53 protein-coding genes, 2 tRNA genes and 1 riboswitch (1 of these 56 running past the window's edge) are annotated in these 57,671 nt (G+C 38.5%); of the genes, 25 read left to right on the top strand and 30 right to left on the bottom strand.

Annotated elements, in window-relative coordinates:
- A protein-coding gene (gene mdoH / locus H5157_RS15785) for a glucans biosynthesis glucosyltransferase MdoH (RefSeq protein ID WP_182725045.1) crosses the window boundary here: on the top strand, positions 1-793 show its end. It extends 1,169 nt beyond the left edge of the window; the window shows 793 of its 1,962 coding nt (coding positions 1,170-1,962); its start codon lies off the left edge, out of view; the stop codon is at positions 791-793.
- A 471-nt stretch (positions 794-1,264) separates the two neighbouring features.
- On the opposite strand, the gene fusA is transcribed toward mdoH, so the two are convergent.
- The 7 genes from fusA to H5157_RS15750 all read right to left on the bottom strand — a co-directional run bounded on the left by fusA (position 1,265) and on the right by H5157_RS15750 (position 10,159).
- Complete coding sequence (gene fusA / locus H5157_RS15780; protein ID WP_004334977.1) at positions 1,265-3,349, bottom strand: elongation factor G; 2,085 nt, start codon at positions 3,347-3,349, stop codon at positions 1,265-1,267.
- Positions 3,350-3,555: 206 nt separating this feature from the next.
- Positions 3,556-4,281 (bottom strand): response regulator, encoded by a 726-nt coding sequence (locus H5157_RS15775; RefSeq protein WP_008136531.1) that lies wholly within the window; start codon positions 4,279-4,281, stop codon positions 3,556-3,558.
- A 14-nt stretch (positions 4,282-4,295) separates the two neighbouring features.
- The gene (locus tag H5157_RS15770) at positions 4,296-5,918 is read right to left on the bottom strand and encodes a sensor histidine kinase (protein WP_024597083.1); all 1,623 of its coding nucleotides are present in this window, start codon (positions 5,916-5,918) and stop codon (positions 4,296-4,298) included.
- 11 nt (positions 5,919-5,929) lie between these two features.
- The gene (locus H5157_RS15765) at positions 5,930-7,450 is read right to left on the bottom strand and encodes a tripartite tricarboxylate transporter permease (RefSeq protein ID WP_008136529.1); all 1,521 of its coding nucleotides are present in this window, start codon (positions 7,448-7,450) and stop codon (positions 5,930-5,932) included.
- Positions 7,451-7,453: 3 nt separating this feature from the next.
- Positions 7,454-7,921 (bottom strand): tripartite tricarboxylate transporter TctB family protein, encoded by a 468-nt coding sequence (locus H5157_RS15760; protein WP_008136528.1) that lies wholly within the window; start codon positions 7,919-7,921, stop codon positions 7,454-7,456.
- A gap of 13 nt (positions 7,922-7,934) precedes the next feature.
- A complete protein-coding gene (locus tag H5157_RS15755) occupies positions 7,935-8,906 on the bottom strand; it encodes a tripartite tricarboxylate transporter substrate binding protein (RefSeq protein WP_182725044.1) in 972 nt (323 codons plus the stop codon).
- 11 nt (positions 8,907-8,917) lie between these two features.
- Positions 8,918-10,159 carry an OprO/OprP family phosphate-selective porin gene (locus H5157_RS15750; protein ID WP_008136526.1) on the bottom strand — a complete coding sequence of 414 codons (1,242 nt, stop codon included), beginning with the start codon at positions 10,157-10,159 and terminating at the stop codon, positions 8,918-8,920.
- Between the two features lie 498 nt (positions 10,160-10,657).
- Between H5157_RS15750 and H5157_RS15745 the strand changes: the two genes are divergently transcribed.
- A complete protein-coding gene (locus H5157_RS15745) occupies positions 10,658-13,636 on the top strand; it encodes a DUF3857 domain-containing transglutaminase family protein (RefSeq protein WP_182725043.1) in 2,979 nt (992 codons plus the stop codon).
- Positions 13,637-14,189: 553 nt separating this feature from the next.
- Here the strand turns inward: H5157_RS15745 and ylqF are convergent.
- Positions 14,190-15,134, bottom strand: a complete 945-nt coding sequence (gene ylqF, locus H5157_RS15740; RefSeq protein WP_004334981.1) for a ribosome biogenesis GTPase YlqF — start codon at positions 15,132-15,134, stop codon at positions 14,190-14,192.
- 91 nt (positions 15,135-15,225) lie between these two features.
- Between ylqF and H5157_RS15735 the strand changes: the two genes are divergently transcribed.
- A complete protein-coding gene (locus H5157_RS15735; protein WP_182725042.1) occupies positions 15,226-15,762 on the top strand; it encodes a YaeQ family protein in 537 nt (178 codons plus the stop codon).
- A gap of 183 nt (positions 15,763-15,945) precedes the next feature.
- Positions 15,946-16,551, top strand: a complete 606-nt coding sequence (locus H5157_RS15730; protein ID WP_149601930.1) for an alpha/beta fold hydrolase — start codon at positions 15,946-15,948, stop codon at positions 16,549-16,551.
- Here the strand turns inward: H5157_RS15730 and H5157_RS15725 are convergent.
- Complete coding sequence (locus H5157_RS15725; RefSeq protein WP_182725041.1) at positions 16,548-16,757, bottom strand: hypothetical protein; 210 nt, start codon at positions 16,755-16,757, stop codon at positions 16,548-16,550. The genes H5157_RS15730 and H5157_RS15725 overlap by 4 nt on opposite strands.
- 334 nt (positions 16,758-17,091) lie before the next feature.
- Here H5157_RS15725 and H5157_RS15720 point away from each other — a divergent pair, with 334 nt between their 5' ends.
- On the top strand, positions 17,092-17,565 hold the full coding sequence (locus tag H5157_RS15720; protein ID WP_004334993.1) for a Dps family protein: 474 nt from the start codon (positions 17,092-17,094) through the stop codon (positions 17,563-17,565).
- 282 nt (positions 17,566-17,847) lie between these two features.
- Here the strand turns inward: H5157_RS15720 and H5157_RS15715 are convergent, their stop codons facing one another.
- Positions 17,848-20,790 carry a TonB-dependent receptor domain-containing protein gene (locus tag H5157_RS15715; protein WP_182725040.1) on the bottom strand — a complete coding sequence of 981 codons (2,943 nt, stop codon included), beginning with the start codon at positions 20,788-20,790 and terminating at the stop codon, positions 17,848-17,850.
- Positions 20,791-21,028: 238 nt separating this feature from the next.
- Between H5157_RS15715 and H5157_RS15710 the strand changes: the two genes are divergently transcribed.
- Positions 21,029-21,781 carry a LytTR family DNA-binding domain-containing protein gene (locus tag H5157_RS15710; protein ID WP_024597141.1) on the top strand — a complete coding sequence of 251 codons (753 nt, stop codon included), beginning with the start codon at positions 21,029-21,031 and terminating at the stop codon, positions 21,779-21,781.
- Between the two features lie 22 nt (positions 21,782-21,803).
- Here the strand turns inward: H5157_RS15710 and H5157_RS15705 are convergent, their stop codons facing one another.
- From H5157_RS15705 to H5157_RS15690, 4 genes are all read right to left on the bottom strand, one after another.
- On the bottom strand, positions 21,804-22,202 hold the full coding sequence (locus H5157_RS15705; RefSeq protein WP_024597142.1) for a hypothetical protein: 399 nt from the start codon (positions 22,200-22,202) through the stop codon (positions 21,804-21,806).
- A 60-nt stretch (positions 22,203-22,262) separates the two neighbouring features.
- Positions 22,263-24,338 (bottom strand): S9 family peptidase, encoded by a 2,076-nt coding sequence (locus tag H5157_RS15700; protein WP_154903817.1) that lies wholly within the window; start codon positions 24,336-24,338, stop codon positions 22,263-22,265.
- 137 nt (positions 24,339-24,475) lie between these two features.
- Positions 24,476-25,039: a hypothetical protein gene (locus tag H5157_RS15695; RefSeq protein WP_024597144.1), complete on the bottom strand. Its 564-nt coding sequence runs from the start codon at positions 25,037-25,039 to the stop codon at positions 24,476-24,478.
- Positions 25,040-25,135: 96 nt separating this feature from the next.
- Positions 25,136-25,223: riboswitch (cyclic di-GMP riboswitch) on the bottom strand.
- Positions 25,224-25,311: 88 nt separating this feature from the next.
- Entirely contained in the window at positions 25,312-25,968 is a 657-nt protein-coding gene (locus tag H5157_RS15690) for a cytochrome b/b6 domain-containing protein (protein ID WP_007377891.1), read from the bottom strand.
- A 107-nt stretch (positions 25,969-26,075) separates the two neighbouring features.
- Here H5157_RS15690 and H5157_RS15685 point away from each other — a divergent pair, with 107 nt between their 5' ends.
- The 3 genes from H5157_RS15685 to H5157_RS15675 all read left to right on the top strand — a co-directional run bounded on the left by H5157_RS15685 (position 26,076) and on the right by H5157_RS15675 (position 27,647).
- Entirely contained in the window at positions 26,076-26,780 is a 705-nt protein-coding gene (locus H5157_RS15685; protein ID WP_024597146.1) for an AzlC family ABC transporter permease, read from the top strand.
- The gene (locus H5157_RS15680) at positions 26,777-27,076 is read left to right on the top strand and encodes an AzlD domain-containing protein (protein ID WP_024597147.1); all 300 of its coding nucleotides are present in this window, start codon (positions 26,777-26,779) and stop codon (positions 27,074-27,076) included. Before H5157_RS15685 ends, H5157_RS15680 begins: the two co-directional genes overlap by 4 nt.
- Positions 27,077-27,149: 73 nt before the next feature.
- A complete protein-coding gene (locus H5157_RS15675) occupies positions 27,150-27,647 on the top strand; it encodes a glutathione peroxidase (RefSeq protein WP_024597148.1) in 498 nt (165 codons plus the stop codon).
- 118 nt (positions 27,648-27,765) lie between these two features.
- Here H5157_RS15675 and H5157_RS15670 read toward each other — a convergent pair whose 3' ends face one another.
- On the bottom strand, positions 27,766-27,951 hold the full coding sequence (locus H5157_RS15670) for a PA3496 family putative envelope integrity protein (protein WP_007579801.1): 186 nt from the start codon (positions 27,949-27,951) through the stop codon (positions 27,766-27,768).
- Positions 27,952-28,338: 387 nt separating this feature from the next.
- Here H5157_RS15670 and H5157_RS15665 point away from each other — a divergent pair, with 387 nt between their 5' ends.
- Positions 28,339-29,133 carry a YggN family protein gene (locus tag H5157_RS15665; protein WP_033030970.1) on the top strand — a complete coding sequence of 265 codons (795 nt, stop codon included), beginning with the start codon at positions 28,339-28,341 and terminating at the stop codon, positions 29,131-29,133.
- 238 nt (positions 29,134-29,371) lie between these two features.
- Here the strand turns inward: H5157_RS15665 and H5157_RS15660 are convergent, their stop codons facing one another.
- Positions 29,372-30,814, bottom strand: a complete 1,443-nt coding sequence (locus H5157_RS15660) for a PLP-dependent aminotransferase family protein (protein WP_182725039.1) — start codon at positions 30,812-30,814, stop codon at positions 29,372-29,374.
- A 103-nt stretch (positions 30,815-30,917) separates the two neighbouring features.
- Between H5157_RS15660 and H5157_RS15655 the strand changes: the two genes are divergently transcribed.
- Positions 30,918-31,862, top strand: a complete 945-nt coding sequence (locus H5157_RS15655; RefSeq protein ID WP_182725038.1) for a DMT family transporter — start codon at positions 30,918-30,920, stop codon at positions 31,860-31,862.
- A 37-nt stretch (positions 31,863-31,899) separates the two neighbouring features.
- Here the strand turns inward: H5157_RS15655 and H5157_RS15650 are convergent, their stop codons facing one another.
- Complete coding sequence (locus H5157_RS15650; protein WP_182725037.1) at positions 31,900-32,769, bottom strand: diacylglycerol kinase family protein; 870 nt, start codon at positions 32,767-32,769, stop codon at positions 31,900-31,902.
- 325 nt (positions 32,770-33,094) lie between these two features.
- Here H5157_RS15650 and H5157_RS15645 point away from each other — a divergent pair, with 325 nt between their 5' ends.
- The 4 genes from H5157_RS15645 to H5157_RS15630 all read left to right on the top strand — a co-directional run bounded on the left by H5157_RS15645 (position 33,095) and on the right by H5157_RS15630 (position 34,484).
- Entirely contained in the window at positions 33,095-33,235 is a 141-nt protein-coding gene (locus H5157_RS15645; RefSeq protein ID WP_004335040.1) for a hypothetical protein, read from the top strand.
- Positions 33,236-33,453: 218 nt separating this feature from the next.
- Positions 33,454-33,544, top strand: a tRNA-Ser gene (locus tag H5157_RS15640).
- A gap of 51 nt (positions 33,545-33,595) precedes the next feature.
- Positions 33,596-33,688, top strand: a tRNA-Ser gene (locus H5157_RS15635).
- A 307-nt stretch (positions 33,689-33,995) separates the two neighbouring features.
- Complete coding sequence (locus H5157_RS15630; RefSeq protein WP_024597153.1) at positions 33,996-34,484, top strand: RNA-binding protein; 489 nt, start codon at positions 33,996-33,998, stop codon at positions 34,482-34,484.
- On the opposite strand, the gene H5157_RS15625 is transcribed toward H5157_RS15630, so the two are convergent.
- Positions 34,468-35,592 (bottom strand): aminotransferase class V-fold PLP-dependent enzyme, encoded by a 1,125-nt coding sequence (locus H5157_RS15625; RefSeq protein ID WP_182725036.1) that lies wholly within the window; start codon positions 35,590-35,592, stop codon positions 34,468-34,470. The two genes, H5157_RS15630 and H5157_RS15625, sit on opposite strands and share 17 nt — an antisense overlap.
- A 1-nt stretch (position 35,593) precedes the next feature.
- Positions 35,594-36,763 (bottom strand): monodechloroaminopyrrolnitrin synthase PrnB family protein, encoded by a 1,170-nt coding sequence (locus H5157_RS15620; RefSeq protein ID WP_182725035.1) that lies wholly within the window; start codon positions 36,761-36,763, stop codon positions 35,594-35,596.
- Between the two features lie 136 nt (positions 36,764-36,899).
- On the opposite strand from H5157_RS15620, the gene H5157_RS15615 reads away from it, so the two are divergent.
- The 4 genes from H5157_RS15615 (at position 36,900) to H5157_RS15600 (ending at position 42,672) form a co-directional block, all read left to right on the top strand.
- On the top strand, positions 36,900-37,355 hold the full coding sequence (locus H5157_RS15615; RefSeq protein WP_039488718.1) for an Lrp/AsnC family transcriptional regulator: 456 nt from the start codon (positions 36,900-36,902) through the stop codon (positions 37,353-37,355).
- Positions 37,356-37,427: 72 nt separating this feature from the next.
- The gene (locus tag H5157_RS15610; RefSeq protein WP_182725034.1) at positions 37,428-40,148 is read left to right on the top strand and encodes an ATP-binding protein; all 2,721 of its coding nucleotides are present in this window, start codon (positions 37,428-37,430) and stop codon (positions 40,146-40,148) included.
- A complete protein-coding gene (locus H5157_RS15605) occupies positions 40,138-41,526 on the top strand; it encodes a carboxylesterase (RefSeq protein WP_182725033.1) in 1,389 nt (462 codons plus the stop codon). The genes H5157_RS15610 and H5157_RS15605 overlap by 11 nt, the downstream gene beginning before the upstream one ends.
- 6 nt (positions 41,527-41,532) lie before the next feature.
- On the top strand, positions 41,533-42,672 hold the full coding sequence (locus tag H5157_RS15600; protein WP_138489881.1) for a GNAT family N-acetyltransferase: 1,140 nt from the start codon (positions 41,533-41,535) through the stop codon (positions 42,670-42,672).
- Here the strand turns inward: H5157_RS15600 and H5157_RS15595 are convergent.
- On the bottom strand, positions 42,649-43,239 hold the full coding sequence (locus H5157_RS15595) for a DUF938 domain-containing protein (protein WP_039488722.1): 591 nt from the start codon (positions 43,237-43,239) through the stop codon (positions 42,649-42,651). The two genes, H5157_RS15600 and H5157_RS15595, sit on opposite strands and share 24 nt — an antisense overlap.
- A 200-nt stretch (positions 43,240-43,439) precedes the next feature.
- Between H5157_RS15595 and H5157_RS15590 the strand changes: the two genes are divergently transcribed.
- The 5 genes from H5157_RS15590 (at position 43,440) to H5157_RS15570 (ending at position 46,535) form a co-directional block, all read left to right on the top strand.
- Entirely contained in the window at positions 43,440-43,625 is a 186-nt protein-coding gene (locus H5157_RS15590; protein ID WP_024596419.1) for a hypothetical protein, read from the top strand.
- Positions 43,626-43,726: 101 nt separating this feature from the next.
- Complete coding sequence (locus H5157_RS15585; RefSeq protein ID WP_223231703.1) at positions 43,727-44,092, top strand: hypothetical protein; 366 nt, start codon at positions 43,727-43,729, stop codon at positions 44,090-44,092.
- Between the two features lie 11 nt (positions 44,093-44,103).
- Positions 44,104-45,480: an aspartate ammonia-lyase gene (locus H5157_RS15580; RefSeq protein ID WP_182725032.1), complete on the top strand. Its 1,377-nt coding sequence runs from the start codon at positions 44,104-44,106 to the stop codon at positions 45,478-45,480.
- A gap of 109 nt (positions 45,481-45,589) precedes the next feature.
- Positions 45,590-46,123 carry a hypothetical protein gene (locus H5157_RS15575; protein ID WP_182696302.1) on the top strand — a complete coding sequence of 178 codons (534 nt, stop codon included), beginning with the start codon at positions 45,590-45,592 and terminating at the stop codon, positions 46,121-46,123.
- Positions 46,124-46,133: 10 nt separating this feature from the next.
- Positions 46,134-46,535, top strand: a complete 402-nt coding sequence (locus tag H5157_RS15570) for a hypothetical protein (protein WP_024597425.1) — start codon at positions 46,134-46,136, stop codon at positions 46,533-46,535.
- Positions 46,536-46,564: 29 nt separating this feature from the next.
- Here H5157_RS15570 and H5157_RS15565 read toward each other — a convergent pair whose 3' ends face one another.
- The 8 genes from H5157_RS15565 to H5157_RS15530 all read right to left on the bottom strand — a co-directional run bounded on the left by H5157_RS15565 (position 46,565) and on the right by H5157_RS15530 (position 52,589).
- Positions 46,565-46,750 (bottom strand): hypothetical protein, encoded by a 186-nt coding sequence (locus tag H5157_RS15565; protein WP_024597424.1) that lies wholly within the window; start codon positions 46,748-46,750, stop codon positions 46,565-46,567.
- 15 nt (positions 46,751-46,765) lie between these two features.
- Complete coding sequence (locus tag H5157_RS15560; protein ID WP_024597423.1) at positions 46,766-47,086, bottom strand: hypothetical protein; 321 nt, start codon at positions 47,084-47,086, stop codon at positions 46,766-46,768.
- On the bottom strand, positions 47,083-47,721 hold the full coding sequence (locus H5157_RS15555) for a DUF4178 domain-containing protein (protein WP_024597422.1): 639 nt from the start codon (positions 47,719-47,721) through the stop codon (positions 47,083-47,085). Before H5157_RS15555 ends, H5157_RS15560 begins: the two co-directional genes overlap by 4 nt.
- Before the next feature lie 74 nt (positions 47,722-47,795).
- Complete coding sequence (locus H5157_RS15550) at positions 47,796-48,488, bottom strand: PspA/IM30 family protein (protein WP_004335088.1); 693 nt, start codon at positions 48,486-48,488, stop codon at positions 47,796-47,798.
- A 24-nt stretch (positions 48,489-48,512) separates the two neighbouring features.
- Entirely contained in the window at positions 48,513-48,926 is a 414-nt protein-coding gene (locus tag H5157_RS15545) for a YjfI family protein (RefSeq protein WP_004335098.1), read from the bottom strand.
- Positions 48,927-49,005: 79 nt separating this feature from the next.
- On the bottom strand, positions 49,006-50,727 hold the full coding sequence (locus tag H5157_RS15540; protein ID WP_182725031.1) for a polyamine aminopropyltransferase: 1,722 nt from the start codon (positions 50,725-50,727) through the stop codon (positions 49,006-49,008).
- A 3-nt stretch (positions 50,728-50,730) separates the two neighbouring features.
- Positions 50,731-51,630, bottom strand: coding sequence for a DUF350 domain-containing protein (locus tag H5157_RS15535; RefSeq protein ID WP_024597420.1), 900 nt, complete (start codon positions 51,628-51,630; stop codon positions 50,731-50,733).
- A 26-nt stretch (positions 51,631-51,656) separates the two neighbouring features.
- Positions 51,657-52,589 carry a CHAD domain-containing protein gene (locus H5157_RS15530; RefSeq protein WP_182696304.1) on the bottom strand — a complete coding sequence of 311 codons (933 nt, stop codon included), beginning with the start codon at positions 52,587-52,589 and terminating at the stop codon, positions 51,657-51,659.
- Between the two features lie 259 nt (positions 52,590-52,848).
- Here H5157_RS15530 and H5157_RS15525 point away from each other — a divergent pair, with 259 nt between their 5' ends.
- A complete protein-coding gene (locus H5157_RS15525; protein WP_182725030.1) occupies positions 52,849-54,942 on the top strand; it encodes an EAL domain-containing protein in 2,094 nt (697 codons plus the stop codon).
- A 40-nt stretch (positions 54,943-54,982) separates the two neighbouring features.
- On the opposite strand, the gene H5157_RS15520 is transcribed toward H5157_RS15525, so the two are convergent.
- Complete coding sequence (locus tag H5157_RS15520; protein WP_024597417.1) at positions 54,983-55,444, bottom strand: hypothetical protein; 462 nt, start codon at positions 55,442-55,444, stop codon at positions 54,983-54,985.
- Positions 55,444-56,637, bottom strand: coding sequence for a porin (locus H5157_RS15515; RefSeq protein WP_182725029.1), 1,194 nt, complete (start codon positions 56,635-56,637; stop codon positions 55,444-55,446). Before H5157_RS15515 ends, H5157_RS15520 begins: the two co-directional genes overlap by 1 nt.
- Positions 56,638-57,671: the final 1,034 nt, after the last annotated feature.

Here is a 57,671-nt window from a genome sequence, read left to right as displayed (position 1 = left end):
ATCACTAATTTGGCTCTCAATGCTAGCGCTAAGTACTATTGATGCAGTAACGCGCGCATTAAATAGTGATGTGTACTTTAACCGTGTTTATCAATTATTTCCTACATGGCAAATAGCTAAAACCGATCTTATTGATTCACTCTTGTATTTAACTATTGTTATTTTATTAATGCCTAAATTAATGGGCGTAATAGTCACCCTAATACATAGAAACAAACGCTTTGGTGGTTCAATTAAGTTAATCCTAGGTTCAATTATTGAAACTGTATTTGCTATTATTGTTGCACCATTAATGATGGTATTTCATGCTTACTTTGTACTTTGCGTATTTTTAGGTAAAAAAGTGAAGTGGGATGCACAACCGCGCGAAGGTCGTATGGTTCCGTGGAAAGAAGCGTTTGGTTATACGTTATTCTCTACTATTGTGGCTATAGCATGGGGTAGCACAGCCTACTACTTCACACCTGTATTCTTTTGGTGGCTATCACCTATATTATTAGGCTTAGTATTAGGTGCTCCAATTATCCGTTATACCAGTAGTATCAAACTCGGCGTACAACTAAGAAAGTTAGGTATATTTATTTGCCCTAGTGAAGTTGATAACGACTCAACTCTAGAGGCGCTTAAAGTACATCTAAAAGAGATTTCCGTGCCAAAGGAAGGAACTTACCCACAAACAATTCCGGCACTGCCACAAGAGCATATGGTATCAATGCCTATACAATCTTTTAAAAAGCCACGCAGGCTAAAGATGAAAGCGCTAAAAGCTAAGGCTATAAAAAAGTTTAATTAGCGCGTTATAAAATAAAAACAAAAAAGGAGCAATTAATTGCTCCTTTTTTCTATCTAAATTAAAAAATCATGCGCTGCATTTGCCGCTAATATTTTCTATTTTTCTAGCTAACTTATTACAGTACATTTTAGAAATAACTGATTGCGTTTCATCATCAAGTTGCCAGTTATAAAAATGAAAAACCTTACCATTCTCCAGTTCTACTTTAAAATAGTGAAAAGAAAAAACGAGCTAAATGATACAACAGTAATTTCCTCACTATTGATATAACGCTCTGTGCATAGACGTGTATAACAAATCCCTGCTTTGTAACAATATAAATAAATTGCTCTAGTACCTTTTTATTAATTAAAAATATAGGACTAATTAATAATAAAAAGCAGTTATAAAAAGCTATAAAAAATAAAACCAAATTATAGGTAATAAAAAACCCGCAACATGTGCGGGTTTTTTAAAGAGTTAAAGAGCTAATTACTTAGCAGCTTTTTTCTCTTTTTCTGCAGCGATTACTGTGTCAGCTACGTTTTGTGGACATGGTGCGTAGTGTGAGAACTCCATAGAGAACTGACCACGACCAGATGTCATTGTACGTAGTGAACCAATGTAACCGAACATTTCTGATAACGGAACGTCAGCTTTAATGCGAACGCCAGTTAAACCAGCTTCTTGGTCGCTTAGCATACCACGACGACGGTTAAGGTCACCGATTACGTCACCAACGTGATCTTCTGGAGTGAACACGTCAACTTTCATGATTGGCTCAAGAAGTTGTGCGCCCGCTTTAGGGATTGATTGGCGGAAAGCACCTTTAGCAGCGATTTCGAACGCGATTGCAGATGAATCCACGGCATGGAAACCACCGTCAAAAAGTTCAACTTCAACGTCTAATACTGGGAAGCCAGCTAGAACACCTTCGCCCATCATTGACTTAAAGCCTTTCTCAACTGCAGGCCAGAATTCTTTAGGTACGTTACCACCAACAACTGATGATTTAAACGTGAAGCCTGAAGCAACTTCGCCTGGCTTGATGCGGTAGTCGATTTTACCGAACTGACCAGAACCACCAGATTGTTTCTTATGCGTGTAGCTATCTTCGATTTCACGAGTGATAGTTTCACGGTAAGCAACCTGTGGTTGACCAACGATAAGGTCTACACCGTAAGTACGCTTAAGGATATCAACTTTGATATCTAAGTGAAGCTCACCCATACCTTTAAGGATAGTTTCGCCTGAATCTTCATCAGTCTCAACTTGGAAAGATGGATCTTCTGCAACCATTTTACCGATAGCAACACCCATTTTCTCATTACCGCCTTTATCTTTAGGCTGTACAGCAATCGAGATTACTGGAGTTGGGAATACCATTGGCTCAAGTGTTACTGGGTGCTTAGGATCACATAGAGTGTGACCAGTTTGCACATTTTTCATGCCTACGATAGCAATGATGTCACCAGCTTGTGCGCTAGTTAATTCGTTACGGTCATCTGCTTGCATCTCAACCATACGGCCAACACGCTCAGTTTTACCAGTAAACGCATTAAGGATAGTGTCACCCTTATTAAGCTTACCTGAGTAGATACGTACGAAAGTTAATGCACCAAAACGGTCATCCATTATCTTAAATGCTAGCGCCTTGAAAGGTTCGTCAGCAGATACGATTGCGAATTCGCCATTTTCGTTACCTTCTTCATCCATAAGAGGTTGAGGATCAACTTCTGTTGGAGCAGGTAAGTAGTCAACAACAGCATCAAGGATTAGTTGCATGCCTTTGTTTTTGAAAGCAGAACCACAGAACGTAGGGAAGAAAGCAAGGTCACGAGTACCTTTACGGATACAACGCTTGATATCTTCGATAGAAGGTACTTCACCTTCCATGTACGCTTCCATAAGGTCATCGTCTTGCTCTACAGCAGTTTCGATAAGCATTTCATGGTATTCATCAGTTTTTTCTACCATGTCTGCAGGAACGTCAGTGATTTCGTAGTTTTCTGGAAGACCAGTGTCATCCCATACGTACGCTTTTTTAGTTAAAACATCTACAACACCAACAAACTCATCTTCGATACCGATTGGTAAAGTCATGATTAGTGGAGTTGCGCCAAGTACTTTACGTACTTGCTCAGTTACACGGTAAAAATCAGCACCCATACGGTCTAATTTATTTACAAAGATAATACGTGCAACTTCTGATTCGTTAGCATAGCGCCAGTTAGTTTCTGATTGTGGTTCAACACCACCAGAACCACAGAATACACCAACACCGCCATCTAATACTTTAAGTGAACGGTATACTTCAACTGTGAAGTCAACGTGTCCAGGAGTATCGATAACGTTAAAACGGTGATCTTTCCAGAAACAGCTTACAGCCGCAGACTGGATAGTAATACCGCGCTCAGCTTCTTGTTCCATGAAGTCAGTAGTAGATTCACCATCATGAACCTCACCTGTTTTATGGATTTGACCAGTAAGCTTTAGGATACGCTCAGTAGTCGTGGTTTTACCCGCATCAACGTGCGCGAAAATACCAATGTTTCTGTACTTCGATAAATCTGCCATTAATTTTACTCTTAATAAAGTCGATAAATTATTCGGCAGGAGTATAACATCACTTAATGCGAACATCACCATACAAGCCGCTTAAAATGCAATCAATTCAACATATTTTTTTTATCGTCAGAATCTATTAAATATCAAACATAACAAAAAAAACGCAAGACATTGAAATTAATAGCGTTTAATACTTAAGTTTCAGATACACCAAGTTACTTCGCTATTTTATAGCAACGTTCAGGACGGCCAATACTGCCATAACTTTGATCCGCTGTTAACTTACCTGATTCAAGCAAATACTCTAAGTAACGGCGTGCTGTAGAGCGACTCACACCGACCAAATCGCCCATTTGCTGAGCAGTAAATGCAGTGGTTGCGTGCTCTACAAAAGCATCATGTATTTTTTGCAGGGTAAGTTGATCGACCCCTTTTGGTAAACGAACAGACGTGTTGGTTTGCTGCTTTGAACCAAATAACATATCAACCATTGACTGCGTTACTTCACTTGCATCAGAAAAACATTGCTGACGTGATTCAAAACGTGCGAGTGCTTGATCAAGTCGGTTTAACATTAATGGTTTTACTAAAAAGTCGCATGCACCTAACTGCATTGCTTTTTCAAGGGTTTCGACCTCTTTTGCAGCAGTGAGCAGCATAACCTCACTTTTAATCGTTCGACGTCGTAAGTCGGTCAATAAATCAAGTCCGTTACCATCAGGTAAATGTATATCGAGTAAAATCAAATCGGGTTCAATTGCATGCAGTAAGGCTGTTGCCGTGCTTAAATTACCTGCAATGCCCACTACCTGATACTGTGCTTGCCTTAAACTTTGCTTTGGCGTTTGACTACCTGCGACACCATTTGGTAATAACAAGTACTGCGCTAATAGCTGTGCTACCTCTACTTCGTCTTCAATTATTACTACTGAATACGTCATGTTTAATGCTCTTATTATTTTGGAATGTAAACACTTAGTCTTGCACCAAGTAGGTCTGACTCACCAATTTCTAACGTGCCACCGCATGAGTCTAAATTTGTTTTTACTAAATATAAACCAATACCATGCTCTGCTCCTGATTTAGAGCTGTACTGAGGGGTAAAAATAACATCATGGTCAGAACCTAACCCAAAGCCTGTATCTTCTACATCAAATAAGAGAGTTTGGCTGGTTTCATCAACGGTTACCCGTACTTTTGCAGAGCGAGAGTTCGATGACCTAATAGCAGCCTCAATCGCATTATCTATAAGATTACCTAAAATAGACACAACTCGCTCGAGCATATCTTTACGTGCAATAACACCAAGTAGGCTGTCGGGGTTAAGCTCAAGCGCAACATTTAATTCTCTTGCTTTATGATATTTACCCACCAACAAACCAGCAAGCACAGGGTCTTGTATGCGCTCTAACAAGTTATGAATTTGTGCCTGAGAGCCCTGGCTTTCTTGCCCTATTATTTCTATAGCTTGTTCGTTTTTGCCCATTTGCACTAACGCACCAATTAAGTTGAGCTTATTAGAATAGTCATGAGTTTGTACCCTTAAAAGCTCTGCAAAAGCCTGAACTTTAGTAAGTTGTTGGCTTAAATACTCAAGTTCATCAGAGGGGCGCATACTCAGTAAAATACCATCCGCCTGCCCTTGCACTTGCAAAGAAAATCTCGATAATATAAGGCGTTTATCGGCGGCAAATAATTCAAAACCCACTATTTTACGTCGCTGATTACGCAATAAAAATTCTGCATGTTCAGGTAATAAATCGTTTAAGCTGAGGTTCTGATTAAGAATTGAAGTTGGTTTATCTAATATTTCGCAGGCGCGTTGATTGAGTTTTCGTACTTTTCCGTCCGGGTCGAGTGCAATAATACCGCTGCGTACCGTATTTAAAATTGCATCTTGTTCTGAAAACAAACGTGCAATTTCATCTGGCTGCAGGCCAAAAATAGCATTTCTGACACGCTGTCCAATATAAATAGCCGCCAGTATACTTAAACCTACAAGTATTAAGCCCCATATTAAAATTTCACTACTGCGAGAGAGAATAAGCGGATCGATTGATTGTACTAAAAAACCAACCGATACAACGCCTACTATTTCATTATTACCTGCGTACACCGGCACTTTGCCACGAATTGATTCACCTAAGCTACCATGGGCCACCGAAATATAGCGTTCACCTTTTAATGCAGCTTTGCTATCGCCTCCGACCATTTTTTTGCCAATTTTATCTTCATCTGGATGCACAATACGAAGCGCATTTTCATCGCCAACAACAATAAAATCAGCACCTACAAGCTGTCGTAAATCTTCAATTTTCATGTTAATAGCGGTTAAGTCACTAGGTATTTTCAGTGCATTAATTACATCAGCACGTGTGGCAATACTGCTTGCCACAGCTAATGCTTTATCACCAATATGGTTATGTAAGCTTTGCGCTGTAAGTTGATACACCAACGCGCCAAATAATAAAGCCTGCAATACACACAATCCTGTTACCCAAATAATTAATCGTGTTTCTAATCGCTTAGGTTTTGTGACCATGTTTTGCAATGGATTTAGCTTGTTGGTGTTTTTCATTTCATTCTCAATTATGCATTTACTTTGTCTGCACGGCGTTGCATTAAATAATCTTTTAACGGAAACAACAGCACTAAAATTGAAATTACAAATATGCTCAATGTTAGCGGACGATCCCATAAAAAGCTTAATGAGCCATCAGAAATCATCATTGAACGACGGAAGTTTCGCTCAATCATATCTCCTAATATAAAACCTAATAATAGTGGTGCCATAGGAAATGACAGTAATCGCAATACTAGCGCAACCACCGCAAATCCTACCATCATAAATAAGTCGAAGGTATTGAAGGACACTAAGTAAACACCAATTAAGCTAAAGAACAATATCATCACGGTGAGTACCGACTTAGGCATTGCTAATACTTTTGCAAAGTAAGGAATAAGCGGCAAATTTAAAATAAGCAGTACAATATTACCAAAGTACATACTTACAATAACCGCCCAAAATACACTTGGGTTTTCTTGCATAAGCATTGGACCTGGTTGAATGCCGTAAGCAATCAAAGCACCTAGCATAATTGCCGTAGTACCTGAGCCCGGAATACCAAGCGTTAACAGTGGAACAAACGATCCTGTACACGCCGCATTATTTGCCGACTCTGGCGCAGCTAAACCACGTAATGAGCCTTTACCAAACTTTTCTTTCAAACCTTTTGGCGCTAAATTTCGCTCTGTTGCATAAGCCATAAAGCTTGCAATAGTTGCACCAGCACCCGGTAACACCCCCACTATAAAACCTAAAATAGACGAGCGACCAATCACTGGTGCTATCTCTTTAATCTCGGCTTTACTTAACTTGGTTGAACCTATTTGCGGTGTGTCTGAGTCATTAATGTTTTTAGCATCTTTTTTCTCTGGTTTTACAACATTTACAAGCGCCTCGGCTAATGCAAACGTTGCCATAGCAACCAGTAAAAAGCTTATTCCGTCGAGTAAATCAGGTTGCCCAAAGGTAAATCGGTCAGTCCCTGATGATGGATCAATACCAACCGTTGCTAGCATCAAGCCAAACACAGTCATCATCATTGCTTTTAAAAATTGCCCTTTATTTGAAAATGCTGCAATAGCTGTTAAGCCTAAAAACATCAACACAACATAATCAGGGGATTGAAAACTCAATGACACTTTTGCTAATAAAGGTGCAGCTACCATTAATAATATGGCGCCAATCGTTCCGCCTATAAAGGAGGAATAAGCAGCAATTGCCAATGCTTTACCTGCATGCCCTTGTTTAGCAAGCGGGTAGCCATCAAAGGAGGAAGCTACCGTACCCGCCACGCCAGGCGCATTAATTAAAATAGATGACGTAGAGCCACCAAAAATAGCGCCGTAATAAACACCCGCCATTAAAATCATGCCCGAATCGGCGCCAATGCTGTAAGTAATTGGGATCATCAAGGCAATTGCGGTAATTGGCCCCAATCCTGGTAACATACCTATAAAAGTACCTACCAAGCAGCCAGCTATAACGTACATTAAATTATTAAAGTCGAGCACGGTCGACAAACCAAGCATAATTCCATCAAACATAACTTAACTCCACAAATCGCCCGGAACCAAGTAAATACCCAATACTTGAGTCATCAAAAACCAAAAAACCACCGCAACCGGTATCGATGCAAATAGCAAAATTCCCTTACGTCTTTCGCCCATCACAAAAAAGCCCGCAAGCAAAAACGCACTAGTAGAAATTAAAAAACCAATTGGCTCCAGTGCCGCGCTATAAATTACCATTAATATTAATAAACCAAAGGTGCGCAGTACGTGTGACTTTTCAAGAACATCATCAGTATTAGTTTTCTCTCTTGGTTTAAGCAATGTTGAACCAATAGAAAGTAAGCACACCACAATACCAAACCCGGCATATACTTTAGGAAGTGTCGCTGAGGTAACCGTTTCGTATTCTTCAAACGGTAGTAGCGGAATTTGCCATGCAACCACAGCGTATAAAGTAAATAGCGCCAAGAATAAACTTGGCCCTATTAATTCTCGATTCGTCATTTTAAAACCTCGATTACGGCAATGTGCGGATAAAGCCAAGCTCTTCCATTACAGCTCTAAGCTGCACTTCTTGTGCTTCTAGTGACTTAATAAACTCATTTTTTTCTTGAAAAAGATTTAGCCAACCGTTACGAGCTCGTACAGCTTCCCACTCAGGTGTACTTTGCAACTCACGTAGTTTTTTTGTGTACTGTGCTAACTTTTCAGCGGGTAAATTAGGTGCAGCAAAAAGACCACGCCAATTAACAAATTCCATATCGTAACCTAGTGACTTAAGTGTGGGTATTTTTGGGTAATCAGGTAAGGGCTCACCCGATGTAACCGCTAAAATACGTGCTTGACCACCGTTAGCTACTTCAAGCGCTTCACTTAAGCCAGTAGAAAGTAAATTCACTTCGCCTGAAAGCAACCCAGCCTTAGCTTTACCGCCTGCATCGTAAGGAATATAACGTAGGCGTCGACCATCTATACCCGCAGCTTTAACAGCTTGAGCCGCCACTAAGTGATCCATACTGCCGCGAGCAGAACCGCCCGCTACTTTTACCGAACTTGGATCTTCTTTTATTGATTTAATAACATCCTCCCAAGTTTTAAATGGAGAATCGTTACGCACTACAAACGCGCCATAATCTGCAATCATACTGGCTACAGGTGTTAAATCGCGATAGCTATAAGGAATTCGGCCACTTAACGCGCGCAATACGATAGGCGTTGAGTTAACCATTAAAATATCGCCCTTTTTAGTGCCCGACTCAATTAAATACGCAATAGCACGACCGCCTCCACCACCAGACATATTTTGAAAAGATGCATTATTTTCAATGCCTGACTTAACTAAACCTTCGCCTATACCACGGGCTGTTGTATCCCAACCACCACCAGGTCCGCCAGGGATTAAAAAGTGAGTGTCGGCCATTGCCATTGGGCTGCTAAGTACTAACGATGCTGCAAGTATGGTCGTTTGTAATGATTTAAATAATTTCATTGTGTGTCCCTTTAAAATAAATACTGCATACGTGCACTAAAGCCCATACCAGAGTCTTCGTCGCCAACCAGCGCAGTAGTACCGGCACCTTCTACATCGCTGTAAATTAGATTACCCATAAACTTAATATCACTACTTACGTAATAAGATGTACCTAATGTATAAGTTGTCGCTTTTGTGCCTTGTAAGCTACTTGTAGCATCTACTTCTGAAACACGTGCCACCAACTCCCATGCATCTTTAATATTTTTAGGTTGTACAAATAATGCAGAGCTCGCTTTGTATTGGCGCTGTTCTCCACCTAAAAAGTAACTTGCCGATACATGAAAACCATCAAAGCGCTCGCCATCTAAAAAATCAGCACTATTAGCGGCATCAAGTGAGCGGCTTGCATATTCAGCCTCAAGTGTTAAAGAATCCGCCTGATAAGCAAACTCAAGACCGGTTTGCGATAAACTATCAAGTGGGCTTGTTACACCACCAGCAGCATAATCAACAAGGCGAGTATTAGTCTCGCGCACTTCACCACGCGCAAAACGTGCGCCTAATTCATTGCCACCCATATCGCGATATGAATGCCACACGCCTAAATGAATTACATCGCCAGGTGATGTACTCGACCATGTAGCACGCCCAGTAATAGCAAGAGTAAGCTTATCGTTTTCATCGCTACCTGTTGCACCAAATGCATCATTTTTATAAACGCCTATCGCGTAACGAAAGCCAGAGTCTTTAAAATATTGATAGGCAGAAGCGCCCCAACGAAAAAATGGGGAGAAAGTATTGGCAAGCGAACTACGCTCAATTGTATTAATGTGCTTTGAACTGGTTAATGCATTTAGCGATATATCTTCGCGAATTTTACCTGCTTTAACTTTAAGTCCGTTATCAAACGCATAGCGAACACGCGCCATCACTATTTCAGCAGTGCCTTCGGCAAACTCGAGTAACAACTTGTGATCCCAATTTCCGTGCTCACTTTCAACGTAAGTACGAATACGACGAGGGAAAAAATTGCTCCCGCCAGAGCCCTCGTTATCAGCATTGTAAGCACCATCAAAATAGTTGTAGTCGAGCTGAACCCGTCCACCAAACTCTAAATTAAAACCACTGGTTGTTTTTAGTGCACTTACTTCTTTTTGTAACGCATCTAATTCCTCTTGTAGTTTTTGCGTATCGTTATCGGCTAAAACGGATGTACTTGCTAATGCTGCAGCAACTGCCAAAGCGAGTTGTGTGTTACTTGCTTTCATTATTTTCTCCACGCTTGTGTATGTATTTATTGTCAGGTAGATAAGCGACGACAAACTGCTATCTAACTCGCAGCTTATTGTTAACGTGAAATTAACTAAATATTTAGAAGGTAAGGTGCATTGATGATCGTTATATGCTTTTTGCTCATAAAGTTCATGAACAAAAAGAGCAAAAACAGTTACTGTTATATTTTGATTTATAAACACTTTTAAAGGTTTGAATGATTACCGTACGAATAAATAGATAGGATTTTTGCAGCTCTAATAAAGCCCACAATAAAGTAGGCTTAGCTAATTATGATTTAGCAATACAACTAGAAAATCATTTTAGGAACATTTGAGGGGGTTAAGCGTTTCGCACTTACCATAGCAGTTTATTTATATACTATTAATTAACTGCTCAACAATGAATTTGTTAACATCACATTGTCAAAAAAGCCTGAATTTGGTACATTATTCCTTCAATAGTATTTATAAAAACAACTATAAGACCCTACAATGAAATGGAACTTCCTTCGACTCAGCTCTTGGCTAATTGCACTTACCTTATTAATTTTCTCTCATAATATTTTTGCGCAGCAATATAAAATAGATAAACCAGCTAATTGGGTTAATACACATATTATTGAGCAACCCAAACATTCCGACATAACCAAGGTACGTGACGGCACACTTTATTTGTTACTCGATAACCAATCCTATATACCGAGCAGACAAAAACAGCAACGCTATACGCGTTTGGTTATGAAAGCTTTAAATCAAAGTGGTGTTGATTATATAAGCCAGCTTAGTCTTGATTTTGATCCAAGTTACGAGTCGCTAACACTAAATAGCTTAACGATTATCAGAAATAATGAGCACATTGATAAGCTTGATAGCGCGAGAATGACGGTTATACAGAGTGAATCTGAATTAGCTGAGCGTATTTATAATGGTAGCTTATCACTCAATATTATTATTGATGATATGCGCAGTGGCGACATACTCGATTACAGCTACACAGTGACAGGCAGCAACCCTATATATGCTAATAAGTTTAGTACAAGACGCACGCTGAACTGGTCGGTACCCGTAGTGCAACAAAATATGCGTGTACTTTGGGGTAAACAAACACCTCTACATATAAATACAATAAACGGCACAGCAGATATTCAAGAAACGCTTAATAAATATGGCAAAGATTATTCTATAACTCTTTTTGAAGAACCTTTACTGGAGCAGAATTCTCAAACCCCAACGTGGTACGACCCATATACACAAGTTTACTTTTCTGAGTTTGACGATTGGGGTCAGGTAGTTAACTGGGCATATCCGCTTTATCAATCAGCCATAGAAACCCCAAGCAGCATTTTGGATATAGCTAAAAAAATAAAAGCAAAACACACAAAAACATCAGATAAAATTGCAGCAGCACTGCGCTTTAGCCAAGACGAAGTTCGATATTTAGGGCTTGAAATGGGCACTAACTCGCATCAACCAACGTCAGCTTCAGAAACGCTTTCGCTACGATACGGCGATTGCAAAGATAAAACAGTACTGCTTATCTCGTTATTAAAAGCGATGGATATAGAAGCCTTCCCTGCGCTAGTTGATACAGAGGAAACCAAACGTTTAAAAGAACTTCCACCTTCTGCAAGTGTATTTAATCACGTTATTGTTACGCTTAAACAAAACGGAAAACGCTACTGGCTCGATCCTACGGTTAGCTACCAGCGAGGTACTCTCGAATATTTAGCACAGCCTGATTATGGCTATGCCCTAATTATTGATAAAGGTGAAAGCGCTTTAACTTCAATGGCGCAAAAATCTGTACATACAAATGTATCTGTAGAGGATAACTTTTTTATTGCTGAAAAAGTATCTGAGTCATCACGTTTTGAAACCCAGTACACTTATGCTGAATTTGAAGCAATTAACCGAAGAAACAATATAGCCAGCAGTGGTCTAAATAGCGTTGCTAAATCTTACTTCGAGTATTACCAAGGTTTTTTAAATGGCTTATCAATCAATGAAGCAATGGCAATTAGTGAGCAAGAAAAAACGGGGAATCTAATAACCAAAGAATCGTATTTAATTAGTGAATTTTGGGAAAAAACAGACGAAGGCTACGAAGCTAGTTTTTATGCGAGTGAAATACAAAATAGCGTTTACGAACCAAAGCAGGTAAATCGTACCGACCCACTTTACTTTGACTACCCCAATATAATTAACACCACAATAAAACTACATTTTGCAGAAAAAGGTTGGGGATTTGATAGCGATCAAGAAGAAATTGACAACGACTACTTCAATCTAAAAACAACTACTGAATTTAATGATAATGTTTTAACACTGAGCTATAACTATTACGCAAAACAAGATCATATTAAAGCGGATCAAATAGATGATTATTTAGCACAGCGTAAAAAGTTAATATCAGCAACCCATTACCCTATTCTAAAATATGCAAAGGCGAGCGAAACGCCTCAAACAACAGCTGATGTGCTAGATAGCTTTGGTTATAGCTGGCTTAAATATGTGTTGGCTGGCTATATTTTAGTGCTCATATTCTTCTTCGCCGATTGGCGATTAGAGTCAGCAAAAAAAGTTAAATTTGAAGATAGTCCATTTTATGCTGTATCTGTAAGTAAGTTTATTATTTACAGTATTTTAAGTTTAGGCATATTTGTTAACTACTGGAGTTATCGTAACTTTAAGGCCATTAAAGAGCGCGATAACTCAAGTATTATGCCTATTGCTCGAGGTATATTTGCATTTTTATGGTATTACCCTTTGTATCTCGCACTTGCACAGCACAGCCAACAACAGTTAAACAAAAATAGAGTAATGCCTAACTGGACTGCCTTAACACTCTGGCTAATGGTACTTGCCAGCGCCTTTGCTTATCGTATGGACGAATACGCAACCATAGTGATTTGTATAATGCCATTTTTATGGTTGCCCCTAGTTAGTTACATTGAGCAAACCGATATAAGTAAAGAAGCCCTACATTACAACTCATACTGGCGAATTAGACAGTATTTAATCTCGCTTGCGTTTGCACCTCTATTATTTTTAGGCGTACTTCAAGAAGTAAATATTTTACCCAATGCTGCAATTATAAAAGGCGATAGTTTATGGCCTTACCAAGTACACTTTTTAAAACGTAATCGCCTAACACCTGAAAACGAAGAAATACTTTATTTTTATAGCGATGCAATGTTTGATTACCGAGAAGACGGTAACGGAATAACCGAGAACTATATTTTTAGTTACTACAAAAACGATGACGGTAAGCTTGAATCAGATCTTAGTCACTTTAAAGACATAGAAAAAATAGAAACCACATACGGTAAAACCAAACTTGATAACACAAGCATTAAAGTAATAAAAACTGACGGTAGTGATTTCTTGCTCATTGTAGGGCGTCTAAACAAGCAGGATAAAGTACTAGTAGAGCAGATTAATTTACGTATAACAGCAAATAAAGTGCGTTAGTGGCTTAAAATATCCAGTTAAGTACGAATATTTTTAGCCATAAATTAAAGGCTGTTGATCTTTAGGGGCTAAGGTTTTACAAGCAATGCTTTTATAATAAAAATCCATATCAAATTATTTAATAAGTATTAAGCATCTATTTTTTATTCTTAATTGTTCAACCAAAGTAAGTATTTTTATTAAATGTCAGTGCTAACTAGCCGATTTATATATGAATAAAAAACAAACTCAACAATAATAAGAATTATTTGCATTTAGATATTGACAGATAGTTAGATCTAACTGATAATCAATATCAACAAGACGGATTGCATACCACTTGTTAAGGAATGAATTGATTTGTTTCTCGACCCTGAAACAACGTGTGGCGCACGTAAACAGCTATGGTTACTTGTTATGAACCGCAACGCCCCTTGATGTTGATGATGAGTAACCGCCCTACTATTTTACTTGCTACATTGCTCATATCGGTGACGGTAGATATGAAACTAAAAAAGCCCTTACGGGCTTTTTTTATGTCTGTAATTTAGTTGGTTAAATTAAACTAAATCAATTAACGACGGTTTTTACGTGCGCGTGCTCGGCGTTGTTTTTTCTCTTCTTCTTTAGCTGCCTTTTTAGCTTCTGCTGCAGCGCGTAAACCAGCAACCATTACTTCTTCTTCCTCACGCATTTGCGGAGTTTCCATAGTAATACGGCCAATGATACCGTCGCGTAATTCGTTGATTAGTATTTCAGACATTTTATATGTGTCTATTTGATTACCACCACGAATACAGCCGCGTTTTTTCCCCGCCATTTCAACAAATTCCCAATCACTTTGTGGTAATTCATCTATTTTATAACGCGCTTTTAATAACTCAGGGTATGCACGCAATAGGTACTCAGCTGTGTAACTTGCTACTTCTTCATACTCAAGTGCTGTATCACGAATGGCACCGGTGGCGCCTAAGCGATAACCTGAGTTTTCGTTTTCTACTTTTGGCCACAACATACCTGGCGTATCGTAAAGCATAATACCGTCTTCAAGCTTAATGCGTTGTTGCGCTTTAGTAACAGCAGGCTCATTACCTGTTTTTGCAACTATACGCCCAGCCAATACATTAATTAACGTAGATTTACCCACGTTAGGAATACCCATGATCATGGCTTTAATTTGCTTATCTGCACCCACTTTATGCGGCACTAGCTTTTTACAAAGCTCATTAATACGGTGTACTTCAGCTGCTTTATCATGCCCAAAAGAAATCGCTTTAACACCGTTTTCTTGCTCAAAATAATCTTTCCAGATTTGAGTCATTTTAGGATCAGCTAAATCAGCTTTGTTCAAAATTTTGATGACCGGCTTACCTTCACGCAAGGTTGCCACCATCGGGTTTTCACTACTGTAGGGAATGCGCGCATCAAGCACTTCAATGATCACATCCATTTGTGGCATTATTTCTTTAATTTCATTGCGGGCTTTATTCATGTGCCCAGGGAACCACTGGATAGCCATTTTTAACTCCTAACGTATAATTAACCGCTATTTTAACTGGCAATTCATTTAATTGCGCTATACTGGCGCAAATTTTTTCAGATTAGTTGTTATGGCTCTTAAATCCACCATTATGAAAGTGCAGTTATCGCTTAGCGATATGGACCGCCACGTTTATCAAGATTTTAATTTAACCTTGGCTCAACACCCATCAGAAACCGACCAACGGTTGATGATTCGCTTACTCGCTTTTGCGCTAAATAGCTGTGATGGTTTAGAATTTACTAAAGGATTAAGTGCTGATGATGAGCCTGAACTTTGGCATGTAAGCTATAGTGAAGAAATAGAACTATGGGTTGAACTTGGCTTACCAGATGAGAAACGCCTTAAAAAAGCCTGTAATAAATCTAAAAAAGTGGTGCTGTATACTTATGGTGAAAACAATCAAGCAATTTGGTGGCAAAAACATCAACCTAAATTATATGAATTTAAAAATCTAAGTATTTTTAGCCTTGATTACGCAGCAACACAAGCACTTGCTGCTTTGGTTGATCGTGGAATTAAGCTCGCCATTACCATTCAAGATGGTGAAGTATGGGTAAATACCGATACAACCAATATTGAAATAAAACCGCTAAAGTTAATGTAATTACGGTAGTTATACCAATTGCATTAAATTAGTTATGTATTATAGCGACAAATAAATAAGTCGATAACAAGGCGAAAATTATGACATATAGTTGTTTTATATAAATAATTTTTAACGCAGGTAGCGGATTATTTAATACGCTAGGATGATCATGTTTTTAATAAAATTGGTATTAGGGAGCATATGAAAGTTAAACACGTTATTGTTTTACATGGCTTGTATATGTCTGGCTTTGTTATGCGCCCACTTTGTTCACGACTTGAAGAATCGGGTATGACGGTATTAAACATTACCTATAATACGCTCGACCCTCACCGCGATACCATATTTGCACAAATTGATGAGTGTATTTCTAACGAACCTGCAGCGCTTGTATGCCACTCAATGGGAGGGCTTATTGCACGTGCTTACCTAGAGGCAAACTCTCCTGCTAGCCAGAATATTACGAAGGTAATTACACTGGGTACTCCACATAAAGGCAGCCATATAGCGCAAAAAATGAAGCAAAAAGGGTTTGAATCATTTTTAAAAAATAGTGTTGAGTTTTTGCTTACTAAAAATGGTAATTGGCCTTTTAAAGCTAAGCTTTATAGTATCGCAGGCGATTTACCTATTGGGCTTATGCCTTTAATAGTCAAAGGTAGCAAATCAGATGGCACCGTATTACTAGATGAAACCAAACTTAAAGGTATGGCCGAACACAAAGTGTTTCATTTAAGCCATACCAGTATGATTTACTCGCGCCAAGTACTCGATTACATTTTAAAGTGCTTAAACGAGAAAGATTAATCCTCAGCATTGGCTGCTATTTTATAACTAATTAAAAATATCACAGCCAGTATCAACGGAATGGGCGCCGCAATGTAACCAAAAATATCTGAGTTCGCAAAGCTTGCTCCTGCTAAGTGCGCGACTAGCCCAAGCACAAATGCGATGACTGCAATTCCTACCACGATTAACTCTGCTTTATTTTGTTTCGCTGTTTTTGCATGCATGTTATCTCTCCTAATTATTTCAACAACATTATTATGCGCCGTTAGGGTGGATGATTTTTGACCTACATCAATAAAAAAATAGCTAAGTTATTACCTTGAATAAAGTTTGTTTTAGATCATGATTTATATACTTCTGGGTTTTATTTATTTTTGAGGGGTAGTATTTTTATTAATCAGTCCCATTTCTATTAATAGTCTAAAGTGAATACAGGTATCAAAAACAGCTAATAGGTTAAAACTATTAACTAGATACATTTAAACGATTTTACTAATTTATCGAAATTAGTAATACTTATCACAAGTTCACAAACAAACGGTTATTCAGGAGCAAGTTATGTCACATGTAAACGCAATTGGTCTAAACAGCGCAAAAAGCGAAGACATCATAAAGTCACTCAATACATTATTGAGTAGCTACCAGATTCAATACATGAATGCGCGTGGTTTTCACTGGAATATTAAAGGCCGTAACTTTTTTGAACTACACGTTAAGTTTGAAGAAATTTATAACTTGCTACTTCTAAAAGTAGACGAAGTTGCAGAACGTATTTTAACGTTAGATGGCGCACCACTACATGCATTTTCTGATTACCTTGAAGTAAGTAAAATTAAAGAAGCTAAAGGTATTAGTGATGGTGTTACAGCCGTAGAAAACCTACTTGCTGGTTACAGTACATTAATTCACATGCAGCGTGATATTTTAAGCCAAGCTGGTGATGCAGACGATGAAGGTACAGCCTCACTAATGAGCGATTACATCTCAGAGCAAGAGAAACTGGTTTGGATGCTAAAGGCTTACTTAGACTAAACCAGCAAAAAAAAGCCCTCAATGAAGAGGGCCACAAATAGGGATAAATCGTTAAATAATCAAGCGATTCGGTTACTATATTAGCCTCCTCCCAATACTAAACAACGCCCCTGTTACCAGTGGCGTTGTTTTTGGTTTAAGTGGGTAGAATGCTCATATATTGGGATAAACAATGTATAAGCATTACTACTACATTATTTTTCCCCATGAAAAAGCCCCAGCAATACTGAGGCTTTGTGAACGTTACGAATTAAGTAACTATATTAGTGTCGTTATTGTTGGTTAGAATTTACTTCTAAAACCTATGTAGAATGATTGACCAATTGGGTCATACGTACCTGCATCTGTTTCAGTACCAGTACTTGAACCGCTCACACCCGATAAAATGCGTGGTGGCTCTTTATCAAATAAGTTACTTGCACCAGCGTAAAGCTCTGTTAAATCGTTGATATGGTAACTTGCTTGAACATCATGATACGTTACTGAACCAATCCCTACTCCACCTGGAGCAATACCAAAACCACTTAAGAATTGATCATCAAAGTCTGCAGCGCCAATGTAAGTTAAGCTCCAGTTAAAATCAAAATCGTTAAGTTTATAACCAAAGTTCCAGTTAGCTTTATGCTCTGATGCACCAATTTCTCCAGCAAACTCATCTTTATCAGCGCCTGGAAGTGGAATGCTATAACCATCGATTAGGTAAGTATAAGCAAGGCGAGTTCTAAACGCACCTGGACCAATATCAGTAGAGTACGTTAGTGTTAAATCAACACCTTCTGTACCTAAACCACCACTGTTAGATACACCACTGTCGATAAATTCTAGTGAACCAGCACTATTATTACCTGATGGCGCACTACGACGAGTTACAAAGTCACAAAAGCTTTTATCGCCGCCGCCATAACATTGGTCAAGAATAAACTGACGAGGTGTTGATACTATTGCATCTGTAATTTCGATATCAAAGTAATCAAGCGTAATGTCTAGTCCTGAAATTAGGTTTTCTGGTGTAAATACTAAACCTACTGTTACAGAGTCACCAACTTCTTCTTTTAAATCTTGGTTGCCACGGTTAAAGCCACTAATACCTTGTAAGTCAGACTGGTTAAGCGTGAACTCACCATTTGTAGCGATATTAGTTGTAACACCACCATCTGTACGACAAGCATCACCAGCAGCACCACCGCCACTATTAGTAACACCTAAACATGGATCGTTTAAACCACTTGGGAACGTTTGTGAAGGCGGAGAAAATAGTTCATCGATATTTGGAGCACGCGTTGAACGAGCACGAGTAGCACGTAAACGTAAGCTATCCATTACTTCCCAATCAACACCCACATTCCAACTTTCGGTGTTACCGACTGTTGAATAATCAGATAAACGAACTGCTGCATTCATCGTTACAGTATCAAGTACTGGGATGTTTGCTTCTACATAGTACTCTGTTACGTCAAACGAGCCTTCTGTTGCTGGGATTGCATTACCTGCATTAAGACCGGCTTGCTGTAGTGCATCAAATTCACTGCGTGAAAATTCTTCGCGGTATTCAAAACCAGCAGCAATGCCTACAACACCCGCTGGTAGTTCAAATAAATCACCTGAGATATTACCACCAATGATTTCTTGCTCAACCGATGTTGAAAGTGAGCTAGGTGCACTTACAAAATCAATAGCACCTTGTGATAGCGAATTGAAACCGTAAATGTCTACCGGCGCACAGTTAAAGCCACGTGCTGTCGCATCGATACAAATAGCCTCATCAGTAATACCATCGCCATCTAAATCTTGGCTATCGATAACAGCTTCTAAACCTTGACGAAAGCTTTGTACGTTAACTAAACCACCAGAAACTTGCTGCTCTTTTGTTTTACCGTATACATAGTAAGTATCGTAGAACCAACCATCTGCTATTTCACCTTGAAAGCCTAGTGCTAAACGGAATGTATCACGCTCAGCTCGTGCTCCACGGTTACCGATATCACTTAAGCGCTTTGCAAAAAAGATATCACGCATACCATCACCATCGGTGTCGGTTGCTGCGTTATATATATCATCAGGTACAAATGCGTTACGCAATATTTCTCCGTTTACATTAAATTCAATTGGTACTTGGCCATTTGCATAGATGTCGTCAGAGGCAAAAGGAAATGGCTCTAATTCAGAAACGGTTGTTGTTGCAGCGTAAGTACCTTCATAAAAAAAGCTATGCTTGTCGCTTAGCTCGTAGCTACCATTTGAGGCAAATAAGTAACGTTCTGTAGGTATCGCTATCGTACGTACGCCACTTCGGTTAAAACCATTTGCAGCTACGCCATCGCCACCGTTAGTACTAAACGAGTTTTGTAGGGTGTTTGCATCATTAAACGTAAATGTTTCATCCCCAGCGCTAAAGCGACCCTGTGGCGGAAATGAAGATAAAAATGGGCTTACAGCATCAAATACAGAACCTGGGTTTGCTACTGGATCATCTTCAAAGAAGATACCTGAAAATTGGTCTACTGCCGAGCGGTCACGGTCACGTGAAAAAACAGCACCTTGATCAGAATACCCAAGATGGAACATCGCGTGCCCTTTCCCATCTGAGCTTGATAAGCCTGAGGTAAAGTTAAATTGGCGTGATTCATCATCGCCTTCGCTTGATTCACCATATTGGCCTTCGAATTCAATACCTTCAAAATCATCTTTTAGTACAAAGTTAACTACACCAGCAACAGCGTCAGAACCATAAACAGATGAAGCACCACCTGTCATAATTTCAACACGTTCGATGAATTGACTCGGAATAGTATTTAAATCGACAGCAGAGCTACCTGGTACACCTGATACATAACGACGACCATTCACTAAAACCAATGTGCGGTTAGAGCCTAAATTACGTAAATCAACAGTAGCAACACCCGCACTTGCGGTATTAAAGTTTGAGTTAGTTCGGCTAATAGCTGGTGTACCAAATGCAGGGTTCTCTAATAATAAGTCTTGAATATTTAACGACCCTGATGCATCAATAGCAGCACTATCTACAACTTGAATAGGAGCAGATGACATTGCCTCAGCTGAACGAATTCGAGAACCTGTAACTTGTACACGTTCTATTTTAGTAATTTCGTCATCTTCTGCAGCCACACCTTGAAATGAAATGCTTGCAAGTATTGCGCTGCTTAGCGCAACTGTTAACGACGATTTTTTAAATAATCGCGCGCTACCTTTGTTAGTTAATGTCATATAATCCCCCTGAATTGTTATTTTTGTAACTAAATGGTTACTTCGCGGATTACAGTAAGGGGATTTATTTAAACACTCTACGGGCATTATTTATGAGGCGTAGTCTTTGGTACGAATAGCTGGTTTTATGGGATGAATTAGTACGTCACAATTATTTTATAAATATATTGTACTTTTCATAACAGTTTTTCCGCTAAGCACGGTCTTTATTATTATATACAGCAAGAGATATAAAATAATGATCGCTTCTTTTCATGCATTAACTTTTGTTAGTAACACTAAGTTTGCAACATTTTTAACAAAGCGCGTGCAAGATCACCGGCACTTTGAATCTCAATCTTTTCTTCAAACAAATAGATTAGATCAAATAGACACTGATCAATACAATGTACTGTTTTACGAACTAACCAACCTAGCTGACCCTATGCAAATAGTGCATTTAACAGAGCTTGCTAAAAAGCTGAAGTTAGTCATTATTGCCCAATCGGGACATTTTGCGAGTTTTGCCTTTGAAGTTGGCGCTGTTGATTTTTTAATATTAGATTCAACTGCATCACGTATTGATAAGTGCTTTGATAAGCTGATTCACCTTTGCCCGATTGCAAGTGCGGCCGAACGCCAATACCAGCAAAGCACACAAGCTGAAAAGCCATCATCACACATTGTGGTTAAAGATGTCGGTAAGGTAAGGCTAATTGATATCAATGATATTATTTGGATAAATGGCGCGGGCAACTATGTAGAGCTGCATTTTACCCAAGGTAATACGCCGGTACTACATCGCGAAACCATGAAAAATATTGAACAACAACTAGAACCAGAAGGGTTTGTTCGCATTCATCGCTCTACGCTGGTAAGAAAACAAGCTATTTGCGAACTGATGCCTACTGACAGTGGCGATTATAGAGTAAGACTGAAAAACGATATGTGTTTAAACCTTTCACGGCGCTATAAAGGGTGTTTAGAGAGTATTATAAGCCCTCTTCAATAGCGGTTTATAATACTCATATTAATTACCAGTTCTGTTTTATATAACTGTCATTTGGGTGCACTAATAAATAGCTTTCGGTATCTTTATAAAAATTAACTTCTACATCGCTATTTTTCCATACTTTTTCAAACATATTTTTAGCTATGATATTAATGTTTATATAATCAACTCGTTGATAGCCACGTTCTTTTACACCGGCAAAATAGGCCTCTAATGAATCGAGGCCATCCAAAGTTAACAGCTCAAACTCTTTTAAATTAACAACCACAAACTTAATCGTATTTTCAGGGTGAGTGCTCAACTCCTGAACAACTCCATTAGTTAACAGCGTAATGCCTTCATTATTAAAGCTCCCTTTCAATTCTAAATACATCTGAGGGGGCTGTGAACAAATTTGAAATTCACCATGTGCACCAAACATATATCGCCTTACATATATCAACTTCTATATATAGGATAATACAATTTTCCGATTTTGCAGTTAATTTAATAAAGCAATAAAAAAGGCCATTTCGAGTGCTTTTTCCTCTAAACTTTTAAAGCGACCTGATGCACCGCCGTGCCCTGCATCCATATCGGTTTTAAATACTAAAATATTACTGTCAGTCTTAAGTTCACGCATTTTTGCAACCCACTTCATAGGCTCCCAATACTGCACTTGTGAGTCATGAAGACCGGTAGTAACGAGTATGTTCGGATAGTTTTGGGCGCGAATATTGTCATACGGCGAGTAAGCTTCAATTACATCATAAAACTGAGGCTCATTTGGATTACCCCATTCATCATATTCATTTGTTGTGAGCGGAATACTTTCATCAAGCATCGTGGTTAATACGTCTAAAAATGGTACATGACAGCCAACACCGCAATATAACTCTGGTGCTTGGTTTACAACCGCCCCCATTAATAAACCACCAGCACTGCCGCCTGAGGCAAACACCTTGCTGCTATCACAATAGCCTTGTGCAACAAGCGCTTTTGTCACATCAATAAAGTCACTAAAGCTATTTTGTTTATGCTCTTTTTTACCTTGCTCGTACCACTCGCGGCCTAGCATTTCAGAGCCTCGAACATGTGCTATTACATAAACAAAACCACGATCGAGCAAGCTCAGCGATGAACTTGAAAAACTTGGATCAATCGTATAGCCATACGCACCATAACCGTATTGAAATAACGGATTTGAGCCATCTTTTTTAAAGCTGTCTTTTCGATAAACAACTGATACGGGTACTTTAACTCCGTCGCGAGCAGTTACCATTAATCGCTCAGACTGATAGTCATCGGCATTAAAACTACCGAGTACTTTTTGCTGTTTAAGTAGTGTTTTTTCGCCAGTTGCTAAATCAACATCATATAAAGAACCTGGTGTTGTTAAACTTGAGTAATAAATACGCGCAGTGCCTGTGTCTGGCTCTGGGTTCATTGCTATTGCAGCATAATAACAAGGATCGGCAAACTCAAGTGCCATACGATCCCCTTGCCTATTAACAACTACAAATCGAGCTTGCCCTTGCTCGCGTTCACTCAATACTAAAAAGTCATTAAATAACTCTACACCTTCAAGCAGTACATTCTCTCTGTGAGCTGTATGCTCAACCCATTGTGTTTTATCAGCAATTGTTTCGTTTGTTGCCGTCATTAATCTAAAGTTTTTAGCTTGCCAGTTAGTCACAATATAAAATGTGTCACCTAGCTTATCTACGTCAAACTCGTGGCCATCTTCACGCGGCATTAATGCTTTAAATTCGCCAGTGGGCTTATTAGCATCAAGCACCCATGTATCGTTGGTCTCTGTCGATGCTAAATCAATAATAATTAAGCTTTCATCGCGGCTTTTACCAAGTCCCATAAAAAAGCTGCTGTCTTGCTCTTCGTAGACCATTACGTCTTGGCTTTGCTCGCTGCCAAGCTCATGCCTAAATACTTGGTATCCTAATAGCGTTTTTAAATCTTTTTTTACATAAAAAACAGTTTTATTGTCGTTAGCCCAAACAACTTGTCCTTCTGTATTTTCAAGCACATCAGGAAGCATTTCACCGGTCGCTAAGCTTTTAAAGCGAACATTATAAATACGACGACCTTCAGTATCTTCAGAGTAAGCCATAAGCTGCTCGCATGGGCTTAGTGCGACTTCGCCCAGCTCAAAAAACTCAAATCCTTCAGCTAATACATTAACATCGAGTAAAAGCTCTTTATTATCGGCCTTTATGCTCGTACTTCTATAGTGACGCGAGTATTCATCATCACCACGAACTTCTGAGTGATACCAGTATTTCCCGTCTTTAACGGGTACCGAATTATCATCTTTTACAATGCGTGCTTTTAACTCTTCAAAAAGTGTATTTTGTAGTGGCTTCATAGCAGCTAACTGTTCATCGCAGTACGCATTTTCAGCATGTAAATGCGCAAGTACTTGCTCATCCTGGCGATCGTCATCACGCATCCAATAGTAATTATCGGTACGTATCTTATTATGAGTACTTAATGTATGGGCTTGCTGTTTAGCAATCGGGAAATTAGGTAATAAACTTAAAGAGTAGACAGGACGAGACACAACAAAACCAATTAAAAAAATAATGTGATTTGCAGTTTATCATAAAAATAAAAAAGCCCATCCAATAGTTGGATGGGCTAAAACGGTAAACGCTTCATTACTAAAACCGCTATACCTTTGGGAAGATAATTTAAGCTTTATATTTGCTGCCAAGCCATAGCCCAGCTTTGCCCTACACCGGGTTCGAACATAGACTTATTATCGTCATTCGTGCGGCAAAACTCATTAAATGGCCAAGGCCTGCATTGATATACATGCCCAGTTTTTGGCTGCAATACCTTTGTACCCGCATTATAGTTTTCACAATTTTCAGGGTACACGTAATCATAAGTATCAAGGTTCTTAACAACACGCTCATCGCATTTTGCAATACAATGAAAATCGACGTGTGCTTTACATATACCACTGCTTTGCAAAGCAAAAATTTCATTATTTCTATAGGCTACAATTAAACCCTGTTCGGTCATTTTACCTGCGCTAACCAGAGGAACATGCACATTAATATGCTCGGCAACTAAACGTGGCCATGCGTGAGGCTCACCTTGCTCAAGCGAGGTGATCTTGTAATCAAATGATAAACTAACCAGCTCTCCTTGCATGTCGTAAAAGGTTACACTCACCACATCACCAATAAATAATTGGGTATGATGATTTAAGCAACCTATTGTTGACCACTTTCCACAGGCCAACGACGTATGCATAAACACGGCAACACCTTAAGAGTTACAAAATCTTATCCATACACTATGGATACACAAAAAATACACTGAGGGCAAGTGATACATAACAACACGTTATGCAGTAGTCCCGCTACCATAGCTTTTAAAAAGCCTTAGACCGGAAACTTTGCGTCCTAACCTTTCGGCTAGTTTGCCAGCAATGCGGCGATTATAATTCGACCCCGCATAACAATCAAACAAAAGAATGTAACCAAAAACAAAAACCAACCCTTTAAGGTTGGTTTAATGTGTTTTTAACTAAACAAATAAGTTAAAGGCTCTTTCGCCCACGTAAATACCAGCAACACCAATAAAGATATAAATATTAACCACGCAGGCCAAGACGCTTTAGTTACTTTAGCCTCAGAGTCATCCGCTTTTAACTCTTTTGAGCCTGTGATCATCGCCTTAACTAGCGGTTTGCCTTTTATTCTATAAATGATAATAGCCAATACGTGCAAGCCAATAGCATAAAGTAAAATGTCAAAATTCAGCTCATGTAGCCAATTGGCAAAATCAATCGTATCGCTAGACACATATTGAGCAAGCGGCCCGTCAGTTAAAATACCATCACTGCTCATTAAGCCACTTACAAGTTGCGTTATGATCAATATAAAAAAAACTATCACCATACAGCTGCCGGGTGCTGAATGGCCTAACGATTCGCTTGGTGTTTTTAGCGCCTTTAAAATAGCACGAGGAGAGTGCAGTAACCCACTTAATCTCGCGGTTTTACTACCAATAACACCCCATATTAAACGTGTTACTATAAGTGCTAAAGTAAAAAAACCAGCGACAAAGTGAAGCTCAATCATGCCCTCTTCAATACTAAAATAAAGCACTGCAATACTTACAACCAAAAACCAATGAAAGCATCTAATAAACCCATCCCACACTTTTAACGTCGTCATTGTGTCTATCCTTAAAAAAACAATATTATTTAATTTGTTAACTACTTTAACATCATAATATTAAGGTATCCTTATGATCCATTCTACAAGCCGTGAGAGTAAATATCATGCAACCAGTTAAAAAAGCTATTTTAAAAGGCTTTTTAGATATGCTACCACTGTGTTTAGCCGTTGTTCCTTGGGGTATTTTATGCGGCTCTTTAGCGATTCAAAATGGTTTTAGCGCCTTTGAAACCCAAGCAATGTCGTTATTAGTATTTGCAGGCTCTGCACAGCTTGTTGCGATTGAACTTATGGCGGGCAACACACCATTGCTCACAATTTTATTCACAACATTTATTATTAGCTCTCGGCATTTTTTATACGGGTTAGCCGTGCGTCATAAGGTGATTGATCAACCTATGCGTTGGCGCTTACCAGTAAGTTTTGTTTTAACCGACGAGCTGTTTGCGTTTTCTCATCATCGAAGAGCATATAGAACAAAAACACGCTTAATATACGCATTAAGCGCTGGTTTTAGCTTTTATATTGCATGGAATATTTGGACGTTAATTGGCATTGTAGCGGGCACAATGCTGCCCGACCTAACTAATTTAGGGCTCGACTTTGCGATTGCTGCCACGTTTATCGCGTTAGTTATTCCGGGAATCAAAAATTTGGCCTCACTCGTTACGGTAATTGTAGCAGGCGTTAGCGCAACGCTTTTAAAAAGTACCGGATTTGAGTTATGGCTTGTTTGCTCAGCGCTGCTGGCAATGGCCGCAGGTTATAGCACAGCAAGGCTAACCGCTAAAAAGGAAGCAACGCCATGATGACAACTATTTTACTCATGGCGTGTATTACATTTTTTACGCGTTATTTATTTTTACACCGCGCTTTACCGTTTAAAGTAGGTCCTAAAATGCAGCAATTTTTAAGCTTTAGCGCACCTGCGGTGCTTACAGCAATTTGGGTGCCTATCGTGTTTTTGAATGAAGATGGCATTAACTTAGACTGGCAAAACCCTTATTTAAGCGCAGCAATAGTCGCCATCATTGTTGCCTATAAAACACATAATATTTATTACACAACACTTGCCGGTATGGGGCTATTTTTAATATTAAATTAGAGCACTCTTTGTACTTTATGAAATACTGTACTCAGGTTAAAATACCAATAACAATAATAAAAAAGACGCCAATATGCACAAATTCCATCAATTAAGCGCAACAAGCTTGCAGGGTCAACCTATTAACTTTAGTGATTTTGAAGGTAGGGTTGTGCTTATTGTTAATACCGCAAGTAAATGTGGATTTACCTACCAATACGAGTCGCTTCAAGCTTTGCATAATAAATATGCTAGCCAAGGTTTAGTTATTTTAGGGTTTCCGTGTAATCAATTTGGTCAGCAAGAACCCGGCGACGCTACACAAATAGAGCAAGGGTGTTTAATTAATTTTGGTGTGAGTTTTTTAATGGCGGCCAAAGTAGATGTAAACGGTAAGCATGCTCACCCAGTCTTTCGTTTTTTAAAATCGGCTTTACCTGGTTTTTTAACACGTAAAATAAAGTGGAATTTTACTAAATTTTTAATTGCCGCAGATGGCACGCCAATTAAACGTTATGCACCTTTTACTAAACCAGAAAAGCTAGAACTTACAATTCAAAAAGCTTTGGCACAAACTAAAAATGCGCTTTAAAAAGTAATAAAGAGGCGCAAGGCCTCTTTATTGCCAATACTACTGAAACTTAAACATACGCATAACTGCACATTTAAACTCTCAATATTAATTGGTATTTTATTTATACTAGTGAAATTTAATCGGTGTAATCGCTTAAATCATCTTCGCCTAGATTTTTACGCAAGCGTTTTTGCTCAAGGTAGTCTTCCAACTTCTTTTTAACCTTTTGCTTGTTCTTATCGTGTTGATTACGGCCGAGCATTTCGTACTCGTCTTCAACAAAATCGTCATCTAGCGCATCGTAACTAAATGTCTTACCCACAACCCACTCCATAAAGTGTTTGAGACCAACCAAGGATTTTATTATCGCAATAGTCGGTAAAATTAAAATGTTTAACGTCAAAATGCTGTGCAAATTAACATCAAAATAAAGCCACGTGACTACTGTAAATAGTCTTCATGTCAGTAATGTGAATAAATAGCGCTAAATTTGAATTGAGGAAAGTGAGAGTTTTTTATCGTATCGATAAATAAAATTTATTAATTTTTATTAGTTAGCCAATTTGACTAAAAAATAGTTATTTATTAATTAATTTCATTTACTAAAAAACAAACAAAAACAGTTAAGCATATGTTTTATATTAAAAAATAAAACTGGCATCAAACTTGTTATTAATTAATCGTCATCAACAAAAAGTAGAGAACAAACATGAAAAAATTACTATTAGTTAGCGCATTAATTTGCTCACCAGCCGCTATGGCTCATAACGATAACGATTCTGCAATTTCATTTAGTAATGATGAATGTAACGTCGAATTTAAAAATGATGTGCGCATTAAGCCAAACGAATTGGAAATTTTTACCGCCAACAATAAAACCATGCAGTTTAATACCCATGGTGACTTAACCGTAAATGGCGAACTTGTAGCGCTGAATAGTTCGCAGCGCGACGCGCTAACCAAGTACTCTGATAGCTTACGCACTCAATTACCTGAAGTAGCTAATATAGCGCTTGAGGGTGTTAAAATTGCCGGAGTAGCATTAGAAGAAGTAGGCAATGCATTTAATATTGACGGTCTTGATAATATGTCTGAGCTTATGGATGACATTAAAATCGAAGTAGAAAACACATTTTACCAGCAAGGTACATTTGTGATGGGCCAACAAAGTTTTAATCAATTTGGCGAAAACTTTGAACAACAATTTGAGCAGCAGATAGAAACAGCGGTTGAATCAGCAGTAATGCAATCAATGGGCAGTATTTTAGTTGCTTTAGGTTCTGAGTTACTTGGTTCAGGCGGTGATATGGATGCCTTTGAACAACGTATGGAAAATATGGGTGCACAAATAGAAGAAAAAGTAGAGCTACATGCAAGCGCACTTGAAGAACGTGCCAACTCTTTATGTGGAAACTTTGCTGATATTGCAAAACAAGAAGAGCAATTAGTAATGCAAGTGCCTGAGCTTGAAGGTTACCAGTTATTTAGCTTTAAACAAAATTAGTACAGCAAACGTTATTTAACATCCCTTTGGCAGCACTTAAGTTTACTTAAATGCTGCTTTTTTGTGTTTCGCAAACTTATACCAACCTGCATAAATCTTTGAGCAATTTAACGAATTAAATTGCACTATAACGTCGTTAAAAATTTTTTATTTAGAACAACTCGATACAAAAACTTTTGCCTAGTTCTAGCGTAATTTTCTTAACGTTAAATAGACCCCATATATAAGCAGATTGGTATTACTTTTTAGCTAATAAAGTAAGCTTACCCAATGTAACTATTGCTTGCTCAATTTGCGCGTTCCATTGCACACCATAACTTAATCTTACGCAGCTTTTATATTTATTAGAGGCCGAAAAAACAAGCCCAGGGGTAATACTAATACCAACCTCAAGCGCAAGTAAAAACAATGTTTGGCTATCGTACTCGCCTCCTAAATCTAGCCACATAACGCAGCCTCCTTTTGGATCGCTTATACGTGTGTTTTTTGGCATAGCTTGTTGTAAGCACCATCGCATACGCTCTTTATTATCGCGCAAGCGTTGCCTAAGTACTTTTAAATTTCGGTCGTACTCACCACTGGCAATAAACTCAGATAACGTCCATTGGTTTATTAACGAAGCAGAGCAACTTAGTGCTCTTTTATATCGCCTTGCTTGCGTTGCAAATTTACCCGCAACGACCCAACCCACACGATAGCTCGGCGCTGCCGTTTTAGAAAAAGATGAGCAACTAATCACTAATCCTTTTTTAGAGTACGCTAAAGCAGGTGTGCCTCGTTTTGCCGTAAAATATAAATCGCCATATACGTCATCTTCAATAAGCACTACGTCATGACTTTCAAGTAGCTCCACCAGCTGCTGTCTGTTTGTATCAGGCATAAAGCTGCCCACAGGGTTACTAATTGCAGTCGAGAATAAACACGCTTTTATATCATGCTCATTTAAAGCGCGTTCCAAATCACTTAACCAAATACCATTATCTGGGCACAGTGGTATTTCGAGCGCTTTAAGCCCTAGGCTTTCTATTAACTCGATAATCCCGTGATAGCAAGGCGTCTCAATGGCAACTACATCGCCTGGCTTTGTCACACACTTAAGTGCAATAGCCATGGCTTCTTGCGCACCATTGGTGATCACAAGCTCGTCCATATTTATGCCAATACCAAAATCTAAATAGCGATGCACCAATTGCTTTTTCAGCGGTACAAACCCATCTGTTGGTCCATAGTTAATAGCTTTACTGCCCGCAATTGTCATTACACGGCGCATGTTTCTGGCGAGTGCTTTATCGGTGGGTGCAGCAGCAATTGGATTAGCGATACCAAAAGGAACTACATTAGCTTGATGAATCGCACTGTATACCTGCTCTATTAAGGCTTGTTTATTTACCACAACAGGTTCGCGACTTAATTTAACTCGCTTAGGTAAATTATGCGCCATGCTAACGACTTTTAAAAAATACCCTGATTTTTCACGTGCCTCTACTAACCCCTGATCTTCAAGTGTTTGATAAGCTTGCTTCACTGTCGGAATACTAATGTTTAAGTTATCTGCCATTTTACGCAGTGATGGAAGTTTTTCGCCAGGAAGTAAAACCTGCTGGGCGCTCATATCTCTGATCAACTGAATAACTTGCTGATATAGAAACTCATGCCCCTGGCTATTTTTTTGTCTTATCATCACGCATCCAAATCTGTATAGGTTACATTTTTACTTTTCTGTATATGGTAAGTATACAGACAGGTCTTAAAATAGCCATTCAATCGGGCTTTGGAGAGTAACCATGAAAAGTGCAGCGCTATACATTACAACCGTTTTAATTTGGGGTTCTACTTGGTTAGCCATCGAATTTCAGCTAGGTGATATTGCGGTAGAGCTATCGTTATTTTATCGCTTTGCTATTGCAGCGCTTTTAATGTGGTTATATGTAGCGTACAAAAAACCGGATATGCGCTTTTCATTAATCGATCATGGCTTTTTTGCTTTGTTGGCTATTTGTAATTTTGCCTTAAATTACTTAATGCTTTACTGGGCACAAAATTACTTAACCTCCGCTATGACCTCTATCGCCTTTTCACTATTGCTGGTTATGAACATAGTTAACACTCGACTATTTTTTGGTAAGCCTATCTCAAAACGAATTTATACCGGTGCCGCACTCGCTGTATTAGGTATTACGTGTCTGTTTTGGCCACAGTTACAGCAGTTCGACTTAAGTAATGGTGCATTGGTCGGGTTACTACTTGCCCTTGGTGGCACCTTTGTGGCTTCATTGGGCAACATGGTAAGCGTTCGTAATTCTCGTAAGCAAATTGGCGTATTGCAGGGCAATGCATGGGGCATGTTATATAGTGCTATAGGCTTAGCTTTATATGTATTAATGAACGATGTGCAATTTAGTTTAAACGCCCCAACTAGCTACTGGTTATCATTACTTTATTTATCAATATTTGGCACAGTAATCGCTTTTGGTTGTTACTTTGCACTACTAAAAAATATAGGCCCTGAAAAAGCCAGCTACGTTATTGTTTTATTCCCGTTAGTGGCAGTAACACTGAGTAGCTTTTTTGAAGGCTTTGAATGGCACGCAAATACCTTTGCAGGGTTTAGCTTAGTGCTATTAGGTAACGCCATTGTGCTTACCCCAACAAAACGAATTAACGCCTTTTTAGCTAATAGAGCAATAGCTAATAGAGCAATAGCTAAAAGTGGCTCCGTCCCCAGTTAGACGCGTTATTAACGCAACTAACGCAAAAGCGCCTACTTTACTGTAGGCGCTTTTTTATTGGTATATGAAAAAGTAAGGCTTGTCCATGCACACTAACAACTGCAGGAGTTTTACCTATCAGCTCACCATCTGCTTCAATTAATAGCCCTTCAGTATTTATGGAAGCTGTATTTAAGCGACTATAGGTAAGGTTTTTTATATACTCATGACGCTTAAAAAATAACTTAATAAAGCTTATTACATTATAAAAAAGCCCACCCGTTCGCATTTGATAACACTCAAGCTGACCATCAATTAAATCCGCTTTTGGCGCTATTTTTAGCCCGCCACCAAAGTACTTATGATTAGCAAATACAGTAATTAAATTTTGATACTGCCCAGCATCGTCATTAAACGTACCTTGTAACTGCTGAGCTTGATAATAAAATAGCTCTTTAATGCTCGTCCAACTGTAATCAAAAGATGAAAAATTAGCTTTATCGTTAATAGTTTTAATCACATGAGCATCAAATCCTACCCCTGCAATATTAATAAAATAGCGGCTATTAATTTTTCCTATATCAATGGCTGTCGGTGTATTAAATAATGCCTTTCGCCAATCATCTTCTTTGCAATTAAACCCTCTGGAGAAATCGTTACCTGTACCGCAAGGTAATAATGCTAACGAACAGCTGCTCCCTATTAGTGCATTAACCGCCAAGTTCAATGTACCATCGCCACCTAGTGCAACTACTTTGGGAAATTTACTCAGTAACAACCTTATTTGAGCGCAGTCATCGTCAAAGCTTCCCGTTGTAGTAAATATACAATAAGAAAAGCTGCGTTTTTTACAGATATTTTTAAGCCATGCCAATGATTTTTGGCTCTGTTTTTTGATACTTGGTTTAATAATTATAAGTAGTGACAAGCTTTTGTTTCCAGCAATGTATTTTAGAGTGAGATAACAAACGTTTAATTAAATTTTTTTAATCTGAATAAATAATCAAAAAACATTGTATAAAATGCATAAAAATAAATTAAAAAACCAAAAACCCCAACATCAAAGGGGTTAAAACCAACCGCCATATAAATAGCTATGCAAAAACAGTAATGCAACTTACTGAATCGCATATTAATAAAATCAATTCAGATTAGTTTAACTAATCCCTCAGGCTCAATTTTTATCGTTGTATTTTTAACCAAACAACGTGCAAAATGCACGCGATTTCAACAGATACAATCGGAGCAAAATAATGAAACCAATTAATACATTAAATCAAACAGCAGCAGCGCAAGTAGCCGTTAAACCAACTAACCGTAAAGCAAGAATGTTAGCTAAACTTAACACGATTGGTAAAAGACTAGCACTTAGCGGTGCAGCTCAATATAAATAATCACCCAACCATGATTATTTTTCGGTGCAGCGAACACTCAACCACTAAATGAAGTCACTTATTTAGCTCCCATTGTTTGCTGCAACCTATTTATTTTATTAAAAATTGCCTTAATTTCCCCTTATTTACAAAAAAAACCTCATTTACGTATATTTTTTAGGCAAACAGTCATTTTGCTATTTACACAGCGGTATCACCTAAGTATTATTCTGCGTCACGGAGAGATGGCAGAGTGGTCGAATGCACCGGTCTTGAAAACCGGCATGGGTTTATAGCCCATCTAGGGTTCAAATCCCTATCTCTCCACCATATTTTAATTGGTGGCTTTTTTTATTCCATCAATACAACCGGTTATGCGTTGGAGAGGTGTCCGAGTGGCCGAAGGAGCTCCCCTGCTAAGGGAGTATAGAGTTTGTAGCTCTATCGAGGGTTCGAATCCCTCCCTCTCCACCATACTTAATTTAAACCACTTAATTGTGGTTTTTTTGTGCCTAAAATTTAACACCGATACTAAATTGGGAGGGTGAGAATCCTCGACATGGTTCGACAAAATGTCTGGAATATTTTAGGCCGCTGCAAGCGTCGCGTAGCGATTGATTACATGGATGTAAGCAAGTCTATCCCTCCCTCTGGACCATACGTAATTTAAACCACTTGATTGTGGTTTTTTGTGCCTAAAATTTATAAAAACTAAACAAATTGTGCCTAGTAATAACTTAGGGCATTATTAACACAACTTTAGCCACTTTTAGGTTTAGCTATGATCCGGTTCATATTGCTATCATTTTGCGCGGCAGCACCATTTTTTACCTTGGCACAAAGTACAACAGTGTATAAGTGTGTAATTAAGGGCGTTCCTACTTTTAGCCAAACGCCTTGCGCTAAAGATGCACAAGTTATTACTCTAAAAGATATAAATGTAATTGAAGCATATAAAAGCTCTACGCCCGGTAAAGGTATTACCGATACCTCTGTTGATGACTACTTAGAGGTTCAGCAAATAGAGCGTGAAATAAAGCGCCTTGAGCTATCTATTGAACAAAGCCAAAAAGAATACGCAGCTAAAAAACAACAAATAGATTATATGACCCAAGATAAGGCCAATCGTTTAGGCGCTTCGTCTATTGCTGATGCTATCGCAACTAAAACAAATTCATTAAAACAAGCCTACGACGCATCAATTAGTCAAACGCAGCAAAAAATAGAGTCATTAAAGCAAAGAAAGCAGCAGCTTAGCCAAAACCCTTAAGCGCTCGTTTTACTATAGAAATAAATTGCGCAACGTCTTCTTGAGTATTATAAATATGTGGCGATACTCGTATTCCAAATTTGCGAGCATCTACACTGACTTTCGCTTTATTAAGCTCTGTAAGTACATGGTCTTGCTGCTTGTTAAAAAACAAAATAACAGTCCCGCTGCATTTATCACCACTCATAGGTGATGCAACATATTCGCTTAGTTGCTCATGAATAAGCGTAAGCATCGCTAAGTTATGCACCCTTACCTTGTGAGCTGTTAGCTCTGCAAAGTAGGCAATACTATTTGCGGCAATAATATAAGGCGCTACAGAAGGGGTGCCCCCCCAAAACTTAAGCGCACTGGCGTTATATTCAAAGTGGTTAATATCGAACTCAAATGGATTTTGATGCGAAAACCAACCCACATCTTTAGGCTCACAATACTCTATTTGATTTTTGTTAACCCATAAATAAGCTGCCCCTGGGCCACCACATAACCATTTAACGCTCGAGCCAATCATAAAGTCCGCATCGAGCACGCTTAAATCAAGCGGTATAACACCCGCTGACTGAGCAACATCAACTATTGATAAACTATTGGTAAATTTACTTATAGCTACAATATCGTACACAGGCGCCTGTACACCTGTATTTGAATATACATGACTTATAAAAACTAAATCGATGTCGGCGGTTATATAACGCTGCCAAACACTAATATCAGTTAGGTTTTCGTGCTCAGGTATAAATATGATTTGCGCGCACTTTGGCAACGCTTTTTGCATTGCAAAACCCATACTCGGAAAATCACTTTGCGCCATAAGCACTTTACAATTTTTTTGCTGTAGCCGTGGATGCGACATAAGCAACTTTGTTAAGCCACTTGATAAATTAACTTGAGGACAAAACTGCGAACTAGGCGCATTAAATAACTTACCAAGCGCGGTAGTAAATTGCTCAACTGCAGGCAGCCATTGTTGCCAAGGTTCTTTATTTGAGCTCTCCCACGGTAAAAAGTAGTGCTGTGCTAAATATTGCTGCATATTTTTAAGAGGACGCCCTACCGAGTGGTTTAATAAATAACAGCCATCTGCCATACAAAAATCATTTTTAAGCATGCTATTTAACCCATTCTTTAAGTGTATTTAGATCGTCAAAACGTGTTTTTATATCGTCGCGTTTGGCACTGGCTCGCCTATCTCTTAATTTTTCGAGCGAATCAAGTAACACATTAAGCGGCGGACCACTTGCTGTTACCTTGCTCATATGCTGCTGTTGCATATTTTTTGAAGGCTGAGCAATAAACTTTTCAACCAGTTGATTATGATGACCGACTGCGGTGTCCCCATGTAATTTACACACTTGAATAAATAACGTTGCGTGGCTTTTAAACCAATCTGTATTTTTATATGGCTCTGCTTGTAAAAAGTCATCCATAAAGCTTTGCATACGCATGGCTTCTCGCAGGATTTGTTGATCCTCTGGCATCATATATAAAAACTTATCCACCAGCATTTGCGAGTAACTAGGCTCGTTTGCACTACACAGCCCTAACAGCATATCAATCACGTTAATACCTGCAAAGTCACCAGCATTTGCCCCTCTGTAAACCTCTTTACCTACACGGTACGGTTTATAATAAGGGCGAACGCAGTTAAAAAAGCGATCTGTATCGAGCTCAGAATAAAGTGCATTGTTTGACTCAATTACATCTATAAGCGCTTGTTTAGCTACTTTTAATAACTCACCACACAAGGGATGTGAAATACCTAGCGGCAATATTTTTAATAAAGCATCACTTGCCCGTTTGTAGGCCAAAATACCTTGGGTGTTGTAATCAATAAATAGCTTTTCATCAGGTAAATTAGTAAATCGTTTATAAATACCGTTAAGTGCTTTGTTATGAGTAGTTAAGTGGGCGGTAGCAAAACGAGGGGTTACGCCAATGGATGCGCCTATATGCATAGCAAGCGCTGAGGCTTCTATTAGCGGTGAAGTAGTTTCTCTGCTTGGCTCAGTAATTTCATGGCGCCTACACGCTGCCATAAATAATCCTACGTTACCGAGTAAGTCAAAAGCGCTATCAAAGCCTTGATCTGTGTTTCCCTCGGCTAATAAATTGCTAATTAATACGTTGCCTTCTTTTTCTAATTGTTGCTTTAAGGCCTCGCCTACCCCTTCTACATTTGCTTTATCGGTTTGCTGCCAATAAAGCTGCTCTAATTCACTATTTAAAGTGACAAACTCAGTTCGTATCCAGTGATCGAAAATAGCGGTATGTGTGTTCATTGTTGTGCTCTATTATTTTTATAGTTAAATGCTAACAGAGTTCAATGAGGGTAAAACACCAAAAAAATTAGTAAAAACTGCAATACTTAGCAATAATCACTACAAATATAAAAATAATTAATAAAAGCCGACAACTATGTTAGATAAAAAAGACCAGCAATTACTCATTGCACTGCAAAGCCAAGCTCGTATGTCGGTTTCAGATTTAGCCAGCAGTATTAACCTATCGGATACACCTTGTTTAAGGCGTATAAAAAAGTTAGAGCAAGAAAACATTATTACCGGCTACCACGCCGCCATAAATCCCAAAGCACTTAATCTTAATGTATTGGTATATGCGTTTGTACGATTAAGCCAAAACTCGGTCAGTGCTGCAGAGCAATTTGAGCAACATGTAGAAAAATTACCACATGTATTAGAGTGTTGTGTAATATCAGGAAGCTATGATTATTTATTAAAAATCATTGCACATGATCTTGAGAGCTACGAAACGTTTGTGAAACATCAACTAGGTGGCTTAAGCTGTATCGCAAATATAGAATCAACAGTTGTGCTTAAACAATCATTTAGCAAAAAACAGTTACCTTTATAAAAATAACCAAAATAACTTACTGTTAGCTATACTGATATTTCAAAACGACAATAATAATTGCTTGGACCTTATGTGAAAAATTTTAACTCTAAAAATCATTCCATTATTTTTTACATCATGTTTGCTTTAGCATATTTTTTAGTCGGCATAGCACTCACTAAACTTGCTTTTAACTCGCAAATAATTCCAATTTGGTTACCTGCCGGCATAGCACTAGTCGGTTGTTATATTTGGTGGTGGCGCTTTATCCCGCCTTTATTTGTAGCTGCAATTGCATTTAATCTAAATATTTTTGACAGTTCTGCTCATGAGCTAGTCCTGGTCGGTAACTCATTTAACGAGGCTATGTATATCGCCTTTGGTGTTGTTATACAGGCAATGGTCGGCGCAGCTCTTTTAAAGTATTGGCTTGGGCACCCGCTGCGCTTTAAAAAGCGCAAGAATATAATTTACTTTATCCTTGTCATAGCAATATTGGTCAGCTTAATTTCGGCTAACTTTGGCGTATTTGCCTTAAGCCAATTCAACTCGGTTTACAGTGTTGATAATCATTGGAAGAATGTTACTTACTGGTGGCTTGGTGATACATTAGGAGTATTAATTGCGACTCCGCTTTTACTTTCTTTATTACCACAAAAGTCTAATCAACATAATATATCGGCGTTTCCGACAATTGCAGTATGCTCTATTTTATTTTTATCAGTCGCGGTAACAACGCAGTTATACGATCAAGAAAATCGTATAAACACTATTAAAATTGCTGAACGTGAAGTCCATGTTATAGAAAACAGCCTTTATAGATATACAAATCGTAGTATTATTGCAGTGCAGAGCCTAGCAAGTCAGGTACAGTCATCTCCCATGCTAAGCCAGCAAGATTTTTATTCTTATGCTAGCCAGTTACTAACTCAGCACGCATTTATTAACGCCTTATCGTGGAACGCAAAAATACCTCAAGATCAACGCGACGTCTTTGCCCAAGAAATATCAAACATTTATCATTTAGATATTGATGTAGTTGGCGAACCTCTTGAAAGTAGCGATCCCCTTGTGATAGTAAAATACATAGCTCCTTTTAATGGTAATCAAAAAGCTATTGGCTTTAATGTATTTTCAAACCCTGATCGAAAAAGCTCTCTGCTTAACCCCGCTATAAAGTACATGCCAGTAGGAACTAAAATAATTCAGTTAGTGCAAACCAAACAACCTAAACCAGCCTATTTATTATTTGCCCCTGTGTACTCCCAGCATGGTGATGAAAAAACAATTAAAGGCTATGCCACTGGTGTATTTTTAGTGCGTAGTATTATTGAGCAGGCAATTTCTAAAGAACAGTCTGATATGTTTTCGATTGGTATATACGAAGATACAAACACTCCGCCGTTTTATAGTAATTACTCTCAAAATGTTCAGCAAGCTAAAGGCAGCCGCTTAATGTCGTTTGATGTGGACTTTGCAGGGCAAAAATGGATTGTAAAATTAGCCCTTAAAGAAAGCTTTTTAACACAACATAATAGTCAACTAACTTTATTATTACTCATACTTCAAGTTGCCGTATGTTCTTTAATTTTAATGGTTTTACTGCTGTTTAATCAGCAACAAATCGCACTTACACGTCAAGTTGCAGAGCGTACTCACTCACTCGCACAAGCAAAGAAGCAGTCCGATTTAGCTAATCAGGCTAAAAGCCAATTTTTAGCGAATATGAGCCACGAAATACGAACACCATTAAACGCCGTTATTGGTTTTTCTTCACTTGCTAGAGAAACAGACAATGCAAATACACTCATTGGCTATTTAGATAAAATAAACTCAGCATCTAAAAGCTTATTAAACTTAATTAATGACATTCTTGATATATCAAAAATAGAATCCCAAAAGTTAGTTATTGAATCTATTGCATTCGACTTAGGTGCTTTAATAACACGTATAAACAACATGTTTGAGCAAAGCGCAGTTAACAAAGGTATTAAATGGCAAGTTAATTCAAAGCTACCTGTTGATACCTGGTTTATTGGTGATCCTATGCGAATTGAGCAAATATTACTTAATTTATGTAGCAACGCGATTAAATTTACAAGCCAAGGCAGCGTTACTTTAAACATAGAAACAGAGTTTACCGCCGCCAATAAAGTACAGCTAGTTATAACCGTTAGTGATACCGGCATAGGTATAAAACCAAGCCAACATAAAAAATTATTTAACGCATTTACCCAAGCGGATAGTTCTACCTCAAGGCAGTTTGGTGGTACAGGCCTTGGCTTAACCATAGCGAAAGAGTTAAGCCAATTAATGGGGGCTGATATAACACTTAAAAGTGAAATAAATAAAGGCTCTACTTTTACATTTTCAATGCGATTAGAAACAACAGAACCTAAAAAAGAACATGTTATTACATTTGATAATACTAATATTACTTCGCTAGATATTTTGGTCGCAGAGGATAACCCAGTAAATCAAATGGTTATTAAAGCGATGCTTGGCTCGTTAGGAATTGTGCCGTATATAGTAGAAAATGGCGAACTGGCCGTTGATATAGTTAAAAAGCAGCATTTTGACTTAGTGCTTATGGATTGCCAAATGCCTGTAATGGATGGCTATAGAGCAACGGCACTGATCCGCCAGTTTAAAACTGAACAAGAGCTCCCGATTATTGCTTTAACTGCCGACGTTATGCCAGAGGATAAAGCACATGCACAAGCCGTTGGATTTAACCAGCACCTTGCAAAACCGCTTGAACTCATTAAGCTAACCGAGTGTCTTGTCCAATATGCAGAAGTTAATGAACAATAGTGGTTTAATTTTAAGAATAGTTTTAAGAGTCGCTTTTGGTTTTGTTTTAAGTGTTTGTTCGCATATTGCTGTCGCTCAAAACTGTATCTCGCAGGCGAGCGACTTTAAATTTATAACAAAAAGTAAGCAACAAGGCTTATTACGCTTTGAAAAAGAGCACAACCACCAGCGCTTTAATTACCACGCACTTTTACCATTTAACGATTACTTAGATTTTGCATATAAACATATAAATAAAACCAATCCACGTGCAGATATGCCATGCCCTGTTATTACACAAACGTACCAGCAATTAGTAACACAAGGTACGCGAAAACCTGACCCTACTATTGCAGATATTATTGCCCCTTTTGAGCTTACGCATCCAAACAGCAATAAAGTTGCACTACTAATTCACGGGCTAACTGACTCACCCTTTACGTATCACGATTTAGCACAAGTGTATTATCAACAAGGCTATACTGTGCGTACTATTTTATTACCAGGACATGGAAGCGCCGCAAGTGCATTACTCAATGTAGAGGTTAGCCAATGGCAACAGGCAATAAAATACGGTATTAAACGCTCGGTGCAAGACTTTGATGAGGTGATACTCGCAGGTTACTCTACCGGTGCAGCGTTACTTATTGATTACGCAACCAAGCACACTGTTTCACCCAAAATTAAAGCGCTTATGCTTTATTCGCCAGGCTCCGAGCCACATAATAAGTACGGCTGGATAGCAAAGTGGATTGATGACATACCCTTTGTTAATTGGATAGATAAAGACGCCGATGTAGACTTTGCTAAGTATGAATCATTTCCTTTAAATGCAGCTGCCGCGTCGTACGATGCAATGTCACTTGCAAGCGTAAGTAGCTTAAACAAACGCTCTGCACTTAAATTACCTATTTTTAGTGTACTTAGCGATATTGATACCACGATAGATACGCGTGCCACGCTAAAATTATTAAGTGCGTTACACAAAGATAATTCAGTAAAATATAAGCCGCTCGATACTTTAGTACTTTATGGAAACACTGATATTTTACCGCCAGACTTTGCTAGTGACTACACAGTAAATAACCCGCAATGCACATCGCCTCAGTGTAAAAAAGTTCATGGTATGTCGCATATTGCTATTGTTAACTCACCGCAAAATCCACATTATGGGATTAACGCAACCTATCGTAATTGTGGCAGCTTTATTAACGACGAGTCCCTGTACAAAACATGTAAAACAACAAAAAATCCACAACTAGGAGAGCGTACAAGCGCCAACTTAAAACACTATCCGGCTTTACAACGCTTAACTTATAATCCTCATTTTACCGATCTTAAAAAGCAAATTAGTACGTTTATTAAAAACGTAGAACAGCTTAGAACAACTACAAGGTAAGTAGTCATGGGAACGTTTTCGCACCAATGGTTTAGCAGTATTAATGAGATTGATCAGGCGCAGTGGCAACGTTTATTTGGTGATGAACCATTTACTCAACATGCTTTTTTATATGCCCTTGAACAAAGCCAATGCGTAACACAAAAAAGCGGTTGGCAGCCCCATCACCTCGCTATTTTTGAAGATGATACGCTCATTGCGCTTGCACCTGGGTATTTAAAAAGTCATTCATACGGCGAGTACGTATTTGACTGGGCATGGGCTGAGGCATACGAAAAACACGGTTTAGAATATTATCCCAAGTGGCTATCTGGCATTCCCTTTAGCCCTATTGAAGGCAAGCGTATTGCTATCGAGCACGCGAATCCAAATGCGGTGTATCAGTACATTACAGAGCAACTTAATATACACAGTGCTGAGCAAAGGTGGTCGGGGTGGCATGTTAATTTTTGCGACCAAGCCCAAGCAACATCATTAACTGAGCAACATGCCATGCTAAGAGTGGGTGTGCAATTTCAGTGGTTTAATAAAGGTTTTGAAACCTTTGACGATTTTTTGCAAATACTTAACTCACGAAAACGTAAGTCACTTAAAAAAGAGCGAGCTAAAATAGCGCAACAAAATATTGATATTGAATGGCTGCAAGGAACGCAAATTACGCCCGAGATAATGCAATTGTTTTGTGAGTTTTATCAGCGTACCTACTTAAAGCGATCTGGTCATTTGGGCTATTTAAATATGGAGTTTTTTACGCTTTTACATGCATTAATGGCTAATAACCTCGTTATTATGCTGGCCAAAAAAGACGACAACGTGATTGCTGCAACACTTAGTTTAGTAGGTGAGAATACACTTTATGGGCGCTACTGGGGAGCAAGTGAAGAAGTAGATTCGCTTCACTTTGAGCTGTGCTATTACCAAGGTATTGAGTTTGCAATAAAGCATAAACTCAGCTGCTTTCATTCGGGAGCACAAGGTGAGCACAAAATAGCACGCGGATTTGAACCCGTACTTACCTACTCTGCTCACCATATTGTTGATGGCGATTTCAGTAATGCAATAAGCGACTACTTAAAGCGTGAACGCGGCCATATTGATATATATAAAGAGCAATGTAGCTCATTACTGCCGTTTAAAAACGAGTAACTGATTATTTGCAGGCATGGCAGTATCGCTAATAAGCGTAAGCCCTGCTTGCTTAGCTAGTTGTTCAACTGCTTCAAAATCTCTTATTCCACTTAACGGATCGCGCTCTGTTAAAAAGGCACTAAAGTCATCATTACTTGGGCTGGTAAATTCACCTTGGTACTTAAATGGTCCGTAAATACACAACATACCGTCGCTATTTAAGTGACGTTTAACACCGTCAAAAAAACGTTCAACTAATTGCCAACTTACAATATGAAATGTGTTTGCAGTATAAATAGCGTCAACCTTATCTACAGGCCATTCATTATTTAAATCAAGCTCAAGTGGTGCATGTAAATTAGTTAAATTAGCTTCGCGGTGCCATAAATTAATCCCTTCGTGGTTTATAGCGCGATCACTTGTATGCCATTGTAAATGCGGTAATTGCTCTGCAAAAAACACACTATGTTGGCCGGTTCCTGATCCGACTTCGAGGACTGTTTTAGTATTTTTTAATACGTCCTTTAATTGCTCTAAAATAGGGGTTTTATTGTTTTCACAGGCTTGTGAAAATGGCTTTGTCATTACTGTGCACCAAAATTGTAGATTAATGCACAACAGTAAAGCAAATTTAGCTTATTTTGTCGTGATGAAAAAAAGGTAATTTTTAAATACTATAACTATCATATGGTTGAGCTGGCTCATTATGGTTGGTACGTAATATGCTTTTATATTGTTAACCCACTAAAGGGTTTAACTTATATTAAATTTCAAAGGATAAAATTATGCATATACCCCCTTATACCGCTGTAGACGCGGCCATTGCTATAACCGAAAAAACCACCGACGATCATAGTTACGCCGTTGATATGAGAGCTACAGTAATCGATTTACTTTCGCACCCTAAACATAATCAACAGGCGATGAGCAAACATGAAACAGATCAGATATTTATTCTTGGCTACAATTAATACTCAAATTAGTAACGCAAATAATTTTTATAATAACTGTTTACACTGAAACCGATTAAATGTAATGATAACTATTATCGTTAACTTGAGTCGGTTTTTTTATGTCTTCAAATTATGCCCAGCATCGCTACCATCAAGAACTCTCTTGTCATTGCTTAAGACCTGGCCTGCATGCCCCCATGCTCGTTGCCGATTACATAGAAACCGCCCTTAACGTCGCCAAAAAATTTGAGCAACAACATAATCCCTTGCTTCAAGAGTTTTATCTTAGGCGCACACACCATGAAATTATGAACAAAATGTGCGACCCTCTTATACATAATGCTATTCGTAAACAATGTTTAGAGCAGCTATACAAGCCATTATTAGCATTAAAACGGTTTTATAAGGTGCATAACAATACTGCACAATTTTTAATACTTGAGCGTGAAGCTCGTATTCTTAGTCACGAATTCAACCCTTTTTAAGGAGCACACTTATGAGCAACTTTAGAACAGAATCAGACAGCATGGGCGAGCTACAAGTACCTACTGATGCGCTCTATCAGGCGCAAACACAACGAGCAGTTAATAACTTTGCCATTAGTGGCTTATCTATGCCAAAGCAATTTATCACTGCACTGGCTTATATAAAACAAGCTGCTGCGCAAAGTAACTGCGAGCTTGGCCATTTAAGTAAAGACAAAGCAAATGCTATTGAGCAAGCTTGTCAAAGTATTATTGATGGCGAGCATGTTGAGCATTTCCCCGTTGATATTTTTCAAACCGGTTCGGGCACAAGCTCAAATATGAATGCCAACGAAGTTATTGCAACGCTTGCTAGCCGATTAGGCAGTGAAAGCATTCACCCTAATGATGATGTAAACATGGGGCAAAGTTCTAACGATGTAGTCCCTACTGCTATCGCACTCAGTAGCGCAATAAATGTAGTGTATGAATTACTTCCTTCGCTTGAAAACTTATCGCAAAGCCTAGAAAAGAAAAAAGCTGAAGTAGGCCATATAGTTAAAACGGGCCGTACGCATTTAATGGATGCAATGCCTGTTACATTTGATCAAACACTAAGTGCATGGCAGTCACAAGTTAACCATGCCGCAGCAGGAATTAGACATAGCTTAGAGCGTGTATGCGAACTGGCACAAGGCGGTACAGCTGTTGGAACAGGAATAAATGCAGATCCTAAGTTTGCAGCCAAATTTGCAGAAAACCTGAGTGCCAATGTAGGCATTAGATTTACGCCTAGTAGTAACTTTTTTTATAACATCGGCTCACAAGACGCCATAGTAGCGCTTTCGGGGCAATTAAAAGTACTCGCTGTAGCACAAATGAAAATAGCGAACGACCTACGCTGGATGAACTCAGGACCACTTGCGGGCTTAGGCGAAATAGAGCTAGAAGCACTTCAACCGGGCTCGTCTATTATGCCTGGCAAGGTAAATCCGGTAATACCAGAAGCCGCAGCCATGGTAAGCGCACAAGTAATCGGTAACGACGCGACCATTACAGTAGCAGGCCAAGCGGGTAATTTTGAGCTAAACGTTATGCTGCCAGTCATTGCGTATAATATTTTGCAAAGCATAGAATTACTTGCCAATAGCGCACAAGCATTGGGCGATAAAGCCATTGCCAGCTTTAAAGTAAATAAGCCTAATATAGATAAAGCACTCGCTAAAAATCCAATTTTAGTGACTGCGCTCAATCCGGTGATCGGTTATGAAAAAGCAGCAAAAATAGCAAAGCAGGCTTATAAGGAAGCCCGCCCTATTATTGATGTAGCCGAACAAGAAACCGATTTACCACGCAATGAACTCGAAAAGCTACTTAATCCCACCAAACTAACGCAGGGTGGACTTTAATAAACGATATTTTTCACGGCTTTAATTACTTGATAATATAGTTTTTATTGCCGTAAAAAATGCACCGTGTATGATAGTGATGAATATTTCATCACTATCAAGGTTTGTTATGCGTACCCCATTGTTAGCCATACTTTTACCACTTTGTTTAACTGCATGCTTAGATAAAACGCCAACTGAAACGCAGCAAGTAACAATAACCTCAGAAGCTGAAGCACCAAAGCAAGAGCTACAAAAGCTAAAAGAAAACACTCAATTACAAGAAAATACTAAAAAGAACGTAGTTGCTGAAAAAATACCAAAAGCTGATTTAAAAAACGTTTCAATAGACGATATAAAAACAGCTAAAGCCGAATTAAATACGCTAATTACAGATAAGCAATGTGATACCAGCACTCAATGCAGAATAAGTGCAGTAGGCAGTCGCGCGTGTGGCGGGCCAAGTAGCTTTGTTGTGTATTCAACAAAATCAGCGTCTGAAAAACAAGTAGCAGCCCTTAGCGACAAAATTACTAAGCTTGAAAGTAGTTATAATTCACAAAAAGGGATGATGAGCATTTGTCAGCATTTAACAACGCCAAGCACGCAGTGTGTTGAAAATAAATGTGTTAAACTTGAAGGTTCAGCGGTAAGTGCATTTTAAGGATAACGTTATGAGTTGTTTACCATCGGCAATTAAACTATCAATTTTAAGCATTGCTAGCAGCATTTTACTACTAAGTGGTTGTGCTAGTACTGTGACGTCAAATGAGCAAAGTAAAAACTTATCTGACTTAAACTATGATCTGAATAACATGGTGAGTAATAACAGCTGCACTGCAAGCTTTCAGTGCAAAGTACTTGAAGTGGGCGCCCGCGCATGCGGCGGACCGAGTAAGTATGCTGTTTATTCAACGCTGAACACATCTCAAGAAGAAGCAGAACAGCTTGCTCAACAAATAACAAAACAAGAAAAAATACAAAATAAAGCACAAGGCTTAACCGATTGTTCACCAGTACTTGAAGTGCAATCGCTGTGTATTAATCACCAATGCCAGTCGTTTGATATAAAATAAAAACGGTCGCGTATAAGCTAATTTCAGCGTTAACCTAAATACGGAATTAACGCTGAAATTACAACAACCAGCACTACGCAAATACCCGCTTTTATAATGTACTTCATGGGCATTGTTTTAAGCACCCAATATGCATAAATAAAGCGTACAAAATAACTCGCCGCAGTACCAAACAACGCAAAAATAAGTAGATAAGCAATTAGAGTAATATTCATAATAATCTAGTGCAACTACTTAGTTTTTTTAGTGTGAGCAATTAGTAAGTCAGCTACTTGTTGTTTTACGGCTCGCTTATCATCACTTGGGACATCAAAGCGACTGGCTAGTTGCGCAATCTCATCATCATTTAAATTAAACGATAAACGTTGACGCGTTTTTTTAGACTTTACATCTAAGCCAAGTATTTTACGGATCATATCTGACGGCGTTAACTCTTGGTCAATAGCTTGCTTTTTTATCAGCTTTTGAACTTCACTGCTTAGATCAAATGCCATTTGTGTGGCACGTACAGCTTGTTCCTGACGCAACCACTTGTCTTTAGCATCACTCACTTAGCATCTCCGGGAAACAAGTCTACAATATCAGACATTGGACGCATGAGCGTTAGCGATACTTCGGTTTCGCCGCCATCCCAAATTTCGATATTTAAACCAAAGCCTTCATTATCTGATGCTAAACAAATCATTTCGCATGGTTCACCACCTTCTTGCTCATAGCGAGGCAATGTTTGGTTGCGGTAATCTTTATTATGGAAATAACACACATAAGGCGACTCGCTTTGTTGATAACTTTTAGCTAAAAACTGCATAAAACGCTCTGGTGTATTTTGCACTGTAATGTGGGTTAACGACTCTTCATCAAAAATACGCGCAAACTCATCAAGGCCAAATATCTCTTCAACTTCGTTGCGCTGAATTTTAATAGAAAAGTTAGCCCACTCTTCGCCGTCATCTTGCTCAATTTGTAAAAATACAACTTGGCCGCTATTTGTCTCAAGTACAAATTCAGTATCGCTGCTGTGCTGATATTGGTAAGTCTGAATATCAGTAACACGTAGCGTTTCACCTTTTAACCATGCCGGATAAGCAAATGAGTCGATAACGCTAAACATGTCGCCTTTTTTTAGCTCGCTCGGATGATTAAGCTGACGCTCTGGCTCTTTTTTAGATTTGAAAAAATTAAACATAGGAAGGCTGCCTTCTAAGCAAAAAAGGTAACTGAGCAAAACTCGGTTACCTTTTTAAAGTATAAACGTAATGGTTAGCTATTTTGCTTCGCTTTGATGCGAGCTAAAATATCAGCACTTTTTGGACTTGTGTCGCCAATGCCTGCTTCAGCCATTTTTGCTTTTAAGTCATCGCCATTTACGTCTGACTCAAGTTGCTTTGCAGCACCTAGCTGGTCGCTACGATCTTGTTGACGCTGTTTAATGCGTTCAAGCGATTGACGAGCCGATGTCATAGACGAGCTGTTTGTATTAAGCGTGCTGTTAACAGCCATTGTTGCTTGCTGTACGCTTTCAGTGGTTTTAACCATTGTAAGCTGGCGCTGATTCTCTTTAATTGATTTTTCAGCATCTTTAACTTGCTGCTTAAGCGCAACAATATGGTTACTAAAACCAGATAATACTTGCTCGTTTTCGGCTTTTTCTGCTTCAAAGTCACCAATTTTTTCTGCAATTTCTAATGCTAACGCTTCGTTGCCCTTTTCAAGAGCTTGGCCTGCATACGCTTCATGTTCAGCGATTGATGCATCTACAGCGCTAATTTTACGCTTAGTCTGCATTTCTTTAGCCATTACTTCTGTAAGGCTTTTTTTTGCGCGGTGAAGTGCATTTTGCGCGTCTGCAATTTCTTGCTCAAAAATACGGATGCCATTTTTGTCTACAATTGCTTCGCCTGCTTCACGAGCGCCGCCACGTACTGCTGTAAATAATTTTTTTAAAATACTCATAATCTTAACTCCACTAACTGGCTATTAATCGTTTAAATACAAGGTCACGGCTTCTAGTGCATCGATAGCGTTATCGGCTAAAGTCACTAGTTCGTGGGTAACGTCATCTAATGATGAATTTACCGACAGTGCACCAAAAATCGCGTATTTGTTATCGATTTTAGCAAATGCACTCAGTGGAATTGGCACGTTTAAACGTAGTAATGTTTCGTTTAACTCGTTGCGTAATTCACTCTTAACTTCATCTTCGTCAAACAAGTAGCTAATACATAACAACTGCTCTTGCGTTTGTGTAACAAAAATTGGAAGTTCATCATTTCCATCAACAATGACTTGTAAAACATCTTGCTCGCCTGGGTTGGCAATCAAGAAAGACTCAAAGTTAGCGCCTTCAGTTTCAAAAGAAGCTAATTTTATTGAAAGTTCATTTAATTCCATGTCTCTGCCTTTTGTCGTTTGACATATTATGTCTGAGTTAAGATTCTCATGGTCGACATATTATGTCAACCATGTTTTGTTAGTTTTTATACAATTCGCTTTCTATTTGCCATGCAGTTCGGTAGTAATCATACAGCTGACCAGATCCTAACCTATTGACCTCAATACTTTTAACTTGTTCAAAGTAGTGGTTAGGAAATACAAAGCTTGCCAATAAATATTCTTTACTAATCCACCTTGATGGCACAGGCATAGCCGTCGCATCATTAATACGGCCACTAGCCGACTGACCCATTTTAGTGGCTATAGTCCAGCCCCACTGCCCAAACGAAGGTATGTTTTGCTGATACTGCTCAACATACTCAAACCCTGCGGCTTTAACTGTTTTAGCAATGCTTAAAAACGCTTTTTTAGCGTGGTAAGGTGAAGTTGATTGAACCGCCATTGCGCCATCGGGTGCTAATAACTGACGTACGTGATTATAAAAGTAGTCACTGTACATTTTATTTAGATCAGGGTGATTTGGGTCCGGTAAATCAATTAAGATAGTGTCGAACTGCTTAGATTGATCAAGTAGCTTTTCTACTTCTAAAAATGCATCACCCACAATTATGTTGGCTCGCGAGTCTTGCATCGATTTATTGTTTAGCTGTAGTAATCGCCTATTGATGTGCTCTGGCGGGGTAAAGTCACCGTCTTTATGACCAAATAAATTGAGAAGCTGCGCGTCTAAATCTATTAGCGTTACTTCACTCACAGGCCATTTTAAAACATCTCTAAGCGCTAACCCGTCACCACCACCAATTATTAATACACGGTCGTGTCTGTTAGAGGCAAGCATTGCAGGGTAAACCAGCATTGAATGATATATTTGTTCATCAATACTTGAGAACTGCAAACGCCCATTTAAATATAAATCGGTGATTGGCTGAGGTTGGTTTTTGCTTAACCTTTCGGTTAAAACTACGTGCTGGTATTTGGTTGCTTGCGAATAAATTACTTTATCTTTGTATAAAACATTACTTAGATTGTTCATCCAGCTACTGCCAAATACTAAAATAAAGCCAAACAATGCCAGCAGTACTATATGGCAAACTAAAAGTGCCTTAGCAAAGCGTACATGGGCATGGTAACGCCATAAAAAAGCGAGTCCTGCGATGATATTAAATAACGCCGTCCACGCCGCAGCTTGCATTATAGGCATTGAGAGCATGATACTTACCCAAATGGCGGCACCAATACCAGCACCGATATAGTCGGCACCATAAATAGTCCCTGCGTTGTTTTCTAAAAAACGGCCATAAACGTGCTGACGAATGCGCGCTATAAGCGGTATTTCCATACCAATAAATAAGCCCAGTATTAAACCAAAAACATAAGGTAGAAAACGTGACCACTCTTGTAGCTTTTGAAATACGTAACCATTAAGTACAACATCTGGGGGTAAATTAAAAACGCTCGAAAATAAATGAGGAAGAGAATAACTTACAGCAATTACACCCGCTATCGCTAAAATGCAGCCCATGCCAATTAAAGCAATAATGCTTTCTAGCCAAGCAAAAGCGGTAAATGCATCTTTAAACCAACGCGCTAAAAAAGCGCCTAAGCCCATTGCTACAATCATAGTACCGATCATGGCGTAAATAGCACTTTCTACTGAGCCAAGTACACGCCCCGCATAATGAGACAGTAAGTATTCATAAATAAGGCCGCACCCAGCAAGCACGGCCATAACAGTAATTAGTAATATATCGTGCCCAAGTAAGCGAGACTTACTTGGGGGAGTGTTGGTTGATGACACTGATTATGCGCCTAGTAAGGTTGCCATAGTGATACCTACAGCAAATGATACTGCTGCAGAAATAGCTGCTACACCTACATTTTTTTGACGATTAACTTCATCTGAAATATCGCAACCAGATAAAATTATTTTAATTGTCACTAAGTGCAAAATAATAAATGCGACAAGGCTCACAACAGCGCTAATAGCCCAGTATAGTAAACTCGCATTAATGTTATCAGCAGCGTATGGCGCAACACCCGTTGCAGCTGTAATAGCTAATGCACTACCTATTAAAAATCCAGCGTAACGAATACCCACAGCTAAGTTACCATCAACAATTGCTTGTTGTAGGCAGTCGCCACTTTTGTTTGTACGCTTAAATAACTGCACTCGGTACTGGCTAACAAGTAGTAATACAACACTACCTATAATAAAGGCAGCAATTACAATTGGAAGGCCATGCCAGCCATCAGTAGCTACCCATAAAAGTGCTGAGCGAATAACTATTGCAACGCTAACAACATGACCAAAATCAATTATTGAAGCTGTAACGTTACCTTTAACTATTTCGTCGTGCAGGCTTACTTTACGAAGCGCTACTTTATCTTGAAAAAAGTGACCCAACTTAATAAGTACAATTGCTAATGCGCCGTAAGCTAACATTTGCAGTGCTTCTTGTTGCAGTGTTGCAGCAAAAGCACCACTACTTACACCTGTTAATACAATCGCCAGTGCCACTAAACCAGCGGCAAAGCTAATACCAAAAGCAAAGTTATCACGCTCTGTTATTTCATCATTTGCGTGTAAGTTTGAAACCCAGCCTTTTATATATTTAAGGCTTACAAATAATAAAACAATAATTGCAAAATCAATCGCCAATGCTTGTAGCGACCACATAGTTATTCCATTAAATTCATACATATTATTCTAACTCCAACTTTATTCTTTTACTTACCACGGCTCACGCCACGAGAGGTTCTGCTACCGCTATCACGCACCGATCCTGAGCTATTGCTATAACTGCTAGAACGAGAATAACTACTGCGGCTTTTTGGTGGCGTATAACTACTACGGCTTAAACCGGATGCACCTGTTTTTTTACTCGCATAAGGGCTTGTAAACTGCTTACCTTGGCGTTGGTATGTTTGGCGCGTGCGTGTTTCTAGCGCGCTTTGGGTTTTAATTTGTTTAGGGCTTGAATAACGCGAACGGCCATAGTCATTGTAATAACTATACTTTCGGCGCTTGCTCCAACTACCATATTCAACACGGTCAAATACATCGCCTAAAATACGGTACATGCCGTACCATTGCCAAAAGCTAATACCATTACTATTTGTTTGCCAGTTACCATAGTTAGGGTTACCTACCATTTGGTTACCAACACCCTCACCTTCAGCTTGCTTACTAATTGCGCCTACACGCGCTAAAGTGCCTTTGGACATATCAGCTAGCATATTAATAGGATCGGTTAACGCATCAGAAAATAGCGTAGGTTTAGACGCATCACGCAACAAATCAATGCTATGCAACGTATCTTCGTAAGGAGGAATTAAGTAAGTTCCTTTAATATCTTTAAGTCGCTGTGTTAAACCACTATAAAGTGCACCTTGGCGCGTTGCATCAAGGGTAATTACATCAACAACTTTTGTAAGCTCTGGTTGTTGTTTTTTAAGGAGCTCGCCATATCCTTTAAGTAATACAGCATTGCGCACATTCCCATTATCAAGCGCAGTACCAAGCTGTGACAGCTCTGTATCTGCTTTTTTAATAGACTCTTGAATTGTTTGTTGCAGCTGCTCTTCTTTAGATTGACAACCCATAAGCACTGCGAACAAACAAAACAGGCTTATAAGTTTCCAAGCTTTAATATTCGACATTCATGTCACCTGATTTACTAAATTAACTTAGGTAGTTTTACACAGGTCACTTATTAAACCAAGAATGAAATTGCAACAAAGTAAGTCAGTACAAAATTAAATAAACAGCTATATTTAGTATATGAATTTAAAAGCATTCTCAATGTTAAGCTTTTAGTGCTACAAAGGGCGTAGTAAGTAACTTTTTTGTAATTATGGATTGCCTGATTACACAATAATAACTAAAACATAATTAAATGATGGTTAAGGGTTAGATTTGATGCTTCATAGTATTCGATATAAATTTATTATAATAACAACGGTTTTAATTATATTTAGCGCAAATTTAGTTTTTTTCCTCGCAATTAATGAACACGAAGATTTATATCGCCAATCTGTTAAACAAAACTTAGATGCAATGTCTTCAAATATTTCCGATAGCTTATTACGTGTTATGTCTGAGCAAGTTGATTTGTTCTCTATAACCACCGAATTGCTCGGTTTTGATCGATATGAACACATTAAGTTTGTTAATGTATTTGACGCTGACTGGCAATTAATCCAATCGTATGTCCACCCTAACTATTTAGAGCTTGAGAGCTTTAAGCCTGAACTTATAAGTATTCAACCAAAAAATTTACCTTATGCGGTTACAATAACCAATGAAGGACTAGTGGCCTTAAAGGCAATTGGGGAGGAGCAGTTTCCTATTGGATATTTGCTCATTGTGCAAGACTTTAAAAAGCCACTGAATGAAAGTAAAATTAGCCTTTTTTATAGTGCAGCTCCATTTGTTGTTTTAATTATTGCACTCACCATTATTATTTCATTTTGGATATATCAGCGTTTATTAAGCCCACTTTTAGCGCTCTCGAAGTTCACACAGAAAGTTGAAAAATCAACAAATTATAAGCTTCAATACCAAGTCACTGGTCATGATGAAGTATCTCAACTTGGTAACGACATTAATGCATTACTACAAACAATTGACTCCCAAATTCAAACCAATCATAAACATACCGCACAACTTTTAGTACAAACGCATTCAATGGAGCGCCTCGCCAACTACGATATATTAACAGGTTTACCTAATCGCATGTTTTTTATGGACCTACTCAAACTCGAGCTGGCTAGTAGTAAAAGTAACGATCAAGACGTTGCGATTATGTTCTTTGATGTTGATAGTTTTAAAGGCGTTAACGACACCCTAGGCCATGAAACCGGAGATATGCTTTTACAAGCTGTGGCTAAAAAAGTGAAAAGTTATCTGCGTAGTAACGACATAATTGCACGCTTAGGCGGTGATGAGTTTTTAATTATGCTACCTAATATCACTGAGCAATCTATTGTTATAGATATTGCCGAAAGTATCATTGAGGGTATGAAAGAGCCATTCACTATAAATGAGTGGGACGTACCAGCGGGTATTAGTATTGGTATTGCAAGTGCCAAAGAAGCTGAATTTGATATAAATACATTTATCAGTAATGCCGATATTGCAATGTACACATCAAAAGAAAAAGGCAAAGGCGCATATACAATATTCCACCATAAAATGCTTGAAGATAACAAACGAAAAGCGCAAGTCGCTAACTTAATATCTCACGCAATAGCGCAAAATGAATTTGAGTTATTTTATCAGCTTAAAATGTCGAATACAGGCGAAGCTCAAGGCTTAGAAGCCTTAATAAGATGGCAAAGCAAAGAGCTAGGCTTTGTTTCTCCTAGTGAGTTTATACCTATAGCGGAACAAGCAGGTAAAATAAAAGCGATTACTCAATGGGTGATCACACAAGTATTTAAAGATATGCAAATGCTAAAACAACTTATGGGGAATAATGTACTCGTCTCCATGAATCTTTCAAGCCATGACTTAAAAGATCATAACTTCATTCATACTGTAAAAAGTAAACTACTTGAACATAGCGTCGATATTTCAAATATTCAGTTTGAAATAACAGAATCAAGCTATTTAGAAAATTTTGAAAACGCGAATCAATTTTTTAATCAAGTTAAAGTTATGGGAGGCTCAATTGCATTAGATGACTTTGGCACAGGTTACTCTTCATTGAGTTACCTTACTAAAATTGAAATTGATACATTAAAAATAGATCGAATGTTTGTAAATCAATATGCAAGCTCAGCAAAAGACACTGCAGTATTACAAGCAATACTCGATTTAGGCCAACGCCTTGGTTTAAAAATATGTAGCGAAGGAATTGAAACAACCGACCAAGCTAACTACCTAGTATCAAATGGTAGTGATGAAATGCAGGGCTATTACTTTGCAAAACCAGTGTGCATTGCACAACTACCACACGCAATTGAACGAGCGAAAATATTATTTAAAGAACTAACAATAACTTCAAAATAACTCAGTGCAATTGATTTTTTACTAAGCAAACGGCTTACTTTTAATTTAGTGCAATTATGGTGAGCTCTTTAGGTATAGTAATTCCTGCTGGAAGGTAAGCTACTGAGTCTTCAACGGTTAGTAAGTACTCTATAACCTCTTCTGTAGACTCAAATTCGACAGGGGGCTTGCTGCGCCCCGTGAATCGCATTTGGGCCCAATAAGCTTGTATTCTAGATTCAGTAAGACCTACCATCCTAGTGTTAAAATTTATTCTAAGCGGATTGCCGACAAATAGGTTAACTGCTTTAAATTGTCTGCTCATAGCTCCGCCCATATAAATATGGCGAATTTGTTGCTTACTAAAAGATAAGTTTTTATCTGTGGTATTTACTACAATAATGACGTTCGAGGGGTTTGTATTTTCTGCATAAACTGAAATGCTAAAACCAAATAGACTACTAGCGACTACAAAGAGCATCATTATTTTTTTAATGTTATTAATAGGTTTAAAAAATATCATTAAAACACCCAATCCAAACCAATAAGATAAAGATTAGTTTTTTTATCAAAATCAGAGTCATCAGGAGTAACGAAAAACGAGTCTTTTACATCGTCACCTTCTAGGGTTGAAAACTCAGCTTTTAAGGCAAGGTTTGGCAGCACATCCCAGCGTACACCAACCGTCCAACTCTTAATTGAATCAGGCGTAGATTCATCAAAAATACGATTGTACCCATATGCAAGTTGATCTAAGTCGCTATTAATACCTAACGGAATTTCATTTTCAGCAGAACGAGTTTCTACGTCGCTATCTGCAAATGTTAAGTGGTAAGTAAAAGGAGCATGATTAACACCGGCAGTTAAATAATAGCTTTGAATTATAGGCACTATCCCCAAATCAGTTTTAATGCGGACCCATTCACCTCTAAAAAAATAATCTAAATTGTCGTAAATTACGCCAAATTGATTTGCATGTGCTCTACCTTTTGTTTTTACCGAGCTGGCGCTTTTTGTAAAATTAAGGCTATTAAGCACATTTTCTAGCTGTCTTATCTCATCAATATCAAGCTTGATATTCCCATTATAACGGGAAACTCTAAATTCTAAGTTTTCAATATTAATCTTACCAATGAACCCTAAAAGATTATCAACTTCAAAGCCCGTTCTTAAGGCGCCAATCCCTATATCACCCGACTCTTCACCAAAGTAACCTTCAAAGCTCAAATCAAAGTTTTCTGCACCAAATTTATAAACAGCATCTATGCCATTAAACGTTTTAAATAAATAAGTATCATAAACTTGTTGAGGTGGATTGATCCATGGGTACGCAAAACCAACATCCGAAAAGTCACTCATGGTAAAAAAAGGTGTGCGTAACTTTCCGAGTTTTATTTGAATATTATCTGTCGGTCTATATGTTAAATATAACCACTCTAACCCTGAGTTATCGGAAGCTGTTGTGTTATTGCTTCTTAACAAAAATTGAGCTGTTGCAGACCACTTATCATCAAACTGATACTCGCCTTGGAATCCAATTAAACTAGATGGAGAAAATTTAAGACTGTCTTCATATCCCTTATATTCGACATTTTTTTCGTCTAAGTAGCCACCAATAACTCGAGCATAACCAGAAAATTCAAACTCATTAGAAAAAGCAGAAAAATGAGTAAGCATAGTGGTAAAAAGTAAGCACCAAGATATTTTATATCGCATCAGAGAAAATTAAATCCTTTGTTGAATTATGCAAAATACAGTGAAGATTAATTATGCTAACGATGAAATAACTCACCTGTTCGGATAATCAATTATTTAATTATTTTAAGTAGCGCATTTTACCGCTATCTAAGCTTAGCTAGCAAAGTCATAACTAGGATTAATCATTATAGTCAATGAATTACATGTTGGAACAATATATGTGTTCTATAAAAACATTAAGCATCTAGGTAATACTATTTACATGGAAAAGCACCTCACCCCTCTTGAATATTACTGAGATAGAGCTTAATTATACTTATATAGATACTTATCAACTAAGTAGGAGATAAAACAGATTCTTAATTCATGTCGTTCACTAGGATTGAGTGTTTAATGTGGGTGTTTGATAAAGTGTAATTGATTTAATTATAATCCGATATATGAAAAACCCACCCAAACTTTACTTTTTTGCAGACGTAAAAAAGCCCGAATCGTTAAATCCCGGCTTTCTACAATGTGAAGCCTCCGTAATGTCACGATACCTACAGCGGTGGAGAGTCACGTAGCAAATGCTACTGTATTGGCCGACTGAGATATTGAGGGGTTTTGTTGTGATTTTAACGGCGGGAGTCGCTATGCTCGCCCGACCTACGTGATAGGTGTTGATGTGAAAGTGTGTTAATTGTGCGCATTTCACTTTTCTGCAGACGTAAAAAAGCCCGAATCGTTAGATTCGGGCTTTCTAGAATTTGAAGCTTGGAAATGTCGTGGTGCCCACAGCGGTGGAGAGTCACATAGCAAATGCTACTGTATTGGCCGACTGAAATACTGAGAAGTTTTGTTGTGATTTTAACGTCGGGAGTCGCTACGCTCGCCCGGCCTACGTGATAGGTGTTGATGTGAGTGTGTGTTAATTGCGCGTATTTTACTTTTCTGCAGACGTAAAAAAGCCCGACTATTTCTAGTCGGGCTCTCTACAATTTGAAGCCTGGTAATGTCCTACTTTCACATAGCAAATGCTACACTATCATCGGCGCTGTTTCGTTTCACTA

The organism is Pseudoalteromonas sp. SG43-3 (assembly GCF_014164385.1).
GTDB lineage: Bacteria > Pseudomonadota > Gammaproteobacteria > Enterobacterales > Alteromonadaceae > Pseudoalteromonas > Pseudoalteromonas distincta.
This window is presented reverse-complemented; position numbering and strand designations above follow the sequence as displayed.

Bases quoted from the DNA above. Each gene is read 5' to 3' on its own strand.
- H5157_RS15680 (WP_024597147.1), top strand. From the start codon at position 26,777: ATGATGACAACTATTTTACTCATGGCGTGTATTACATTTTTTACGCGT.
- H5157_RS15585 (WP_223231703.1), top strand. From the start codon at position 43,727: ATGTCTTCAAATTATGCCCAGCATCGCTACCATCAAGAACTCTCTTGT.
- H5157_RS15715 (WP_182725040.1), bottom strand. From the start codon at position 20,790: ATGACATTAACTAACAAAGGTAGCGCGCGATTATTTAAAAAATCGTCG.
- H5157_RS15535 (WP_024597420.1), bottom strand. From the start codon at position 51,630: ATGTATGAATTTAATGGAATAACTATGTGGTCGCTACAAGCATTGGCG.
- H5157_RS15685 (WP_024597146.1), top strand. From the start codon at position 26,076: ATGCAACCAGTTAAAAAAGCTATTTTAAAAGGCTTTTTAGATATGCTA.
- H5157_RS15600 (WP_138489881.1), top strand. From the start codon at position 41,533: ATGGGAACGTTTTCGCACCAATGGTTTAGCAGTATTAATGAGATTGAT.
- H5157_RS15705 (WP_024597142.1), bottom strand. From the start codon at position 22,202: ATGTTTGGTGCACATGGTGAATTTCAAATTTGTTCACAGCCCCCTCAG.
- H5157_RS15595 (WP_039488722.1), bottom strand. From the start codon at position 43,239: ATGACAAAGCCATTTTCACAAGCCTGTGAAAACAATAAAACCCCTATT.
- H5157_RS15770 (WP_024597083.1), bottom strand. From the start codon at position 5,918: ATGAAAAACACCAACAAGCTAAATCCATTGCAAAACATGGTCACAAAA.
- H5157_RS15690 (WP_007377891.1), bottom strand. From the start codon at position 25,968: ATGACGACGTTAAAAGTGTGGGATGGGTTTATTAGATGCTTTCATTGG.
- H5157_RS15660 (WP_182725039.1), bottom strand. From the start codon at position 30,814: ATGATAAGACAAAAAAATAGCCAGGGGCATGAGTTTCTATATCAGCAA.
- H5157_RS15525 (WP_182725030.1), top strand. From the start codon at position 52,849: ATGCTTCATAGTATTCGATATAAATTTATTATAATAACAACGGTTTTA.
- H5157_RS15745 (WP_182725043.1), top strand. From the start codon at position 10,658: ATGAAATGGAACTTCCTTCGACTCAGCTCTTGGCTAATTGCACTTACC.
- H5157_RS15620 (WP_182725035.1), bottom strand. From the start codon at position 36,763: ATGAACACACATACCGCTATTTTCGATCACTGGATACGAACTGAGTTT.
- H5157_RS15675 (WP_024597148.1), top strand. From the start codon at position 27,150: ATGCACAAATTCCATCAATTAAGCGCAACAAGCTTGCAGGGTCAACCT.
- H5157_RS15570 (WP_024597425.1), top strand. From the start codon at position 46,134: ATGAGTTGTTTACCATCGGCAATTAAACTATCAATTTTAAGCATTGCT.
- H5157_RS15695 (WP_024597144.1), bottom strand. From the start codon at position 25,039: ATGCATACGTCGTTGGCCTGTGGAAAGTGGTCAACAATAGGTTGCTTA.
- H5157_RS15765 (WP_008136529.1), bottom strand. From the start codon at position 7,450: ATGTTTGATGGAATTATGCTTGGTTTGTCGACCGTGCTCGACTTTAAT.
- H5157_RS15750 (WP_008136526.1), bottom strand. From the start codon at position 10,159: ATGAAAGCAAGTAACACACAACTCGCTTTGGCAGTTGCTGCAGCATTA.
- H5157_RS15565 (WP_024597424.1), bottom strand. From the start codon at position 46,750: ATGAATATTACTCTAATTGCTTATCTACTTATTTTTGCGTTGTTTGGT.
- H5157_RS15645 (WP_004335040.1), top strand. From the start codon at position 33,095: ATGAAACCAATTAATACATTAAATCAAACAGCAGCAGCGCAAGTAGCC.
- H5157_RS15545 (WP_004335098.1), bottom strand. From the start codon at position 48,926: ATGGAATTAAATGAACTTTCAATAAAATTAGCTTCTTTTGAAACTGAA.
- H5157_RS15630 (WP_024597153.1), top strand. From the start codon at position 33,996: ATGATCCGGTTCATATTGCTATCATTTTGCGCGGCAGCACCATTTTTT.
- H5157_RS15755 (WP_182725044.1), bottom strand. From the start codon at position 8,906: ATGAAATTATTTAAATCATTACAAACGACCATACTTGCAGCATCGTTA.
- H5157_RS15720 (WP_004334993.1), top strand. From the start codon at position 17,092: ATGTCACATGTAAACGCAATTGGTCTAAACAGCGCAAAAAGCGAAGAC.
- H5157_RS15760 (WP_008136528.1), bottom strand. From the start codon at position 7,921: ATGACGAATCGAGAATTAATAGGGCCAAGTTTATTCTTGGCGCTATTT.
- H5157_RS15735 (WP_182725042.1), top strand. From the start codon at position 15,226: ATGGCTCTTAAATCCACCATTATGAAAGTGCAGTTATCGCTTAGCGAT.
- H5157_RS15730 (WP_149601930.1), top strand. From the start codon at position 15,946: ATGAAAGTTAAACACGTTATTGTTTTACATGGCTTGTATATGTCTGGC.
- H5157_RS15515 (WP_182725029.1), bottom strand. From the start codon at position 56,637: ATGCGATATAAAATATCTTGGTGCTTACTTTTTACCACTATGCTTACT.
- H5157_RS15580 (WP_182725032.1), top strand. From the start codon at position 44,104: ATGAGCAACTTTAGAACAGAATCAGACAGCATGGGCGAGCTACAAGTA.
- fusA (WP_004334977.1), bottom strand. From the start codon at position 3,349: ATGGCAGATTTATCGAAGTACAGAAACATTGGTATTTTCGCGCACGTT.
- H5157_RS15615 (WP_039488718.1), top strand. From the start codon at position 36,900: ATGTTAGATAAAAAAGACCAGCAATTACTCATTGCACTGCAAAGCCAA.
- H5157_RS15590 (WP_024596419.1), top strand. From the start codon at position 43,440: ATGCATATACCCCCTTATACCGCTGTAGACGCGGCCATTGCTATAACC.
- H5157_RS15575 (WP_182696302.1), top strand. From the start codon at position 45,590: ATGCGTACCCCATTGTTAGCCATACTTTTACCACTTTGTTTAACTGCA.
- H5157_RS15725 (WP_182725041.1), bottom strand. From the start codon at position 16,757: ATGCATGCAAAAACAGCGAAACAAAATAAAGCAGAGTTAATCGTGGTA.
- H5157_RS15550 (WP_004335088.1), bottom strand. From the start codon at position 48,488: ATGAGTATTTTAAAAAAATTATTTACAGCAGTACGTGGCGGCGCTCGT.
- H5157_RS15710 (WP_024597141.1), top strand. From the start codon at position 21,029: ATGATCGCTTCTTTTCATGCATTAACTTTTGTTAGTAACACTAAGTTT.
- H5157_RS15520 (WP_024597417.1), bottom strand. From the start codon at position 55,444: ATGATATTTTTTAAACCTATTAATAACATTAAAAAAATAATGATGCTC.
- ylqF (WP_004334981.1), bottom strand. From the start codon at position 15,134: ATGGCTATCCAGTGGTTCCCTGGGCACATGAATAAAGCCCGCAATGAA.
- H5157_RS15555 (WP_024597422.1), bottom strand. From the start codon at position 47,721: ATGTTTAATTTTTTCAAATCTAAAAAAGAGCCAGAGCGTCAGCTTAAT.
- H5157_RS15625 (WP_182725036.1), bottom strand. From the start codon at position 35,592: ATGCTTAAAAATGATTTTTGTATGGCAGATGGCTGTTATTTATTAAAC.
- H5157_RS15605 (WP_182725033.1), top strand. From the start codon at position 40,138: ATGAACAATAGTGGTTTAATTTTAAGAATAGTTTTAAGAGTCGCTTTT.
- H5157_RS15530 (WP_182696304.1), bottom strand. From the start codon at position 52,589: ATGTCGAATATTAAAGCTTGGAAACTTATAAGCCTGTTTTGTTTGTTC.
- H5157_RS15665 (WP_033030970.1), top strand. From the start codon at position 28,339: ATGAAAAAATTACTATTAGTTAGCGCATTAATTTGCTCACCAGCCGCT.
- H5157_RS15775 (WP_008136531.1), bottom strand. From the start codon at position 4,281: ATGACGTATTCAGTAGTAATAATTGAAGACGAAGTAGAGGTAGCACAG.
- H5157_RS15655 (WP_182725038.1), top strand. From the start codon at position 30,918: ATGAAAAGTGCAGCGCTATACATTACAACCGTTTTAATTTGGGGTTCT.